The sequence below is a fragment of the Streptomyces sp. 7-21 genome (assembly GCF_016741785.1).
GTDB lineage: Bacteria > Actinomycetota > Actinomycetes > Streptomycetales > Streptomycetaceae > Streptomyces.
The window spans coordinates 115,073-172,743 of sequence record NZ_JAERRL010000003.1 but is presented as its reverse complement, the minus strand read 5'-3'; the positions used below and the strand labels follow the sequence as shown (position 1 = coordinate 172,743).

The 57,671-nt window shown below is 73.4% G+C and carries 44 protein-coding genes (2 of these 44 running past the window's edge); 28 read left to right on the top strand and 16 right to left on the bottom strand.

Annotation, left to right across the window (positions count from 1 at the left end):
• The 4 genes in view from JK356_RS04630 to JK356_RS04615 are tightly spaced (at most 31 nt apart) and all read right to left on the bottom strand, a layout consistent with a single transcriptional unit that may run on beyond the window.
• On the bottom strand, positions 1-879 hold the 5' portion of the coding sequence (locus tag JK356_RS04630; RefSeq protein ID WP_201866236.1) for a carbohydrate ABC transporter permease. 15 nt of this gene lie to the left of the window's left edge; only the first 879 of its 894 coding nucleotides appear in the window; its start codon is at positions 877-879; the stop codon falls past the left edge of the window.
• Positions 879-1,781: a carbohydrate ABC transporter permease gene (locus JK356_RS04625; protein ID WP_201866235.1), complete on the bottom strand. Its 903-nt coding sequence runs from the start codon at positions 1,779-1,781 to the stop codon at positions 879-881. Before JK356_RS04625 ends, JK356_RS04630 begins: the two co-directional genes overlap by 1 nt.
• A 31-nt stretch (positions 1,782-1,812) precedes the next feature.
• On the bottom strand, positions 1,813-3,060 hold the full coding sequence (locus tag JK356_RS04620; protein WP_201866234.1) for an ABC transporter substrate-binding protein: 1,248 nt from the start codon (positions 3,058-3,060) through the stop codon (positions 1,813-1,815).
• A gap of 25 nt (positions 3,061-3,085) precedes the next feature.
• On the bottom strand, positions 3,086-4,810 hold the full coding sequence (locus JK356_RS04615) for an alpha-glucosidase (protein ID WP_307815403.1): 1,725 nt from the start codon (positions 4,808-4,810) through the stop codon (positions 3,086-3,088).
• A 190-nt stretch (positions 4,811-5,000) separates the two neighbouring features.
• Between JK356_RS04615 and JK356_RS04610 the strand changes: the two genes are divergently transcribed.
• The 3 genes from JK356_RS04610 to JK356_RS04600 all read left to right on the top strand — a co-directional run bounded on the left by JK356_RS04610 (position 5,001) and on the right by JK356_RS04600 (position 6,986).
• Positions 5,001-6,209 (top strand): ROK family transcriptional regulator, encoded by a 1,209-nt coding sequence (locus tag JK356_RS04610; protein WP_307815402.1) that lies wholly within the window; start codon positions 5,001-5,003, stop codon positions 6,207-6,209.
• Positions 6,210-6,313: 104 nt separating this feature from the next.
• Complete coding sequence (locus tag JK356_RS04605) at positions 6,314-6,610, top strand: hypothetical protein (RefSeq protein WP_201866232.1); 297 nt, start codon at positions 6,314-6,316, stop codon at positions 6,608-6,610.
• Between the two features lie 79 nt (positions 6,611-6,689).
• Positions 6,690-6,986 (top strand): hypothetical protein, encoded by a 297-nt coding sequence (locus tag JK356_RS04600; RefSeq protein ID WP_201866231.1) that lies wholly within the window; start codon positions 6,690-6,692, stop codon positions 6,984-6,986.
• A gap of 122 nt (positions 6,987-7,108) precedes the next feature.
• On the opposite strand, the gene JK356_RS04595 is transcribed toward JK356_RS04600, so the two are convergent.
• The gene (locus tag JK356_RS04595) at positions 7,109-7,474 is read right to left on the bottom strand and encodes a hypothetical protein (RefSeq protein WP_201866230.1); all 366 of its coding nucleotides are present in this window, start codon (positions 7,472-7,474) and stop codon (positions 7,109-7,111) included.
• A gap of 577 nt (positions 7,475-8,051) precedes the next feature.
• On the opposite strand from JK356_RS04595, the gene JK356_RS04590 reads away from it, so the two are divergent.
• From JK356_RS04590 to JK356_RS04575, 4 genes are all read left to right on the top strand, one after another.
• Positions 8,052-8,549, top strand: coding sequence for a chorismate pyruvate-lyase family protein (locus JK356_RS04590; RefSeq protein ID WP_201866229.1), 498 nt, complete (start codon positions 8,052-8,054; stop codon positions 8,547-8,549).
• 105 nt (positions 8,550-8,654) lie between these two features.
• Positions 8,655-9,590, top strand: coding sequence for a UbiA family prenyltransferase (locus tag JK356_RS04585; protein ID WP_236670759.1), 936 nt, complete (start codon positions 8,655-8,657; stop codon positions 9,588-9,590).
• Positions 9,591-9,654: 64 nt separating this feature from the next.
• Positions 9,655-10,662, top strand: a complete 1,008-nt coding sequence (locus JK356_RS04580; protein ID WP_201866228.1) for a polyprenyl synthetase family protein — start codon at positions 9,655-9,657, stop codon at positions 10,660-10,662.
• A gap of 180 nt (positions 10,663-10,842) precedes the next feature.
• The gene (locus JK356_RS04575; protein WP_201866227.1) at positions 10,843-11,448 is read left to right on the top strand and encodes a bifunctional 2-polyprenyl-6-hydroxyphenol methylase/3-demethylubiquinol 3-O-methyltransferase UbiG; all 606 of its coding nucleotides are present in this window, start codon (positions 10,843-10,845) and stop codon (positions 11,446-11,448) included.
• An 8-nt stretch (positions 11,449-11,456) separates the two neighbouring features.
• Here JK356_RS04575 and JK356_RS04570 read toward each other — a convergent pair whose 3' ends face one another.
• Positions 11,457-11,960: an isoprenylcysteine carboxylmethyltransferase family protein gene (locus JK356_RS04570; RefSeq protein ID WP_201866226.1), complete on the bottom strand. Its 504-nt coding sequence runs from the start codon at positions 11,958-11,960 to the stop codon at positions 11,457-11,459.
• A 203-nt stretch (positions 11,961-12,163) separates the two neighbouring features.
• Between JK356_RS04570 and JK356_RS04565 the strand changes: the two genes are divergently transcribed.
• Positions 12,164-13,951 carry an ABC transporter ATP-binding protein gene (locus JK356_RS04565; protein ID WP_201866225.1) on the top strand — a complete coding sequence of 596 codons (1,788 nt, stop codon included), beginning with the start codon at positions 12,164-12,166 and terminating at the stop codon, positions 13,949-13,951.
• Positions 13,952-13,991: 40 nt separating this feature from the next.
• Here the strand turns inward: JK356_RS04565 and JK356_RS04560 are convergent, their stop codons facing one another.
• From JK356_RS04560 to JK356_RS22140, 4 genes are all read right to left on the bottom strand, one after another.
• Positions 13,992-14,735 carry an RDD family protein gene (locus JK356_RS04560; protein WP_201866224.1) on the bottom strand — a complete coding sequence of 248 codons (744 nt, stop codon included), beginning with the start codon at positions 14,733-14,735 and terminating at the stop codon, positions 13,992-13,994.
• 421 nt (positions 14,736-15,156) lie between these two features.
• Positions 15,157-15,720 carry a hypothetical protein gene (locus JK356_RS04555; protein WP_201866223.1) on the bottom strand — a complete coding sequence of 188 codons (564 nt, stop codon included), beginning with the start codon at positions 15,718-15,720 and terminating at the stop codon, positions 15,157-15,159.
• A 71-nt stretch (positions 15,721-15,791) separates the two neighbouring features.
• Positions 15,792-16,529, bottom strand: a complete 738-nt coding sequence (locus JK356_RS04550) for a thioesterase II family protein (RefSeq protein WP_201866222.1) — start codon at positions 16,527-16,529, stop codon at positions 15,792-15,794.
• On the bottom strand, positions 16,526-24,241 hold the full coding sequence (locus JK356_RS22140) for a type I polyketide synthase (RefSeq protein ID WP_201866221.1): 7,716 nt from the start codon (positions 24,239-24,241) through the stop codon (positions 16,526-16,528). The genes JK356_RS04550 and JK356_RS22140 overlap by 4 nt, the downstream gene beginning before the upstream one ends.
• A gap of 243 nt (positions 24,242-24,484) precedes the next feature.
• Between JK356_RS22140 and JK356_RS04540 the strand changes: the two genes are divergently transcribed.
• Positions 24,485-25,519, top strand: a complete 1,035-nt coding sequence (locus JK356_RS04540; protein ID WP_307815401.1) for an arabinan endo-1,5-alpha-L-arabinosidase — start codon at positions 24,485-24,487, stop codon at positions 25,517-25,519.
• A gap of 52 nt (positions 25,520-25,571) precedes the next feature.
• Here the strand turns inward: JK356_RS04540 and JK356_RS04535 are convergent, their stop codons facing one another.
• A complete protein-coding gene (locus tag JK356_RS04535; protein WP_201866220.1) occupies positions 25,572-27,044 on the bottom strand; it encodes an MFS transporter in 1,473 nt (490 codons plus the stop codon).
• 104 nt (positions 27,045-27,148) lie between these two features.
• On the opposite strand from JK356_RS04535, the gene JK356_RS04530 reads away from it, so the two are divergent.
• On the top strand, positions 27,149-28,072 hold the full coding sequence (locus tag JK356_RS04530) for a LysR family transcriptional regulator (protein WP_201866219.1): 924 nt from the start codon (positions 27,149-27,151) through the stop codon (positions 28,070-28,072).
• On the opposite strand, the gene JK356_RS04525 is transcribed toward JK356_RS04530, so the two are convergent.
• The gene (locus JK356_RS04525) at positions 28,053-28,940 is read right to left on the bottom strand and encodes a LysR family transcriptional regulator (protein WP_201866218.1); all 888 of its coding nucleotides are present in this window, start codon (positions 28,938-28,940) and stop codon (positions 28,053-28,055) included. The two genes, JK356_RS04530 and JK356_RS04525, sit on opposite strands and share 20 nt — an antisense overlap.
• Positions 28,941-29,016: 76 nt before the next feature.
• Here JK356_RS04525 and JK356_RS04520 point away from each other — a divergent pair, with 76 nt between their 5' ends.
• The 9 genes from JK356_RS04520 (at position 29,017) to JK356_RS04480 (ending at position 37,960) form a co-directional block, all read left to right on the top strand.
• On the top strand, positions 29,017-29,784 hold the full coding sequence (locus JK356_RS04520; protein ID WP_201866217.1) for a DUF6152 family protein: 768 nt from the start codon (positions 29,017-29,019) through the stop codon (positions 29,782-29,784).
• A 2-nt stretch (positions 29,785-29,786) separates the two neighbouring features.
• The gene (locus JK356_RS04515; protein ID WP_201866216.1) at positions 29,787-30,269 is read left to right on the top strand and encodes a DUF6644 family protein; all 483 of its coding nucleotides are present in this window, start codon (positions 29,787-29,789) and stop codon (positions 30,267-30,269) included.
• A 477-nt stretch (positions 30,270-30,746) separates the two neighbouring features.
• Positions 30,747-31,865: a phenylacetate--CoA ligase family protein gene (locus JK356_RS04510; protein WP_201866215.1), complete on the top strand. Its 1,119-nt coding sequence runs from the start codon at positions 30,747-30,749 to the stop codon at positions 31,863-31,865.
• A complete protein-coding gene (locus JK356_RS22135; protein ID WP_201866214.1) occupies positions 31,862-33,610 on the top strand; it encodes a prenyltransferase/squalene oxidase repeat-containing protein in 1,749 nt (582 codons plus the stop codon). Before JK356_RS04510 ends, JK356_RS22135 begins: the two co-directional genes overlap by 4 nt.
• A 14-nt stretch (positions 33,611-33,624) precedes the next feature.
• Positions 33,625-34,122, top strand: a complete 498-nt coding sequence (locus JK356_RS04500) for a hypothetical protein (protein WP_201866213.1) — start codon at positions 33,625-33,627, stop codon at positions 34,120-34,122.
• A complete protein-coding gene (locus tag JK356_RS04495; RefSeq protein WP_201866212.1) occupies positions 34,119-34,427 on the top strand; it encodes an acyl carrier protein in 309 nt (102 codons plus the stop codon). The genes JK356_RS04500 and JK356_RS04495 overlap by 4 nt, the downstream gene beginning before the upstream one ends.
• The gene (locus JK356_RS04490; protein WP_201866211.1) at positions 34,424-35,515 is read left to right on the top strand and encodes an acyl-CoA synthetase; all 1,092 of its coding nucleotides are present in this window, start codon (positions 34,424-34,426) and stop codon (positions 35,513-35,515) included. Before JK356_RS04495 ends, JK356_RS04490 begins: the two co-directional genes overlap by 4 nt.
• A gap of 54 nt (positions 35,516-35,569) precedes the next feature.
• Positions 35,570-36,793, top strand: a complete 1,224-nt coding sequence (locus JK356_RS04485; protein WP_201866210.1) for a 3-deoxy-7-phosphoheptulonate synthase — start codon at positions 35,570-35,572, stop codon at positions 36,791-36,793.
• A gap of 81 nt (positions 36,794-36,874) precedes the next feature.
• Positions 36,875-37,960, top strand: coding sequence for an SMP-30/gluconolactonase/LRE family protein (locus tag JK356_RS04480; protein ID WP_201866209.1), 1,086 nt, complete (start codon positions 36,875-36,877; stop codon positions 37,958-37,960).
• Positions 37,961-38,077: 117 nt separating this feature from the next.
• On the opposite strand, the gene JK356_RS04475 is transcribed toward JK356_RS04480, so the two are convergent.
• Positions 38,078-39,565 carry an FAD-binding oxidoreductase gene (locus JK356_RS04475; RefSeq protein WP_201866208.1) on the bottom strand — a complete coding sequence of 496 codons (1,488 nt, stop codon included), beginning with the start codon at positions 39,563-39,565 and terminating at the stop codon, positions 38,078-38,080.
• 305 nt (positions 39,566-39,870) lie between these two features.
• On the opposite strand from JK356_RS04475, the gene JK356_RS04470 reads away from it, so the two are divergent.
• On the top strand, positions 39,871-40,941 hold the full coding sequence (locus tag JK356_RS04470) for a Gfo/Idh/MocA family protein (protein WP_201866207.1): 1,071 nt from the start codon (positions 39,871-39,873) through the stop codon (positions 40,939-40,941).
• A gap of 27 nt (positions 40,942-40,968) precedes the next feature.
• On the opposite strand, the gene JK356_RS04465 is transcribed toward JK356_RS04470, so the two are convergent.
• The gene (locus JK356_RS04465; protein WP_201866206.1) at positions 40,969-41,484 is read right to left on the bottom strand and encodes a hypothetical protein; all 516 of its coding nucleotides are present in this window, start codon (positions 41,482-41,484) and stop codon (positions 40,969-40,971) included.
• Positions 41,485-41,633: 149 nt separating this feature from the next.
• On the bottom strand, positions 41,634-42,638 hold the full coding sequence (locus tag JK356_RS04460; protein ID WP_307815400.1) for an alpha/beta hydrolase-fold protein: 1,005 nt from the start codon (positions 42,636-42,638) through the stop codon (positions 41,634-41,636).
• A 248-nt stretch (positions 42,639-42,886) separates the two neighbouring features.
• Here JK356_RS04460 and JK356_RS04455 point away from each other — a divergent pair, with 248 nt between their 5' ends.
• Together JK356_RS04455 and JK356_RS04450 are read left to right on the top strand one after the other, a co-directional pair.
• The gene (locus tag JK356_RS04455) at positions 42,887-44,293 is read left to right on the top strand and encodes a sulfatase-like hydrolase/transferase (RefSeq protein ID WP_201866204.1); all 1,407 of its coding nucleotides are present in this window, start codon (positions 42,887-42,889) and stop codon (positions 44,291-44,293) included.
• A gap of 310 nt (positions 44,294-44,603) precedes the next feature.
• On the top strand, positions 44,604-45,068 hold the full coding sequence (locus JK356_RS04450; protein ID WP_201866203.1) for a hypothetical protein: 465 nt from the start codon (positions 44,604-44,606) through the stop codon (positions 45,066-45,068).
• Here the strand turns inward: JK356_RS04450 and JK356_RS04445 are convergent.
• The gene (locus JK356_RS04445) at positions 45,061-45,738 is read right to left on the bottom strand and encodes an MBL fold metallo-hydrolase (protein WP_201866202.1); all 678 of its coding nucleotides are present in this window, start codon (positions 45,736-45,738) and stop codon (positions 45,061-45,063) included. The genes JK356_RS04450 and JK356_RS04445 overlap by 8 nt on opposite strands.
• Before the next feature lie 539 nt (positions 45,739-46,277).
• Between JK356_RS04445 and JK356_RS22305 the strand changes: the two genes are divergently transcribed.
• The 6 genes from JK356_RS22305 to JK356_RS04415 form a co-directional block, all read left to right on the top strand.
• On the top strand, positions 46,278-46,967 hold the full coding sequence (locus JK356_RS22305) for a 4'-phosphopantetheinyl transferase superfamily protein (RefSeq protein WP_201866201.1): 690 nt from the start codon (positions 46,278-46,280) through the stop codon (positions 46,965-46,967).
• Positions 46,964-47,965 (top strand): acyltransferase domain-containing protein, encoded by a 1,002-nt coding sequence (locus JK356_RS04435; protein ID WP_201866200.1) that lies wholly within the window; start codon positions 46,964-46,966, stop codon positions 47,963-47,965. Before JK356_RS22305 ends, JK356_RS04435 begins: the two co-directional genes overlap by 4 nt.
• A gap of 124 nt (positions 47,966-48,089) precedes the next feature.
• Positions 48,090-49,373 (top strand): beta-ketoacyl synthase N-terminal-like domain-containing protein, encoded by a 1,284-nt coding sequence (locus JK356_RS04430; protein WP_201866199.1) that lies wholly within the window; start codon positions 48,090-48,092, stop codon positions 49,371-49,373.
• Between the two features lie 115 nt (positions 49,374-49,488).
• Positions 49,489-51,849 carry an ACP S-malonyltransferase gene (gene fabD, locus JK356_RS04425; RefSeq protein WP_201866198.1) on the top strand — a complete coding sequence of 787 codons (2,361 nt, stop codon included), beginning with the start codon at positions 49,489-49,491 and terminating at the stop codon, positions 51,847-51,849.
• A gap of 15 nt (positions 51,850-51,864) precedes the next feature.
• On the top strand, positions 51,865-52,668 hold the full coding sequence (locus JK356_RS04420; RefSeq protein WP_201866197.1) for an enoyl-CoA hydratase/isomerase: 804 nt from the start codon (positions 51,865-51,867) through the stop codon (positions 52,666-52,668).
• A gap of 46 nt (positions 52,669-52,714) precedes the next feature.
• Positions 52,715-57,671: the 5' portion of a beta-ketoacyl synthase N-terminal-like domain-containing protein gene (locus JK356_RS04415; RefSeq protein WP_201866196.1), read on the top strand. 5 nt of this gene lie beyond the right edge of the window; the window shows 4,957 of its 4,962 coding nt (coding positions 1-4,957); the start codon lies at positions 52,715-52,717; its stop codon lies off the right edge, out of view.

Here is a 57,671-nt window from a genome sequence, read left to right as displayed (position 1 = left end):
GCGCATGACGCCGGAGATCACCCAGCGCTGGGCGAAGACGTACACGAGCAGCATGGGCGCCATCGCCATCAGGTAGGAGGCGAAGGCCGTGGTGTAGTCGGTGGAGAACTGGCTCTGGAACACGTACTGCACCAGCGGCAGCGTCCTGGCCTCCGGGCTGGAGAGGATGACAAGCGGCAGCAGGAAGTCGTTCCAGGCCCACAGGCAGGTGAGGATGCCGACCGTGGCGTTCATCGGCCCGAGCACCGGGAAGATCACGCGCCAGAAGACGGTCCACGTGCCGGCGCCGTCCGTGCGCGCCGCCTCCTCCAGCTCGCGCGGGATGGACCGCAGGTAGGCCACGTACAGGAAGATGTTGAACGCCAGCCCGTAGACGACATACAGCAGGATCAGGCCCGCCTGGTTGTCCAGGCCGAGCACCGCCGTCTGCTTGACGACCGGCAGCATGATGATCGGGAACGGCACGAACAGTGCCGAGACGAAGTAGTAGTACAGGACGCGGAACCGCCGCCGATGCATGTTGCGGGCGATGGCGTAGGAGACCAGCGAGTTCGTCAGCAGCGTCAGGCCCACGGCGCCGACGGTGATCAGGGCGCTGTTCAGCGCGGCACGCGGATAGTCGGTCAGCCGCCAGGCGTCGGCGAAGTTCTGCCAGCGCACCTCGTCCGGCAGGCCGAAGCCGGTGCCGCCCAGCTGGTCCGGGGTCTTCAGGGCGGTGACGACCGTGAAGTACAGCGGGACCAGCACGGTCAGCGCGCACACGGCGAGCAGCGCCGTCAGCCACCAGTTCACGCGCGGGCGGTGGGACCGGCGGCGGCGCGGTGGGGGCGCCGGAGCGGCCGTCGCCGCGGCGCCTGCGGTCGTGGTCGTGGTGGTCATCAGTACGTCACCTCGCGGGACCGCAGCAGCCGCAGCTGGAAGAGGGAGATGGCGATGATCAGCAGGAAGTACAGGACGGCGTTGGCCGTCTGGTAGGAGTACTCGCCGCCGAGGAAGCCCATGTTGTAGATGAGGAAGGACACCGACGTGGTGGACGTGCCGGGGCCGCCGTTGGTGAGGGCCACCACCTGGTCGAAGACCTGAAGGAAGTTCTTCAGCGCCAGGATCATGTTGATGGTGACGAACGGCATGATCATCGGCAGCGTGATCGAGCGGAACCGCTGCCAGGGGCCCGCGCCGTCCATGAGGGCCGCCTCGTGCAGCTCGCCCGGGATGGTCTGCAGCCCGGCGAGGAAGATGATCACGTTGAACGCGACGGCCTGCCACACCGCCACGATGACGATGGGGATCCAGGCACGGTCGGGGTCGGCCAGCATCGGCTCGCTCAGCCAGCCGATGCCCAGCTTCCCGGCGAGGTACGGCAGGGAGTGGCTGAACAGGTAGTTGAAGACGTAGGAGACGATCAGGATCGCCAGCACGTTCGGCACGAAGAAGATGGCGCGCAGTGTCGTGCGGAACCGGATCCTGGCGTTCAGGCCGAGCGCGAGGGCCAGCGCGATGACGTTGGTCAGGATGGTGGCGGTGACGGCGAACTGGACCGTGAAGAGGTACGACTCCCAGATCCCGTCGTCGCGGAAGAGGTTGACGTAGTTGCGCAGCCCGACGAAGTCGTAGTCGCCGTAGCCCGCGAAGTCGGTGAAGCTGTAGTAGATGCCCTGGAGTACCGGAAGGGTGTGCAGGAAGAAGAAGAGCGCGAGCGCGGGCAGGACCATCCAGTAGTACGCGGCGGACCCGCGCTTGCTGGTCCCGTCCGCCCTCCGGCTCGTGAAGAGGCTGGCCATGTGCGGCTCCCTGGTGGGTGGGGTGGGCGGTTCAGGCGTGGCGGTCCTGGTACGTGTCCCACTCCTCGTCGAGCGTGGCGAGATAGCCGTCGCGGTCGCCGTCGAGCAGGAACTGCTGGGTGACGGCCTCCAGCTGGACGGCGCGGGGAATCATGTGGTCGGTGAAGCCGACGATCCGGCCCTCGTCGATGAACGGCCGGACCTCGGCGAGTTCGGGCGACTCCGGCTGGAGCCCGTTGAGCGTGGGGACGGCGAGCTGCTCGTCGGCGTAGGAGCGCATGACGTCCGGGCGCATCAGGAAGCGCAGGAACGTCATGACCTCCTCGCGGTGGGCCGGATCGCGCCCGATCGTCAGCGCCACGTCAGCGCCCGAGACCAGGCGCGTGGCGGCGGGGTCGTCGGAGGCGGGCAGCGCGAAGGAGCCGATCTCGAAGTCCGGCTGGAAGGACTTGATGGGCGGGATGGCGAAGCTGCCCATCAGGTACATCGCCGACTGGCCCTGCGCGAACGCCTGGTTGCCCTCGTCGTAGGTGCGGGCGGCCATGTCGTCCTGGGTGTAGGAGTACAGCTCAGCGAGCTTGTCGGCGACCTCGGCGTACGCCTCGGTGAAGGTGGTGCGCCCGGCCAGCCGTTCGGGGAAGAACTCCTGGGGCGGATGCAGGCTGGAGGCCAGCGCGTTGAACGCGGGCATCGAGGTCCAGGCGTCCGCCAGCGTGCCGTAGAACGGCGTGATGCCCGCGCGGCGGAAGGTGCGGGCGGCGTCGATCAGTTCGCCCCAGGTGGTGGGGACCGCCACGTCGTGCTGGGCGAACAGCCGCCGGTTGTACAGGATGCCGCTGGCGTTGGCGGCGAAGGGAAGACCGTTATGCTCGCCGGGCTGGTACGTGCCCAGGGTGTCGAGCACGTCCTGGATGCCGGGAGCGATGTCCCAGGCGTCCGGGGCGGCCGCGAAGTCGTGCCAGACCCCGGACGAGGCTATCTCGCCGAACGTGAAGTTGCCGTTGAGCGAGACGACGTCGGGTATGTCGCCCCGCACCAGGCGGGTGCGGATCGCCGTCTCGAAGGCCGGGACGTTGTTCTGGACGACGCGGATGCCGGGGTGCTCGGCCTCGAACTGGTCGATCAGGCGGTGGAAGGTGGCCACCGCCTCGGGCTTGAACTGGAAGAACTCCAGGGTCACCCGGCCGTCTGAGCCGCCGATGCGGCCGCACCCGCTGGTGAGGGCGGCGGTGGCGGCGGCGGACAGTCCGGTGGTCAGGAGCCCTCTGCGGGAGATCATGCGGGCCCTCCTGCTGCGGTCGGTCTCAGGCGCTGGGGATGCGGCGCCGCTGGACGCGGGCCTCCCACGGGGCGAGGGAGTAGGGGCGGGTGAGCGGCGGGGCGTCCGGGAGGTTGCTGAGCAGCGGCTCGCTGTCCTCCCAGCCGGCCGGGATGTCGAACGGCGCGGGTTCACCCGAGAAGTTGCCGAGGACCAGCAGCTCCGTGCCGCTGTCCGGGTGGGTGCGGGTGAAGGCGTAGACGCGTTCGTCGTGGGGGGCCAGCAGCCGGAACTCGCCGTGCTGCACGGCCGGTTCGGAGTGGCGCAGCGCGATCAGGCGCCGGTAGTGGTGGAAGACCGAGTGCGGATCGGCCCGCTGGGCCTCGGCGTTGACCTCGACGTAGTCCGGGTTGACGGCGAGCCACGGCGTGCCGGTGGTGAAGCCCGCGTGCGCGCTGGCGTCCCACTGCATGGGGGTGCGGGCGTTGTCCCGGCCGCGGGCCCGCAGCGCGTCGAGCACGCGCGCGGGGCTCTCCCCGGCGTCGAGCGCCTCGCGGTAGTGGTTGAGCGACTCGATGTCGCGGAAGTCGGCGATCGAGGCGAACGGGTAGTTGGCCATGCCGAGTTCCTCTCCCTGGTACACGTACGGCGTGCCCCGGTGCAGGTGCAGCACGGTCCCCAGCATCGTGGCCGAACGCGTCCGGTACGCGGGCGAGTCGTCGCCGTAGCGGGAGACGACCCGGGGCTGGTCGTGGTTGGAGAAGTACAGGCTGTTCCAGCCGGTGCCGCTCAGCCCGGTCTGCCAGCGGGCCAGCGAGCCCTTCAGGTCGGTCAGCAGCAGCGGGCGCGGGTCGAACTTGCCGCCCGGCCCGTCGTCGAGACCGACGTGCTCGAACTGGAACACCATGTCCACCTCGCCGCGCGCCGGGTCGGTGAACAGCCGCGCCTCGTCGACGGTCACGCCGGGCATCTCGCCCACGGTCAGGTACGTGCCGGGGCGGCCGGCGAAGACCTCGCGGCGCATCTCCGCCAGGAACTCGTGGATCCGGGGCCCGCAGACGAACGCCGGGCTGCCGTCGCCGTAGCGGGCGCCCTCCCGCACGTGCCCGTCGGGCAGCGCCGGGTCCTTGGAGATGAGGTTGATGACGTCCATCCGGAAGCCGTCCACGCCCCGGTCCAGCCACCAGCGCATCATCGCGTAGACCGCCTGCCTGACCTCCGGGTTCTCCCAGTTGAGGTCGGGCTGCTTGCGCGAGAACAGGTGCAGGTAGTACTCGCCGCTGGCCGGGTCGAACTCCCAGGCCGGGCCGGAGAAGAACGAGCCCCAGTTGGTCGGCTCGGCGCCCGGCGTGCCCGGGGTCATGCCGGGCCGGGCGGGGCGCCACCAGTACCAGTCGCGCTTGGGGCCGCCGGGCCCGCCGCCGCGGGACTCGCGGAACCACGGGTGCTCGTCGGAGGTGTGGTTGACGACGAGGTCCATGATCAGCCGCATGCCGCGGGCGTGGACCTCGGCCAGCAGGCGGTCGAAGTCGGCCAGCGTGCCGAACAGCGGGTCGATGTCCTGGTAGTCGCTGATGTCGTAGCCGTTGTCGTCGTGCGGCGAGGGGTACACCGGCGACAGCCACAGCACGTCAACGCCCAGCTCGGCCAGGTAGTCCAGGCGGCTGGTGATGCCGGGGAGATCACCGATCCCGTCGCCGTTGCTGTCAGCGAAGCTGCGCGGATAGATCTGGTAGACGACGGCGGACTGCCACCAGGGGGCCTTGCTCACCACTGACCTCGCAATGCGCGGGAATGACGGGCCAGTGCCCGGTCTGCGATAGGGCTGGTTATTTCTACGGCGCAACGATGTGCCCGTCAACCCTCCGTGCAGAACCCGGCATAGCCGCATCAACGGAACGGAACGCCGCTGTTTTTACTATCGCTCTGGAAAATATTGGGGCCGGTGGCAGGATGGCGGAGTGACCCGTGAGGCGACCCCCCAGGTGAGTCCCGAGCCGCGGCCCGAGGCACCGCCCGAGCCGCCTGCCGCTCCCGCCTGGACCCCGCTGTCCGGCGCCGCGCACCGCATCGCCCTGGAGGTGCTGCTGCGCGGTCCGCTGCCCCGCAGCGAGCTGGCCCGGCGCCTGGACCTCTCCGCCGGAACCCTCACCCGCCTCGTCCGGTCGCTCCTCGACCGCGGCCTGCTCGTCGAGGACGGCACCGCCGGCAACGCTGCCCGGGGCCGCCCCAGCCGGCCGCTCGACGTCGTGGCCGGCACCCACCACTTCATCGGCGCCAAGATCACCGACGAGGACGTGCACGTCGTCGTCACCGACCTGCGTGCCGAGGTCGTCGCCTCCGGCCGCGCCCCCCTGCCCGGCCGCGACCCGGCCGCCGTCGTCACCACGCTCACCGCGCTGGCCCGCGACCTGGCCGCCGGCGTGCCGCGCGTCACCGCCGCCGGCGTCAGCCTCGGCGGCCAGGTCGCCGGGCACGCCACCGTCCTGCGCGCCCCGTTCCTCGGCTGGGAGGAGGACGTGCCGCTCGGCGCCCGGCTCGGCGAGGCGCTCGGGCTGCCTGTGGTCGTGGACAACGACCTGCTCGCCCTCGCCCGCGCCGAGCACTGGTTCGGCACCGGCCGCGGCCTGGACCGGTTCGCGCTGCTGACCACCGGCATCGGCGTCGGCTACGCCGTCGTCATGCACGGCCGGCTCGTGGAGAGCCCCGACGCGGGCATCGGCATGGTCAGCCACTTTCCCCTCGATCCGCTCGGGCCCGCCTGCCCCGAGGGGCACCGGGGCTGCGCCACCGCCATGCTCACCGCGCCCAGCATCAGCGCCGCCGTCTCGGTCGGCCGCCGCCGCGAGACCGGCTACGAGGAGTGCCTCGACCTCGCCGCCGCCGGAGAACCGGTCGCCGCGTCCGTCGTCACGGCGGCCGGCCGCGCGCTCGGCCGCCTCATCGCGGCCGTCGCGAACCTGACCATGGCCGGCACGGTCATCCTCACCGGCGAAGGCATCCGCCTCGCCGAGGTCGCCCGCGACGCCGTCCGCGAGGGGCTGCGCGCCGGGCGGGACCGGCGGGCCAGCGACGTCACCACGATCGTGCGGCCCATCGACTTCTCCGTCTGGGCCAGGGGCGCCGCCGTCACCGCCATCCAGCGCTACGTCCTGGGCGGCCCGGTGTAATGGTGGTGTCACAGTGATCACCAGCGCCCGGCGGCGCGGCAACCGTCCCGGGCCCGCGGGCCGTCCCACCTGGGGATGCCGCACGACTAAGGATTGGGGGACAGATGCAGCGCTGGGCCCTGACCGTGAGAGAGCTGCGCGGGCGACAGCAATGGCTTCACTGGGACACCAAGATACTCGGCGAGGTCACCGGGACGTATGAGCAGGCGCTCGCCGCGCTGTACCAGCACGCGGTGCACTACCGCGGCTTCCACCCCATCGGCGGGTCCTCCCGGCGGTGGGTGCTCCGGGACGGCGACGGCTTCATCGCCATCGACCAGGGGGTAACCCGCCAGGTCTCTTCCGAGTTCCGGGTGCGGGAAGTTCTGTGGGACTCCAAGGCCCAGGCCCCGAACCCGTAGCGGTGGTGCAACCGCCGGACTGAACGTGGGCGTCATCGTTTGCGATCGCCATCATCGCAACGACATCGACGGGGGATATGTGGACCACTGGGGGTTGTTCGTCGTAGAACTCCGGGGGGCGCCGCAAGCCCAGCACTGGCGGGAACGGCTGCTCGACGAGGTGTACGGGACGCGTGAACAGGCCATGGCCACCCTGTGCCAGCACGCGGCGCGGTACCAGACGAATGCTCTCCTCGCTGAGAAGCGACGCCTCGTGCTGGAGGAGAACCAGGGCTACCTCCTCGTCCTCCAGGGGCGCAGGTCCGGCATGCTGATCAGGTTCTTCCTGCGCAGGGTGGTGTGGGAATCCGCGCCCGCGAAGACGCGGAAGGGCTAGAGCCGGGCGACCGGTGCTGCACGGCCTGCCCGTCCGCCACGGACAGGCCGCCGGTCAGCAGGTACCGCGGGCCGCAGACCGCGTCTCGGGCCGGGGTACCGGCCGGGCGGCGCGGCGGGGGGTCACCCCTGCTCGACGGGCGGGCAGTAGCCGGTCCATTCGCCGATGCTGTTGATGTCGGCGTTGGAGCGGGGGTCTCCGGTGTAGTCGATCTGGTCGGTGCAGCGCAGGCCGGGTTCCTTGGGGGTGCCCTCGGGTGTTTCGTCGGTGAGGGGCGCGGGGCATGCGCCGGTTTCCGCGCCGATGGAGTTGATCTCGGCGTGGGAGCGCGGGTCCCCGGTGTAGTCGATCTGGTCGGTGCAGCGCGTCCCGCCCGCGCTGGACGCGGCCGCCGCCTCGTCGCCGTTCCCCTCGCAGGCGGTGAGAGCCAGGCTCGCGGCCACGACGGCGAGGCCGAGCACCGGCATCGTGCGGCTCCGTACGCGCATGGTCCTGTCCTCCAGGTGAGCGACCGCTGGATCAGGCGGTCTCGCTTGTCCGTACGGCCCGTTCGATGGCGCCCCGCAGCGGCTGGGTTTGGCGTGGGCACGGGACCGCGACGCGCCCGTGACGGAACCGGGACATGCCGTCCCCGGCGCCGGGGCCTGCGATCACCGCACCGTCCAGCAGCGGCCCACCGCCACCCCGCGCACGTACCCTGCCGGCGCTTGCGTCGCACCGCCGCGGCCGACCGCTCGCCGGCCCCGCTGCGGTGCGTCAGGCCGCGGCGGATCAGCTGTGTTGAGGGAGCAAGGACGCAGCCGTGACGGGGGAGTTCACTCGAAGGAGTAGGCAGGGAACGGTCTGGTTCCCACGGGGGGATGAGCCGTAGCGGGCCGGCGTAACGGTGGCCGCGTGACGGGGTTAGTGGGATGGACCGTCCGGCTGAACCGATCCAGGAAGGCCTCAGACCAGCAAGTGACGAGCATGCCGCCGCCTCACGCCCGTGTTCCCGACGGCTCTGGTGACCACGGGCCGGAGGAAGTGGCTGACGCCGTGAACCGGTTCGCCTCTCCCGTCACGCGCATGCTCCTGACCTCCGACGGGCTGACGACGACGATGCTCACCGCCCTGGCCGGCGAGGAGGTCTCCGTCCGCGAAGTCCGGTGCCGCCGGATCCCGGCCCGTGAGGCGCCGCACCGCGCCATCGCCTCGCTGGGCGCGGCGGACGGTGAAACGCTCGTCCTGCGCCGCTCGGTGTTCACCGCCGGGCGGCGGACGCTGGCGGTGAACCGCCTGGCGGCGCGCGAGTCCGTGCTGCCGCCCCGGGCCGCCGCCTGCCTGACGGACGCCGAGACCCCGATCGGCGCGGCGCTGAAGAACAGCGGCGCCCTGTGCACGCGCACCGTGCTCACGGCGGGCCGCGTGCCCTGGCCGCACGCCGAAGGCCCCCGCGCCCCCGCCGCGTTCCGGTCGTACCTGCTGTGGTACGGGCGGGAGCCGGTGGCGGCGGTCCGCGAGGTCTTCAGCCCGGAGGCGGTCCCCGCGATGCTGCGCGGGCCGTACCTGCCATGGCAGGGGTGAGCCCTGGCGGGGGAGCGCGTGCCGCCCCGGGCGCCCTTGGGCTGGCGGTGTCCGCCTGGCGGCGGGTGCGGGATTCCCCTGGGCTGAGAGGAGTGAGAGGCGCGGATGGCGGCGTTTACGGCGGCGGAACACGCCAGAGCGCTGTACGGGCTGTCGCGCGGCACGCAGGCGACGCTGAGCGTGGCGCAGCCGCTGGTGGGTGCGCTGGTGGCGGCGCCGGACGCGCCGCCGTGGCGCCTGGGCGTGCTGGTGGTGGCGTCGCTGGCGGGCTTCTGGGCGGTCTTCGCCGCCAACGACCTGCTGGACCTGCCGCTGGACCGGCGGGCCGCCGCCGGTGAGCGGCCGGGCGCCCGGGACGGGGCGGCGGGCTGGGACGTCGACGGGGCGGGCGCCCGGCATCCGGTGGCGGCGGGCCTGCTGCCGGTGGCCGCCGCCATGGCGTGGGCAACGGCGCTGGCAGGGCTGGCGGTTGGGCTCGCGGCGCTGCTGAGCTGGTGGTGCGTGCTGCTGTTCGCGGTGGCCGTGGCGCTTCAGGCGCTGTACTGCCTGCTGGCGACGGTCTCCCCGCTGAAGCTGGTGGTGAGCGGCGTGATGGTGGCGGCCGGCGGGGCGGTGGGCTGGGCCGCCGTCACCGATGGGGCGGACTGGGCGCGGCTTGGGTGGCTGGCGCTGTGGCTGGCGGCGTGGGAGGCCGGCGGGCGCAACGTGCCCAACGACATGGCCGACGTCGCCGGCGACGCCCGGCTCGGCGTCGCGACCGTGCCCGTGCGGTACGGGATGCGGGCCAGCGCCGTGCTGGCGTTCGGGTGCCTGCTGGCGGCGGCGGGGGCGAGCCTGGGGCTGGCGGTCGCCGCCTGGGACGTCTTCGGGCCCGCCGGGGTGGCGGGGACCGCGCTGGCGGGGTGGCTGGCACTGCTGCGTCCGGGTGTGGCGCTGCTGCGGCGCGCCGACCCGCCGACCGCGCTCGCGGCGTTCAACCGGGCGTCGTTCCATCCTGTGTGGGTGCTGGCCGCGCTGTGCGCCGGCCTGGTCATCCACTGAGAGGCCACCGCCGCCGGCCAGGCCGGGTGGCCGCCTGAGGCGCGAGACGATCGGACGGGCCGACATGAGTGACAGACTGACGGGGGACGACGACCTGGCTCGCGTGGAGGCGGAGTTGGAGCGCGCCGTGGACCGGCTCGATCCGGATGTGGCGCGGGTGTGCCGCTACCACCTCGGCTGGAGCGGCGTGTCCGGTACCCGGGGCGCCGGCGGCAAGCGGGTCAGGGCGGCCCTCGCGGCGCTGTCGGCCCGCTCGGCCGGCGGCGCCGGTGAGCTGGCGGCAGCGGCGGGCGCCGCCGTCGAACTCGTACACCAGTTTTCGCTGTTGCATGACGACATCATGGACGGCGACCGCAGCCGCCGGGGCCGGGACGCGGCGTGGGTGGCGTATGGCACGGGGCATGCCGTGCTGGCGGGGGACGCGCTGCTGGTGCAGGCGGTGCGCACGGTCACGGCCGCTCCGGGGCCGGGGGCGGCGACGGCGGCGGGCAGCCTGGTGGCGGCGCTGGAGGCCACGGTGAACGGCCAGGCGCGCGACCTGGCGCTGGAGCGGCGCGAGGCCGGCGACGTGACGGTGTCCGAGTACCTGGCGATGGTGGCCGGCAAGACGGGCGCGCTGCTGGCCTGCGCCGCCGCGCTCGGCGCCGAACTGGCCGGTGCTCCGGCCGCCGTGACGGGGCCGCTGCGGCGGGCGGGCGAGGAGCTGGGGGTGGCGTTCCAGATCACGGATGACGTGCTGGGGCTGTGGGGCGAGCACGCGGTGACGGGCAAGCCGGTCGGGGCGGACCTGCTGCGCGGCAAGAAGACGCTGCCGGTGCTGCTGGCGGTCGGCTCGGGCACCGGCGCGGGCCGCCGGGCGGCCGCGATGCTCGGCACGGGAAAGCTGGAAGAGGACGACGTGCCGGTGCTGCTGGGGCTGCTGGAGGAGGCCGGGGCGCGGGAGGGCGCCCGCGAGATGGCGGCCCAGCACACCCGGCGGGCCGCGAAGGCGCTGGACGAGGCGCGGCTGCCGGCCGCCGCGCGCGCCGCCTGGGAGGACCTGATGACGCGGCTGGGGCGCCGCGACCGCTGACCGGCGGCCGCCGGTGAGGTCGCCCGGCCCGCCGCGGGCGCGACACGCGGCGGGCCGGGCGGGCTGGCGGGCGGACCCCCGTGCACGTCCTCTGATAAGACTGGGCCGCCGGCCCGCCGCGGACACGTTCCGTGACCGGAAACCACGCAATGGAGTGAACGGACGTGCCAGGGTGGGCACATGCCGTTCGACCACAACGACCACTACCACCGGCTGCTGCTCCGGCAGCTGCCGCCAGGCTGCCGGACGGCCCTGGACGTCGGCTGCGGCACGGGCCGGTTCGCGGGGACGCTGGCGGCCCGCGGCATCGAGGTGGACGCGCTCGACCCGGACGCCTGGGTCATCGAGGCGGCGCGGCGCGCGCACCCGGGGCCGCGCTACCGGTGCGAGGACGTGACGGCGGCGCGCCTGCCCGCTGGGCGCTACGACTTCATCTCCTGCCTGGCCAGCCTCCACCACGTGCCGTTCGCCACGGTCACGGCGCTGCGCGCGGCGCTCGCGCCCGGCGGGGTGCTGGCGGTGCTCGGCTGCTACCGGGAGGCGACGCTCGCCGACCGTGCCTGGAGCCTGGCGGCCGTTCCCGCCAACACCGCCGCGCGCGTGGCGGTGTCCGCCGCCGACCGGGTGCGCGGGGTGGCGGCGCCGCCACGGCCGCCGGTGGCCGAGCCCGGCATGACGCTGGCCGAGATCCGGGCGGAGAGCGCCCGGCTGCTGCCCGGGTCCCGGCTGCGGCGCCTGCTGTTCTGGCGTTACCTGCTCGTCTACCGGGCGCCGCACGGCGGGTGAGCGCGGCGTCAGCCGTGCCAGGGCCGCAGCCGCGGAATCCAGGCGCGGACCGCCGCGCGGTACCGCTCGAACTCCTCGCCGTGGGTCTCCCGCAGGAACGGCTCCTCGCGGAACCGCACCACCGAGGCGAACACGGACCAGACCAGCAGGCCGTACACCAGCGGCGGCCAGCGCCACAGCAGCAGCGCCTGGGCGAGGATGCCGCTGACGACGCAGCAGTACATGGGGTTGCGGACCCAGCGGTACGGGCCGGTGACCACCAGGTGCTCGGGTGCGGCCGCTGGGGCCGGGGTGCCGCGTCCCTCGCGCACGAACCGGACGAAGGCGTCGATGATGAACGCCGCCGCTCCGGCGATGACCACGCCGGCGAGCACGCGCGGGGCCAGCAGCCAGCCGTTGTCCCAGTCCACGGAGGTTTCCCAGCGGGTGAGCAGGTAGGGGATGCCGTAGGTGACGATGACGGGCACGAGGAACCAGGCAGCGCTGATCACCGCAGCGGTACGCGTACGCATGCCCGGTATCTCACCTGGGCCGCAAGCCTTCATGCCGCGCTGAAAGGTGGTGAAGAGGCGCGGCGGGAGCGCACCGCGGGGCCCGTGGAGCCGAGCGGAAACGGCGGGAACGGGCGGAAGGCGGGCGCACCCGGACGCCCCGGCGTCCCGTAGCGTGGGAGATTGTGTGTCCGGGTTGGAATCTGTGGGGAGTGTGGTGAGCCATGGCGTCCGCCGAGGGCCCGCTCGACCACCACTACCGGGGTGAACACCCGGTCAGGACTCTGGCGTACCTCTTCCGGGAGGACCGGTGGCGCGTGGCCGGCGCGCTGTGCGTCTTCACCGTCAAGCACAGCCCCGTCTGGCTGCTGCCGCTGGTGACCGCCGCCATCATCGACACGGTGGTGGAGCACCGGCCGCTGAGCCAGCTGTGGCTGGCCGCCGGGGCGATCATGTTCATCCTGGTCGTCAACTATCCGCTGCACCTGCTCTACGTGCGGCTGCTCTACGGCTCCGTCCGCCGCACCGGCACCGCCCTGCGCTCCGCCCTGTGCACGCGGCTCCAGCAGCTGTCGATCGGCTACCACAACCGCACCAGCGCCGGCGTGCTCCAGACCAAGGTCGTCCGCGACGTCGAGACCATCGAGCAGATGGTGCAGCAGTCCAGCGACACCGGCCTGGGCGCGGCGACCGTGCTGATCGGGGGCCTGGTCATCATCGCCGTCCGCACCCCGGAGTTCCTGCCGGTCTTCCTCGTCGTCGTGCCGCTCGCCGGGCTGCTGGTGATGCGGCTCCGCTCCCGGCTCCGCCGCCACAACGAGGAGTTCCGCCAGGAGGTCGAGCATCTGTCGTCGCGCGTCAGCGAGATGACCCGGCTGATCTCCGTCACCCGCGCCCACGGCCTGGAGGCCGACGCGCTGCGCCGCATGAACGAGACGCTGCGCCGGGTGCTGCGCTCGGGCCTGCGGCTGGACCTGATGAACGGCCGGTTCGCCTCCGCGGCGTGGGTGTTCCTCAACATCCTGGGCGTGGTGTTCCTCACCGTATCGGCGCTCATCGCCTACCACGGCCTGTGGGGCCTGACGGCCGGCGACGTCGTCATGCTCAGCGGCTTTCTGACCACGCTGACCAACTCCGCCAGCACCCTGATGGGCCTGGCACCCGTCATCGCCAGAGGGCTTGAGTCCGTCCGCTCGGCGGGCGAGGTGCTCCAGGCGCCCGAAGTCGAGGACAACGCCGGCAAGACGACGGTCGAGGAAGTCCGCGGCCAGTTCACGTTCGAGCGCGTCAGCTTCGCCTACGACGACGCCGGCGGCCAGGCCGTCACCGGCTTCGACCTGACGGTCCAGCCCGGGGAGACCATCGCCCTGGTCGGCGCCTCCGGCGCGGGCAAGTCGACCGTGCTCAACCTGGTCATCGGCTTCATCCGCCCCACGTCGGGCCGGCTGCTGCTCGACGGCACCGACATGAACGACCTCGACCTGCGCAGCTACCGCCGCTTCCTGTCGGTCGTGCCGCAGGAGTCGATCCTCTTCGAGGGCACCGTCAGGGAGAACGTCGCCTACGGCATGCCCGACGCCGACGAGGAGACCGTCCGGGCCGCGCTGCGCGACGCCAACGCCCTGGAGTTCGTCGAACGCCTCCCCGACGGCCTCGACACCCTCGTCGGCGACCAGGGCGCGCGCCTCTCCGGCGGCCAGCGGCAGCGGCTGGCCATCGCCCGCGCCCTGATCCGCAACCCGCGGGTGCTGATCCTCGACGAGGCGACGTCGGCGCTCGACACCCGCTCCGAGCGGCTGGTGCAGCAGGCGCTGCGCAGGCTGGTCGCCGGCCGCACCACGTTCGTCGTCGCCCACCGGCTGTCCACGGTCCGCGACGCCGACCGCATCGTCGTCATGGGGGACGGCCGCATCCTTCAGACCGGCACCCACGACGAACTCCTGCGCCGCGGCGGCGCCTACGCCGCTCTCCACGGCGACTGCGCACGCCTGCCGGAGACCGGCGCGGCCTGACCGGCGACCGGCCGCACCGGCCTTCCGGCAGAGGCTGCCCCTACGCCTGAAGCCCCTGGTCCTCGCGCCGGTTCCGGTCGCGGACCCGGTCGAACGCGGTACGGCCGGAAGTGACCACCGCGCGCGTGCCGCTGGCCGCGGCGGTCGCGGCGGCGCGCAGCAGGCCGCCGGTGACGGCGCTGCCCGCCGCCCGGTCCGCCAGCGACCGGCCCTGGCCGGCGACCGCGGGCAGGGCGTTGGCCCAGAACAGCACGATCGCGGCGAGCCACACCAGCGCCGACAGGGCGAACCCGCCGCTCAGCAGCAGGCAGCAGGCCAGGGAGAACACGCCGACGTCAGCGGCCGTGGTCACCGCCGCGCGGCCGGCGGCCCGGCCCCGGCCCAGCCGCGAGGCGCCGTCGTCCCGCCGCACCACCCGCAGGTTGAGCAGCGCCTTGCCGGCCGTCGTGCCGGTCAGCCACAGCGCCAGCCACTGGTAGAGGAAGGTGAGAATCACCAGGGCACCGAACGCCTGCTGCACGGCCCGGATCGCGCGGTTCCACAGCCGCTCGCCGAACTCCTGGCCCGCGCCGGCGATGTCGCCGCCGGAGGTGACGACCTCCCAGACGCCGGTCTCCACCAGGCCGGGAACGTCGGTCACCATGCCGCTGATGCGGTTGAAGGTGACGATGCCGAGGAGAACGGCCGCCGCTATCACGAGCGAGAAGTCCACCAGCCAGGCCAACCCGCGCCGCCACGACGAGGGCCGCACCGGCTGCTGCTGCCCCCACTGGTCTGCCACCATCGCTGATCCCCCGGGAAATGACTTATGCCACACGGCCGCTGCCCGTCCGCGAGCGGCCAAGGGCAGGTTGCCACGAACGCGCTGCTGCCGGGTCGTCAGCGGACGTACTGGTACACGACAGTGACCGTTCGTTTGCCTTGCACCGCCAGGGGAGACGCCAGGGTTACTTCAGCGGTTTCCGGGAGAGGCAGCCACATGACCACCCGCTCCGCCACGGGCATGGCCGGGATCTGCGGGGCGTCCGCCGGGCCGCGCGTCGTACCGCGGCACCGGCAGGGCCTGTGGGAGGCCGCCGTGTGCCCGGCGCCGTAGCCGTGCGTGACGCCACGGTGCCGGACGGGCGCGCTGGTGCTGCCGCGCGGGCGGTTCGCCGCGTTGGTCGCCGGCGTGCGGGGACCGCGCCGCGGCGGCTGGGACCGGATCAGCCGTCGTAGCTGAACTTCAGCGTGACCGTGCTGCCTTCGATGTCCACCACCTCGACGGTGAGGCCGTTGATGGTGGTGGTGCTGTTGCCGCTGCCGTACACGTAGCCGTAGGCATGGCTGATCGTCACGCTGCCGCCGGAGACGCTGGAAACGTAGATCTCCTCCAGGCCCGGGGCCAGGGCCGGGTCGACGGGGATGGTGGCCGGGCCTTCCAGCGTCACCTCGCAGACCCCGTCGTAGCAGGCGTCGATGCCCGTGCCGCCGTCCGTGTCGTCCGGCGGGTCCCCGGCGGGCGCCTCCACGGGCTCATCCGGATCCCCTGACGGTTCCTCCGGCTCCTCCTGCGCGGGCTCCTGCGAGGCGTTGTCGGCGGGCGGCTGCTCCTCGGACGGCTCCTGGCGGGGGCTCTCCTCGCGGGGAGTGTCCGGCGCCTCGGCGGCGGATTCGCCGGTGCCGTCGTCGTCCGATCCGCAGCCCGCCGCCAGCCCGACGGTGAGCAGCCCGGTGAGCAGGGCCCCCGTGACCCTGATGACGGCGACCGTGGTGGTGCGCGTGGTCATGGTGCAGTCCTCCCGGCAGACAGCGTGGTCCCCCGGACGGTTCTACCCCGGATCGCCCGGGAGGGGTCCCCTCACGGCGCGGCGGCGTACCGGGCCGCCGCCAGCACCTCGTCGCCGAGGCGGCGCAGCAGGCCTCCTGGCGCCTGGCGCAGGTACATGTGGCCGCCGGGGAACAGCACGGGCTCCACGGGGGCCGTCACCAGGTCGTTCCACGCGGCGAGCCGGGGGCCCGGCGCGAGCGGGTCGGACGCGCCGCCGTACAGCGCCAGCGGCACGTCGAGCGGCGGCTCGTCGTGGTGCCGGTACTGGAGTGCCAGCAGCGCGTCGGCCAGGAACGGCACCACCGCCGCCGGGGACGGCGGGACCTGCCCGAGCAGGTCCGCCAGTCCCTCCGGCCCCGCGAGCAGCCGGTCGGAGAACACCGAGGTGTAGGTGTCGAGATGGGGCGCGGGGAACGCCGAGACGGCCAGCAGCACCGGCGGGCGGCGCCGCGTCCGGCGCAGCGCGCGGGCGGTCTCGTAGGCGAGCAGCGCGCCGAGCGAGTGGCCGAAGAGCGCGAGGGGCCGGCCGTCGTTCTCCTCTTCCCCGCCGAGGAGTTCGGCCAGGCGGCGGACCAGCTCCATGGGCGCGGTCACCGAGGGCAGGTCCGCCAGCGGGCCGCGGCCCGGCAGCTGCACCGACACCGGCTCGACGTCAGGCGGCAGCGACGCGGGCCAGCCGGCGTAGAACGCCGGTCCGGTTCCCGCGGGCGGCAGGCAGCACAGCCGTACCCTGGCCGCTGGCCTGCTGCGCAGCGTGACCAGCCTCATCGGACCGCCTCCTCACCGGCGCCGGCCCGGGCGCCGGGGTCCTGGGGGGCCCGGAGGCCGGGCACCCGCGGCGCGGGCGGCCCGGTGCGGTCGGTGAGCACGCGGTGGGCCAGGGCGGTGAGGCTGGCGGCGCCGGACAGCTCGACAACGGGGATGTCGCAGCCGAGCCGGGTGCGCAGGTCGCGGGCGAGCTCCGCCGCCATCAGCGAGTCCATGCCCAGCAGGTTCAGGCGGCGGCTGCGGTCCAGCGTCGCCGGGTCCGTCTGGAGCACGCGCCCGACCAGCCCGGCCAGGGCGTCCTCAGCCAGCCGCAGCGCCTCCTCCTCGGAGCCGGCGGCGGCGAGCGCCGCGCGCAGCGTGCCGGGCCCGTCGGCCTCGCCCTCGTCCGGCAGCAGCGCCCGGGTGCGCGGCGCGGTCAGGCGCGGCAGGAACCCGCGCATCCGCCCCCAGTCGAACCGGCCGACGGCGACGGAGGCCTGGTCGCCCCGGTCCAGCAGGTCGTCCAGCGCGGACAGGGCCTCCTGCGCGGAGACACCGCCGAGTCCGACGGCGGCCATCTCCTCCTCACGGCCGGTGCGCCGCAGGTAGCCGGTGCCGGACAGGGCGCCGAACTGCACGGCCAGGCCGGGCAGTCCGTCGCGGCGCCGCCGGTGCACCAGCGCCTCCAGACCGGTGTTGGCCGCCGCGTACGCCGCCTGCCGCAGGTTGCCCACGAGGGCGGCGGCGGACGAGAAGACCACAAAGAAGTCCAGGTCGCGCCCGCGGGTGAGGCTGTCGAGCACGCAGCCGCTGGTGAGCTTGGCCGTCAGCACCGCTCGCGCGTCCTCGTCCGACAGCTCCGCCAGCGGCGCGTCGGCGAGGACCATGGCGGCGTGGGCCACGCCGGCGAGGCGCCGGCCCGAGGCGTCGAGGCGGGCGAACACGGCGCGCATCGCGGCCTCGTCGGAGGCGTCGGCGGCGTGCGCGTCCACGCCCGTGCCCAGGGCGGCCAGCCGCGCCAGCAGCGGCTCGGCGCCCGGGGTGGCGGCGCCCCGGCGGCCCACCAGCGTCAGGTGGCGGGCACCGCGCTCGGCCATGCGGAGGGCGAGGTCGGCGCCGAGTCCGGTGAAGCCGCCGGTGATCAGGTAGGTGGCGTCCGGGTCGAGGCGGCGCCGCGGGCAGCGTTGCCGCACCGGCAGCGGCTCGTCGAACGTCACCACCAGCTTGCCGGTGTGGCGGGAGTGCCGCATGGCCGTGAACGCCTCGTCGATCCGCGCGGCCGGGTAGACGCGGTGCGGCAGCGGCGGGTAGTCGCCGCGGGCCACCGCGCGGCGGAGCTCGCTGATGTGGGAGTCGGCCAGGGCGGACGGCTCGTCGATGAGCGGGGAGACGTCCACGCCGAAGAACGTGAGGTTGCGGGCGAACGGCCCCTGCGGCAGCTGGTTGTCGGCGAGAAAGTCGCGCTTGCCCAGCTCGACGAACCGCCCGTGCGGCCGCAGCAGGCCGAGGCTGCGCCACTGGCCTTCCCCGGCGAGGGAGTTGAGCACGACGTCCACGCCCTGGCCGTCCGTGAGGTCCATGACGTCCTCGGCGAAGCGGAGGCTGCGCGAGTCCAGCACGGCGCCGGCGCCGAGCAGCCGCAGCAGGTCCCGCTTGGCCCCGGTGCCGGCGGTGGCGATGACGCGGGCACCGGCCAGCTGCGCGTACCGCAGTGCGGCCAGGCCCACGCCGCCGGCCGCGCCGTGCACCAAGACCGTTTCGCCTGGCGCCAGCCGGGCCAGGTGGCGCAGGCTGTGGTGGACCGTCATCCACACCATGGGAAGGGTGCTGGCCGACGCGAACGACATCCCGGGCGGCACGGTCATCACCCGGTCCGCGCGCAGCAGGGCGTGCGAGGCGAAGCAGCCGGCGGCGCCGCCGAACACGCGGTCGCCGGGCGCCACGGACGTCACGCCGGGGCCGACGGCGTCGACGGTGCCCGAGCACTCCAGGCCGATGGCCTCGACGCCGGGCCGCAGCAGCGCCTCGCCGAGCGGGAGGCGGCCGGTGGCCATCATGACGTCGCGGTAGTTGAGCGCGGCCGCGGCGACGCGGACGCGGACCTGCCCGGGGCCCGGCTCGGGTACCGGCGTCTCCTCCCAGGTGAGCCGGTAGTGGGAGCCGGGGCTGGTCAGCCGCAGCACGCAGGAGCGGGCCGCGGCCGGGCGGGGGCGCGGGGCGGCGGGCAGCGGCACCACGCGCGGCACGAACCGGCCGGTGGCGGTGAGCAGCACCTCATCCTCACGGGCGTCCTCAGCGGACTCGCGGGCGGCCTCGAGGGAGGGACCGGCGGTGTCCGCACGGGCCGTCTCGCCGCCGCGCCCGCTGCCGGCGGCGAGCAGCTCGTGCAGCAGCGACGCGGGCGCGGGCCCGGCCTCGCTGAGCACGCTCACACGCCGGACGTCCAGCCGGGGGCGTTCGTTGGCCAGGGTGCGGGCGGCGCCCCACGCGGCGGCGGTGACGGGGTCCGCGGCGGCGGGCGGGCGCAGCGCGCCGGGTTCGCCGTCCGCGCCGAGGGTGACCAGCCACAGCCGCCGGGGGTTGGCCGCGGCGGCGTCGCGCAGGGCGGCGAGCGCCCCGGCGGCGGCCTCGGTGACGGCGGCGGGCGCGAGGCCGGGGCGGGCCGGCAGCACGAGGACCACGTCGGTGGCGCCCTCGGGGCCGGCGGTGGTGACGGCCGCGGCGGTGAACCGTTCCCGCAGGGCCTGGGCGAGCGGCGCGCCCGCCGCGCCGAGCACGGCCCAGCGGCGTTCCTCCTCCTGGCCCTGCTGGCCGTCGCGCCGTGCCCGGTCCGCCGGCCCGGCGGGCGCCGCCGTCGCGGCTGCGGCGCTGTTGTCCCGGGCCGCCAGGATCACCGAGCAGTCGCCGCGCGCCGGCTCCCGGTCGTCACCGGCCTGCACGGCGCCGGTGAAGCCGCAGCCGGCCAGCAGCGCGGGCCAGCGCTCGCGCGGCAGCAGCATGCCGTGGGGCCGCAGGCCGCGGTCCTCGGTCGACCAGAACGACGGCAGCGGCCCGAACAGCGGCAGCAGCACGCGCGGTTCGTGCGACTCGATGGCCAGCAGGTGCCCGCCGGGCACCAGCAGGCCCGCCACACGCCGCACGGCGGCAGCCAGGTCGCGGGCGGTGTGCAGCGCGTTGGAGGCGATGACCAGGTCGAACGAGCCGGGAGCGAAGCCCTGCGCGGCCGGGTCCTGGTCCAGGTCCAGCCGCCGGAAGTCCATGAACCCGCAGCCGGCGAAGCGGCGTTCGGCCGGGACGAGGAACGACGCGGAGACGTCGGTGTAGGTGTACCGGGTGCGCCGCGGCGGCAGGTGCGGCAGCAGGCAGGCCGTGGTGCCGCCGGTGCCCGCGCCCACCTCCAGCACCCGCAGCGGCCGGCTCGCGGGCCAGTGCGCCACCAGTTCCCGCAGCAGCTCGGCCGCGACGCCGTTATGGAACGCCATCACGGGACTGGCGTCGTAGAACCGCGTGGCCAGCGGCTCGGGCCCCGAGAACAGCAGCTCGCGCACGTCGCACTCGCCGCGCAGCACGGCCGCCAGCCGCCGCCCGACCACGCCGTGCAGCTGCGCCGTCGTCAGCTCGCCGGGGAACTCGCGCAGCGCGGCGGCGAACCGCCCCGCCGGGTCAGGCGCGGCGGCCAGCCGCCACCGCCCGCCGCCCGCCGGCGCGAGCAGCCCGCACTCGGCGGCCATGGCGAGCAGCGCGGACAGCAGCCGTTCGTGCTCCGGCGCGGCGCCGGCGGCCAGCAGGTCCGCCACAGTGAACGTTTCGCCACCCGGCCGCAGCCCGGGAAGCAGCTCGGTGAGCGCCGCGCCCGTGAAGTGGGCCGCGAGCTCGGCGGCGCTGTGCCGGGCGCGGCCGTAGGGATGCTCGTGCCAGCGGTCCCGCAGCGCGGCGAGCCGCCGCCCGGCCGCGGCGAGCAGCGCGGCGGGGGAGACCGGAACCGGCGGCGCCTGCTCCGCGCCGCCGGGCGGCCCGCCGGCGCCCGGCGGCAGGGGGGCGGCGCGCATCACCTCCACGAGCCGGGCGGGCGCCTCCGCGCGCGCCCCGTCGAACCGGCGGGCGACGCAGCCGAGAAGCTCCAGGGCGACCTCGCCCCGCTCGTCGGTGACGGTGGCGTCCCAGCACACCTCCTGGCGGCTGAAGCGGCGGGTGCGCAGGTGGACGGCGCCCCGGGCGGGCATCGGGCCCCAGCAGCGGACGGTGTCCACCCCGGCGGGCAGGAACGGCACCGGCTCGCCCACGGCCGTGCGCATCAGCGGCTGCGCGCCCTGGAACGCGGCGTCCAGCAGCGTCGGATGGGCCAGGTGGCCCTCGCCGAGGGCGGTGGCGGCGGCGTAGTCGACCAGCAGCTCGGCCAGCGGCCCGCCGTCCGGGCCGCCGCCGCCCGCGCGGATGGCGGTGAGCACGCGGAACGCCGGCCCCAGGGTCAGCCCGGCCCCGGCGCAGGTGGCGTAGTGCTCGTCCGCGCTCATCGCCTTCGGCAGCCGGGCGCGCAGCGCGTCCAGCGGCAGCGGGGCGGGCCGGTCGCGCAGCAGCCGCCGCACCCGGCCGCGCGCGTGCCGGATCCACTCGCCGTCGCGGCCCTCGCGCCCGTCGCGGCTGGAGACGGTGAACACGCCGTCGGCCGACAGGGCGGTGTGCACGCGCACGTCCATGGCGGGGTCGTCGAACGGCAGGGCCAGGGCGCGTTCGATGGTCAGGCCCGTCACCTCGGCGGCGGCGCCGAAAACCTCCTGGCCGGCCGCCAGCGCCATGTCCACGTAGGCGGCGCCGGGCACGACCACGGCGCGGGCGAGCGTGTGGTCGCCCAGCCAGGCCGGGGTGCCGGGTTCGGGCCGCCACCGCCAGCCCGGCTCCGGCCCGGACGCGCGGGCGCCGAGCAGCGGGTGCCGGGCGCGGCCGGCCGCGGCCGGGGCGTCGCCGGCCTCGTCGCCGAGCCACCAGTCGGGGTGGCCGTGCCAGTGCCGCTCCCGCTGCCACGGGTACGGCGGCAGGCTGACGACGCGGCGCGGTGCGGGAAAGAACCGGTCGAGGTCGACGCGCGCGCCCGCGGCCAGCAGCCGGGCCAGCGCCGCGTCGAGCGCGGGCGCGCCGCCGCTGGTGCGGGTCAGGGTGGGCACGACCTCGACCGGCCGCCCGGCGCGGGCCGCGGCGCGGCGCAGGTAGCCGCCGAGCACCGGGTGCGGGCCGATCTCCAGCAGCACGTCGCAGCCGTCGCTTCCCTTGCCGGGCGCGGTCAGTGCCGCGACGGCGTCGGCGAAGAGCACCGGCTCGCGGACGTTGCGCCACCAGTAGCCGGCATCCAGCGCCGCGCCGTCGATGAGGCCGCCGGTGACGGTGGAGACCACCGGCACCCGCCCCGGCTGGGGGGTGAGGCCAGCCAGGGCGCCGGCCAGCGGCGCGCGCAGGCGGTCCATGGCCGGGCCGTGGAAGGCGTAGTCCAGGCCCAGGTCGCGGAAGAACACGCCGCGCTGGGCGGCGAGCGAGCCGAGCGCGGCCAGTGCGGCGGCGTCCCCCGTGACCGTCACGTCGCGGTCGCTGTTGACGGCGGCGAGGCACAGGCCGGGGCCGCCCGCCTCCGCGGCCTCGGCGAGCAGCTGGCGCGCCGCGGCCGGGCCCAGGCCCAGCGCCGCCATCCGCCCCGACCCGGCGGTGACGGCCTGGGCGCGGCTGCGGGCGGCGACGACGCGGCAGGCCGCGGCGCGGTCGAGCGCCCCGGCGGCGTAGGCGGCGGCGACCTCCCCGACGCTGTGCCCGCACACGCCGTGCGGCGTGACGCCGCGTGCGGCGAGCGCCGCCACCAGGCCCGCCTGCACGGCGAAGAGCAGCGGCTGCGCCACCTCGGTGCGCGACCAGCGGGCCGGATCGGGCCGCAGCAGCTCCTCGCGGATGGACCAGCCCAGCAGCGGGCGTGACTCGGCGTCGATGGCGTCGATCTCGCGGGCGAACGCCGCGGCCACGGCGGTCGCTGCCGTGCCGTCGGTGCCGTCGGTGCCGGCTGTGGTCTCCGTGCCGTCGCTGCCGGCGGCCCGCGCCAGCAGGGCCGCGCCCATGCCCGGCCACTGGGACCCGTTGCCGCTGAAGACGAAGCCCACGCGCCCGTGCCGCACGGCCGTGCCCGCGACAGCCGCCTCGGCCGGCGCGCCGCGCGTCAGCGACCGCAGCGCCTCGGCTGCCTGGCCGGGGGAGCGTGCCAGCAGCGCGACGCGGTGCGGATGGGCGGCGCGGCGGCGGCACGCGGTGTAGGCGGCGTCGGCGAAGTCCGCCGGGCCGGCGCCGGCGTCCGCCAGGGCGTCCAGGTGGTCGGCCCAGGCGGTCGCGGCCGCGTCCAGCGCCTTGCGCGAGCGGGCGGTCACGACCAGCGGCAGCGGGCCCGGGGGCGGGGGCGGCGCGGGCCGCGGCGGCGGCGCCGGGGCGAGCACGACGTGGGCGTTGGCGCCGCCGAAGCCGAAGGAGTTGACGCCCGCGAGCGTCCGGCCGTGCCCGCGCAGCGGCCGGGCGACGGGCACCGGGGCCAGCCTGAGGCCCTCGAAGTCGATGCGGCCGCTGCGGGGTTCGGCGTGCGGGGTCGGCGGGATGACGCGCTCGCGGAGCACCAGCAGCGCCTTGGCGATGCCCGCGATACCCGAGGCGGCCTCCGGGTGGCCGAGGTTGCCCTTGACGGAGCCGATGGGCAGCGGGCCCTCCCGCTCGCCGCGCGCGCGGCCCAGCACCGCGCCGAGCGCCTCGCATTCGACGGGATCCCCGGCCGGGGTGCCGGTGCCGTGCGCCTCCACGTACGCCACCTCGCGCGGGTCCAGGCCGCCGGGGCCGTAGACGCTGGCGAGCAGCCGGGCCTGGCTGCGGGCGTCGGGCAGCGACAGGCCGCTGGTGCGGCCGTCGGCGTTGACGGCGCTCGCCGCGATCACGCCGTGGATCCGGTCGCCGTCGGCCACCGCGGCCGCGAGCGGCTTGAGCACCAGCACCCCGGCGCCCTCGGCGCGCACGTAGCCGTCGGCGTGCTCGGCGAACGGCCGGCAGGTGCCGGTGGGCGAGAGCATGCGGGCGGCCGAGAAGCCGACGTGGACGGCCGGGTTGAGCAGGACGTTGACCGCGCCGGCCAGCGCCAGGCGGCTGCGCCCGGACCGCAGCGCCTCGCACGCCTGGTGCACGGCGGTCAGGGCGGAGGAGCAGGCGGTGTCGACGGTGAACGACGGGCCGGTCAGGTCCAGGACGTGCGACAGGCGGTTGGCCGCGTTGCCCGCCGCGGTGCCGGTGTTGGTGTAGGCGGTGATCTCCCGCGGGCGGCGCTGCTGGAGGTCGGCGTAGTCGTGCGAGGAGACGCCGGTGATGACGGCCGTGTCGCTGCCCGCCAGGGCAGCCGGGTCGATGCCGGCGTCGTCGAGCGCCTCGACGGCGCATTCGAGCAGCAGCCGGTGCTGCGGGTCGATGCGGGACGCCTCCTTCGGCGAGATACCGAAGTACTCGGCGTCGAAGCCGGCCAGGTCCTGCCCGAGGAACCCGCCGGCCGCGGTGCAGGCCCGGCCGGGGCGGTCGGGGTCGCCGCAGGTGAACGCCTCCTTGTCGTAGCGGTCGGGCGGCACCTCGCCTACCAGGTCACGCGCCTCGGTGAGGGCCTGCCACAGCCCGTCGAGCGAGACGATGCCTCCGGGCAGCCGCAGGCCGATCCCCACGATCGCCACCTCAGCCATTGCGTTCACAACTCCCCATGCACGGTGCGTACTTCCGGGCTGTCCGCGCTGAGGCTGCCCGCATGCCGCGCGGTGCAGCCCGCGGGCGCCTCCGATTGACCCGTTCGGGGGGTTAGTCAGACGAGTGAGCGGAAGGGGGCCGCGCGCAGTCTTGACGTGGTCATGGCTCACTTCTAGGTTTCGTTCACGATGACGAATAGTGTTCGGTATTCCGAACGAAGGCGTCCAGTGAAGGAGCCACACGTGACCGAGCAGCAGCAGCCGGAACCGGTGCCGGGACCCTCACGGCGGCGGCTGATGCGGGCCGTCCTCGGCGGCGGCGCCGCCGTGAGCCTCGCCGGGCTCGCCACGGCCGCCACCGCGCGCGCCAGCGCCGCGCCGCCCGCCGCCCGGCAGGGCTATCCCCACCCCGGCCTGGTCACCGGGGATATCACCGTGCACGACCCGACCGCCGTCATCCGGCCCGACGGCAGCTACCTCGTCGCCCATACCGGGGACAACATCGCGCTGAAGACCTCGCCCGACCGCACCGCGTTCACCGATGCCGGGCCTGCCTTCCCGGACGGGGCACCGTGGACCGAGCCCTACACCGGCGGCAGCCGCAACCTGTGGGCGCCCGACATCTCGTACCACAACGGCACGTACTACCTGTACTACTCCGCCTCGACGTTCGGCTCCAACCGCTCCGCGATCTTCCTGGCCACCAGCAGCACCGGCGACTCCGGCACCTGGACCGACCAGGGCCTGGTCATCGAGACGTTCCCCGAGGACGACTACAACGCCATCGACCCCAACCTCGTCGTCGACGAACAGGGCAACTGGTGGCTGGCGTTCGGGTCCTTCTGGTCGGGGCTGAAGCTGATCCGGCTCGACCCGGCCACCGGCAAGCGCGCCGACGACACGCTGCTGCCGATCGCCGGGCGCGGCGGCGGCGCGATCGAGGCGCCGTTCATCTTCCGGCGCGGCGGCTACTACTACCTGTACGTGTCGTTCGACCGCTGCTGCGCGGGCGCCGACAGCACCTACCGCATCATGGTCGGCCGCTCCACCAGCGTCACCGGCCCCTACCTCGACCGCGCCGGGGTGGACATGAACGACGGCGGCGGCACCGAGATCCTGGCGGGCCACGGCTCCGTCCACGGCCCGGGCCACCAGGCGGTGTTCGCCGACAGCGACTACGACATCCTCATGTACCACTACTACGCCGACGACGGCACCGCGCTGCTGGGCATCAACTGGCTCAGCTACGACGCGGACGGCTGGCCCTACGTCCACTGACCGCCCCGCCCTCCGGCCCGCCCGGTCACCTGGCCAGCGGCCCGGCGGCGGCTCAGCCGCCCCCGGCGGAACGGGGCTCGGGGCCGAGCCGCCGGGCCGCGAGCGCGGTCAGCAGCGCGAGCACGAGCACGACGGCGCACCCGGTACTGGTGGCGCGCGCGTAGGACGCGAACTCCGAGGCGCCCCCGTGCGTTTCGCCGAGGACGGTGACGAACAGGCCGCCGATGACGGTCACGGAGCCGGCGTGCGCGACCTGCGTCGCCGTCAGCAGCACCCCGCTGGCGGCGCCGCTGTCCCGGGCGGGCACGCCGCCCAGCACGGTCGCGATGAGCGGCGCGGCGACGACGCCCTCGCCGAGGCCGGACAGCGCCAGCGGCAGCGGCAGCCACCACAGCTGGCTCTCCTCCGGCGCCAGCGCCACCACGGCCAGGACGGCCGCCAGGCTGACCGCCATCAGCAGCGCGCCGGCGACCAGCAGCCGGTGGCCGTAGCGGGCGTGGGGCCGCTTGCTGCCGACCGAGCCCAGCGCGAACCCGGCGGCCAGCGGGGAGAAGACGAGCCCGGCGACGAGCGGGGTGCGGCCCAGGCCGTCCTGCACGTGGTAGGCGACGAGGGTGAAGAAGCCCATGTTGCCGCCGTAGAAGGCCAGCACGGTGACCAGGCCGCGCGCCACCCGCCGCTGCCGCAGCAGCCGCGGCGGCAGCAGCGGCGCCAGCTCGCGTGCCTCCAGGCGGCGTTGCAGCAGCCAGAACGCCACCAGCAGCACGGCGCCGCCCGCCGCCGCCAGCGGCGCCCACGACGGCCAGTCGCCGCCCTCGGCCGCGCTGGCGGGCAGCAGCAGGCCGTACAGGGCGCCGGCCAGCAGCACGGCGCCGGCGAGATCGAGCCGCTGCCGGTCGCCGTGGCTCTCGGTGACGGCGTAGCGGGCGCCCAGGGCCACCACCAGCCCGACCGGCAGGTTGATCAGGAACAGGGCGCGCCACCCCAGGTCGAAGGGGTTCCACGACAGCAGGGCGCCGCCGGCCAGCGGGCCCGCGATCCAGGCCATGCCGATGGTGGCGCCGTACAGGCCGACGGCGCGGGCGCGTGCGCGGGGCGGGAAAGTGGCGTGCACGATGGCGAGCACCTGCGGCAGCATCAGCGCGGCGGCCAGGCCCTGCCCGGTGCGGGCGGCGATCAGGGCGCCCGGCCCGGGCGACAGCGCGCAGGAGAGCGACAGCAGCGTGAACGCGGTGACGCCCAGCTGGAAGACGCGCCGGCGGCCGAGCAGGTCGCCCAGCCGGCCGCCGGTGACGAGCCCGGCGGCGTAGGCCGCGGTGTACCCGGCGAGGACGAACTGCGCCTGCCCGTGCGTGGCGCCCAGCTCGTCCCGCAGCGCGGGCACGGCCAGCACGATCACGCTGGCGTCGAACTGCCCGATGAAGGCCGCGAGCAGGATCGCGGTCAGGGCGACCGCGGCGGCACGGCGCGGGGCCGGCGCGGTGCCGCGGTCGCCGGTGGCGTGGGTGTCCTGGAGTGTGGGCACGCCAGCATTGATCCACGCCGGCAGCCGGAACGTCCAAGTCCGGTTTGTTGTCAGGTGAGAAGCGGCGCTTATCACCGGTGGCCGGCCGCCCTAGACTGCCGGCCGTGGAGCTTCGGCTGTTGCGGTATTTCGTCGCCGTCGCGGAGGAGTTGCACTTCGGGCGGGCGGCGCGGCGGCTCGGGATCGCGCAGCCGGGCCTGAGCCAGCAGATCAAGCGGTTCGAGCGGCACCTGGGGGCCGCGCTGTTCGTCCGCGACCGGCGCGGGGTGGCGCTGACGCCGGCCGGCGAGGCGCTGCTGCCGCTGGCGCGCGAGGTGCTGGACACCGCGCGCGCCGCCGAGGAGCTGGTGCGCTCGCACGGCGCGGGAGAGGCGGGGCTGCTGCGGGTGGGGCTGACGCGCTCGGCGGCGTGGGAGCTGACCGAGCGGCTGGTGGACGGCTTCCGCCAGGCGTTCCCGGCGGTGGATGTGCGGCTGTCGAGCGGCTATACGGCGCTGCACGAGAACATGCTGCGCGCGGGCCAGCTGGACGTGGCGTTCGTGCGCCCGCCGATCGGCCTGGACGGCGGCCTGACGTGCCGGGTGATCGCCCGGGAGGCGGTGGTGGCGGCGGTGCCGGCCGGGCATCCGCTGGCGCGGCGGCGCAGCGTGCGGGGCGCGGACCTGGCGGCGGAGCCGCTGGTGTGGTGGCCGAGGGAGCACGGGCCGGGCATGTGGGACGCGATGCTGGACCAGGTGTTCGGGGAGGGGGAGCGGCCCCGGGTGTCGCGGTGGGAGCCGGACGAGGAGGGCATGCTGCACGCCGTCGCGCAGGGGCACGGCGTGACGCTGGTCGTGGCGGGGAGGGCAAGCCGGCTCCGCGTGCCAGGAGTCGCCGTGCGGCGGTTCGCCGCGCCGGTGCCGACCGTTCCGCTCGGCATCGCCTGGCGCGGCGACCGTGGGAGCCCGTTACTGCGGCGCTTCCTGCGGCACGCGGAGAAGGAGCTTACGGAGAAGGTGACGACGGACGTTACAGACGAGGTGCGCTGAGCGCCCGGAAGTTTCTCACGACGGGACTGGTGTCGCCCCGCCGCCAGGCCAGGTGGAGCGAGATCGAGCGGGTCTGCGGGGTGAGCGTCCGGAAGACCACGTCGGTGCGTCTGAGCGTGGCCATCGACCCCGGCACGATCGACACCCCGATGTCGGCGGCGACCAGCCCGATGATGGTGTGCATGTGGACCGCCTCCTGCGAGACCTGGGGCTCGAACCCGGCGGCGCGGGTGAGGCGGGTGATGTTGTCGTGAAGGGAAGGGCCCAGGTGGCGGGGGAACAGCACGAAGGACTCCTCCGCCAGGCTGGCTATCGGTAACGGATCGCGGTGGGCCAGGGGATGGCGCCTGGAGAGCGCGGCGACGAGCCGGTCCCGCGAGATCTCCTGCGTGACCACCTCGTCCTGGTCGACGCCCTTCTCATGCGCGTGCAGGATGCCCACGTCGAGGCTGCCAGCGAGCAGCTCATCGATCTGCTCGGTTGAGGCGAGCTCCCTCAACTGGAGTTTGACGTTGGGGTAGTTGCGACGGAAGCGTCGCAGCAGGCGCGGCAGCAGCTCGTGCGCGGCGGACCCGACGAACCCCAGGGACAGCTGTCCCACCTCGCCGCGTCCCGTCTGCCGTGCCACCCGCTTGGCGCGCTCCGCGTGGTGGAGCGCCTGCGCCGCCTCGGCCACGAAGTTCTTCCCGGCCGAGGTGATCTGCACCTCCCTGGTCGTGCGCTCGAAGAGTTGGACGCCCAGCTCATCTTCCAGCTTGCGCACCTGCTGGCTCAGCCGCGGAGGCTGGAGCCCGAGCTTGGTCGCGGCCCGTGCGAAGTGCAGCTCCTCGGCGAGCAGGACGATGTACCTGAGCTGGTCGAGATTCATACGGCCATTGCATCAGTTATGACCCCAGCATGAAACTATAGACCTGCTGGGCGAGTTGTCGGACAGCATGACATCCATGAGGTTCACCGCCCGGTCGATGACCCTGTCCGCCCTGCTGGCTGCCCCGCTCACCCTCCTCGCGGCCGTCCCCGCCGCCGCGCACCACGGCTGGGAGGAGTACGACACGACAGCCGCCTACTACGTCTCCGGTACGACCACGGACGTCAGGTGGGGCAACCCCCACCCCCAGGTGACCATCGAGATCGAGCGCCCGGTCACCGTGCCGGACGACTGGACCGAACTCGACATCCCGCCCGAACTGGAGGAGATCGGCGGCCAGGACGTGCTGGACGCCACCCAGGCGTACGCCGGTGAGGCCGAGACCATCACGATGGACCTCGCCCCGATCGAGCGGCTGTCGGCCTGGGGCATGGACGGCCAGGTCGAGCCGGGCGACTGGATCGAGGCCGTCGGCTACATCGACCGGGACGACAACGGGCATCTGCGGCCCGAGCTGATCGTGCTGGAGTCCGGCCAGGTGGTGCGGCAGCGTTCCGTGCCGCTGGCCGATCCGCCCGAGGCGCCCGCGGACGGCAGCGGCGCGGAGGCCGGCTCCGGTGACGCGGCCGGCGGCGAGGGCAGCGGGGACAGCGGAGACGGGGAAGACGACGCCACCGCGTCCGGCGGCAGCTCCAGTGAGAGCTCCAGCGACAGCGCCAGCGACAGTGCGGCTGAGGCGGATGACGGCTCGTCGTCCGCCGTCATCTGGGTCCTGGTCGCCGCGGGCGTCGTGGTCGTGGCCGGAGGCGGCTTCTACATCGTCCGCCGAAGCAACCGAGGGTAGGCGTGGACTCCTTCTTCGAGTGGCTTGAGCACACGACGCTCGGCGAGGCTGTCCGCACCACGCCCTGGGTGTACTCCTCTCTGGAGAGCGTGCACATCCTCGGTATCGCCCTGCTCGTCGGTCCCGCCCTCGCGTTCGACCTGCGGCTGCTGGGCGTCGGCCAGCGGCTGCTGCCGGTCACCTCGGCGGCGCGCCACCTGCTGCCGCTGTCGCGCGTGGGCTTCCTCATCGCCGTCCTCTCCGGCGCGGTGATGTTCGTCTCGGGCGCCATGGCTGTGGGCAACAGCGGGGCCGCGCCCTGGAAGCTGGGGCTGCTCCTGCTGGCCGGCGTCAACATCGCGGTCTTCCACCTTGGCGTCTACCGGTCGGTGGACCGCTGGGATCTGAACGCCCCCGCGCCCGTCACGGCCAGACTGGCGGGCGTGGTCTCCACGCTTTCCTGGACCGGCGTCATCGTCTGCGGCCGGCTCCTCGCTTATACGTGATACATCTCTCTTTTTTCAGCGTTGAATTAAACGGCCCGTCACCGGCGGGCCGTTTTTGCGTCTGCCGCACCGGAGCTACCCGTCAGTCGTTCAACAGACGCCACTCAGCCCTCTCCCGTACCGCCGGATGTGACGAGCCCGTGAACCGCCTGGCATTATTTCGCCCCTCGCACATAAAGCGGCCTCAAACATAATCAGTACTTCATTGCATCGCGCGCTCTAAGTCGATAGTTTCGTGAACGCCAAAAAGCACAGCCTGCACATCTTCCACAGGTGGAGAGTGACGTGCTGATCACGACACCAGCCCAGCTCCAGAACCTCCTCGACGCACGCGAAGAGGTCACAAGATATCGACAGGAGAATCCCCCGCATTCCTTTCACAAGCGGAAGCTTGAAAAGGTCTGGGAAAGGGCCTCATCCGCCCCTGCCTACGCGGGCCTCGGCGCCTTCTCGATGGAGGCCTTCGAGAAACTCCCGGTGACGCTCAAGGACGACCTGAAGCAGCGTCCGCTGGACTACTGCGTCGTTACCCCCGGCGAAGCCGCCAAGTACTACGAAACCACCGGCACCACGGGCAGGGCCACGCCGACTCCCCGCCTCGCGGAAGATTCCGTGCGCAATGCCGTTTCCGTCGCCGAGGCGTGGCGGACGCTGCTGGGCGAGAACGAGCGCGTCCTGATCATGATGCCCTCGGACGTGGTGCCCGTCGGCGATCTGATCGTCCACGCCTGCGAGTACCTGGGCCACGTGCACACCCGGGCGTACCCGTTCGCCACCGGCATCTGCGACTGGGACCGGCTCACGCAGATCTGGCGCACGCTGCGCCCCACCACCCTGTTCATCGCCCCCGGCGTCGCCCAGCAGCTGACGCGGCTGCTCAAGCGCCGCGGCGAGCTGGACTGGCACGCCGAGTCGGTCGAGAAGATCATGCTGCTCGGCGAGGTCAACACCGCGCCGTTCCGCTCCCGGCTCGGCTCCTGGTGGAACGCCGCCGCCTACGACGCCAGTTACGGCTCCACCGAGACCGGCACCCTCGCCACCTCCTGCCGCGAGGGCCGCCAGCACCTGCTGCTGGCCACCAACTACTTCGAACTGGCCACCGACAGCGGCGTGACGCCGCTGACGGCCGGGGTACGCGGCCGGCTGGTCGTCACGCCGCTCAACCAGCACGCCCGGCCGCTGCTGCGCCTGGACACCGGCGACGAGGTGACGGTCGCCAGCGACTGCCCCTGCGGCAGCCCCGCGCCCACCGTCACCGTGCACGGCCGCAGCAGCGACGCCCTGCTCATCGGCGGCGAGAAGATCACCGTCCGCGAGGTCGAGGAGATCGTCTACGGGGCCACCAGCGCGACCGGCTACCTGATGGAGGTCGACCCCGACGGCCAGCCGCTGCGCCTGCTGCTGGAGCGCGACAGCGACGGGGACCGCGCCGCCGAGGCCGAACTCGCCGATGCCGTACGGGCCGCGTCGCTCGACTCGCTCCGCCTGAGCTGGGGCGATGTCCGCTTCGTCAACGCCCTGCCCGCCAACACCAAGAGCGGCGCCTCGCAGAAGAGCTGGAAGCGCACCAATCTCCGTGTCGTGGAGGCACCGTGACCCTGACCACCACCGAGGCACGCGGCGTCGCCACCGGTCAGCCCGACCTGTGGTGCACCTACGCCGCGCTGCGGACCCTCGCCTGGCTGCGCCGCCCCGACGGCGTGGTCCAGCCGCAGGCCACCGCCCGCTACCTGGCCAGCCGGCGCAACGCCGACGGCGGCTACGCCTGGAGCCGCGGCATGGCCTCCGACGCCTGGGCCACCTACTACTGCACGCAGGGCCTGGCCGACCTCGCCCGCCTCGGCGTCAGCGACCAGAAGGCCGCCGGCCTGGACCGCACCCGCGACTGGCTGCGCTCCACCTGGTCCGGCAGTGCATTCGCGATGATGCCCGGCCAGCTTCCCGACGCCTGGGCGACGTTCTTTTCTACGCGCACCACGCTGGAGACCTGCGGCGAGGACGTGCCCGACCGGGAGCGGCTGCTGGCCTGGCTCGGCGCGCTCCAGGCGCCGGACGGCGGCCTGGGCTGGACCCCCGAGTACGCCGAGGACGGCGTCTCCGACGTCCGTGCCTGCTTCTACGGCGTCATGGCCTGGCGGGCCCTGACCCGCACCGGGGACGCGCCCGCGCCCTGGGACACCGGACGCCTCATCAGCTGGATGCGCGACCAGCAGAGCGCCGAGGGCGGCTTCCGGTTCTCGCCCGCCGCCGACGTGCCATGCATGTGGGCGACGTATCGAACCACCGCCGCCCTGGCCGCCCTGGGAACCGGCCCCGCCGACCCGGAGGCATGCGCCGCCTGGATCGCGCGACTGCGCGGACCGGGCGGCGCTTTCGTTCGGTGGGACGGTTACGGCGTCGAGGACGTGTGGGCGTCGTTCTGTGCCGTCGGCTCGCTCGTCGCCATGGGCAAGCCGGCCGACGCCTACGCCGAGGACGTCACCCGCCGGATGACCGAACTCGCCTGCGCCGGCGGCGGCTACACCTACCGCGAGCCCGCGCTGGCCGCCGACGCGCTCGCCACCTCCGCCGCGCTGCTGGCCGGCTCCCCCGAGGCCGCGGCCGACGACGGCGAGCCGCTGCGGCGCTGGCTGGAGGGCTGCCTGCTGCCGAACGAAGGCGGCGTGATGTACATGCCCGCCCGCGGCAGCGAGGTCCGCTGCACCCTGTGGGCGCTGGAGGCCGGGGCGTTCCGCCGCGACCAGGCCAGCCGCAAGCGCGTCGCCGACTGGCTGCGCGACCTGCAGAACCCCGACGGCGGCTTCGGCTACTGGGAGGGACGCGGCTCCGACGTCGTCTCGACCGTCTCCGCCATCGAGGTGCGGCGGCTGCTCGGGCCGTCCCACCGGGACGCCCTGGACACCGAGGCGCTGCTCGGGTTCCTCGACGCCTGCCGCACCGAGGAGGGCTCGGGCAACGTGCCCGGCGCCGCGCCCACGCTGCGCGCCACCCTCCAGGCGCTGCGCGCCCGGGAGCTCGCCGGGCGGCCCGAGCCCGGTGCCGTCCGCGAGGCGCTCGACCGGCACCGCGTCAGCAGCGGCGGCTACGCCAACGAGGGACGCCGCATCCCCGACCTGCTGACCACCTACGAGGCGGTGCTCACCGCCGACCGCTACCAGATCCCCGTGGACATCGCGCACCTGCGGGCCTTCTGCGACCGCGTGGTGACCCCCGGCGGCACCGCCTGGACGCCGCTCGCGCCCCCCGAGGGCTCCGACCGGCTCGCCGACTGCCTCGGCACGCTGCTGCTGCGGCGCGCCAAGGGCCAGCCCGGCACCCTGCCCGCCCTGACACTCTCGTAAGACAGGCGACCACCGTGCCCACCATCACCATCACCAGCCCGGAACTGCCCCCCAGAAGGCGGCGCGCCATCGCTGTGCGCCTGACCCGCTGGCTCACCGGCCAGGGCGTCACCCCCAGCCACGCCGTGGTCCGCTTCGTGACGGAGGAGCCCGGCACCCTCTACTCGGGCGCCATGCCCGTGGAGGCCATCCGCACCCCGGCCAGCGGCGACGGCGAGACCAGCGATGGCGAAACCATTCACCACGCGACCGTCGTCTGCCAGATCGGTGTCGACCGCGACGAGGTCTTCCGCGACCAGCTCGCCGGGGAGATCGCGGCGGCCCTCGGCGTCGGACCGGCGACGGCGTTCTTCTACCTCGATCTCCAGCCGACGGCGCGCGGCCACGTCTACATCTCGGACCACGGCAAGCTGCGCCGCGTCGACACCCTCGGCACCCCTGGCACGGATCCCCACGCGGCCCCCGGCACGAATTCCCGCACGGATACCCACACGAAGGAGACAGCAGCATGACCGCCCCCACCTCGGTGCCCGAAGAGACCCAGATCCGCGAGGGCATACGCGAGGCGCTCGCCGGTCCGCTCGGCGACGCGCTGGCGTCCGTGACGGACGACGCCGAGCTGAACCAGGCCCTCGGCGAGCGCTACGACAGCCTCACCGCCATGGAGTGCATCACCGCCGTGGAGAACCGTTTCAACATCGAGGTCGACTTCGTCGCCGACGATGTCCGCCACTGGTTCTCCACCATCGACCGCATGACGCAGTTCGTCCGCGAGCGCCTGGAGGACGGCGCCGTCCTCCAGGGTGGCGGCCGGTGACCGCCACCGCTCCGGCCGCCCCGGCGGCGGCCACCACGGGGGCACGGGAGGCAGCGGACGAGGCCGCGTTCGCCACCTCCGGACACACCGGCGAGCCCGTCACCTGGCGGCGCCCCCGCGACCTGCTGGACTACGAGGCCGCGCTCGTGGCGGACACGCTCATCGGGCCGGTGGACTACATCATCAACTTCGCCCCGGTGCACCACATGTACGGGCACCTCTTCGGCGAGATCCTGCCGCGGCTGTGCGGCGCCGAGGTCCACCAGGCCTGGCACCGGGACCCCACCGACGTGCCGCCGCTGCGCGAGGGCGCCCGCACGCTGCTGGTGTGCCTGCCGTCCTCGTGGCCGCTGCTGCGTCACCTGGTGCCCGCGCTGCGCGACCTGCCCGGCGTGGTGGCGCTCCACTCCTCGGCCGCGCCGACTGACGCGGCCCGGGAGGTCGTCGCCGGCCTGCACGACCGGGGCTTCCGCGCCGAGTCCCTGCTCGGCGCCACGGAGACCGGTGCCGTCGCGCACCGCCCCATCGAGCCCGCAGGCGCGCCCGGCACCACGCCCTGGCGGCTGCTGCCGGACGTGTACCTCGTGCCCGACCGCGGCGACGACGCCGGCGCCGACTACCTGCACGTCGCCAGCCCGCGCATCGCACGCGGGCCCGGCATGAGCCAGGCACCGCACTCGTGGCGGCTCACCGACCTGATCCGCCGGCGGGGCCCGCGCACCTTCGACCACCTCGGCCGCGCCTCGCGCCTGGTGAAGGTCAACGGGCGGCGGGTCTGGCTGGACCACGTCGAGAACGCCGTGCGCGGCGCGCTGCCCGGAGCGGACGCCGCCTGCTTGCCGGTCAACGATGACGTACGCGGCGAGCACTACGAGTTGTACGTTTCAGCACCTGCCGACCCGGCCGGGCCGGGCGGGCCGCCCGACGGGGCGCGGCTCGTCCGCGAGTCCCTCACCGCCGCACTCCCCGGGGTTCCCGGCCCCAGGGCCGTGCGTTTCGTCCCCCGCATCCCCCGCACGGACACGGGCAAGGTCCGCCTGCCCGCCCTGCGCGGCCTGGCGGACCAGACGCACGCGGCGCACGCCTGACACCCAGGCGACCGGAAACCGACACCCGACCAGTGCCGGAACGAGAGAGGACGCATGTCAACCACCCGACTGCTGATCGCCACCAGGGCCGTACAGCAGCCCGACTGGACCCGCTGGGACGAACTCGACGCCGTGCTCGGTGAGCTGACCGAACGCCCGCCGCTGGTGTCGCCCGCCGTGCCGGCCGCCCTCACCGAGGAACTCGCCTTCGTCGCCCGCGGTTCGGCCTTCGTCATCCAGACCGGTGACTGCGCCGAGCTGTTCGCGGACAGCTCGCCGGAGCGGGTGCGCGCCAAGGCCAACGAACTCCACCGGCTCGCCGACCTGTTCGAGTCGCTGACCAAGCTGCCGGTGGTGCGCATCGGCCGCCTGGCCGGCCAGTACGCCAAGCCCCGCTCCAACTCCCACGAGACGCTGCCCGACGGAACCGTGCTGCCCGTCTACCGGGGCGACGCGGTCAACAGCGCCGAGGCCACCGAGGCCGCCCGGCAGCCCGACCCGCAGCGGCTGCTCGCCGCCTACGACCACGCGCGCCAGGCGCTGGACACCCTCGCCACCCACTACCCGGCGCGCCCCGGTGACGCCAGCGGCCAGGCCGTGCGCGCCGCGCTCGCGCCCACCTACACCAGCCACGAGGCGCTGCTGCTGGAGTACGAGCACGCCCTGACCCGCGCCGACGAGCGGGGCGGCCGCTACGGCTCCTCCGCGCCGTTCCTGTGGATCGGCGAGCGGACCCGGCAGCTCGACCACGCGCACGTCGAGTACGCCGCCGCCATCAGCAACCCGGTGGGCGTCAAGATCGGCCCGCGCACCGAGCCGTCCGAGGTCGCCTCGCTCATCGAGCGGCTCAACCCGGCCGGCCAGCCCGGCAGGCTCGCGCTCATCGTGCGGATGGGCGCCGCCAGCCTGCCGCACCGGCTGCCGCCGCTGCTGTCGGCGCTCGGCCCGCTGGCCTCCCGGGCTATCTGGCTGATCGACCCGATGCACGGCAACACCAAGACCAACGCGGCGGGGCAGAAGACGCGCGTGCTCGACGACGTGCTCGCCGAGACCGAGGCGTTCTTCGCGGCGCTCGGCGCCCACGGCCTGCCCCCGGGCGGCCTGCACCTGGAGACCGCGCCCGACGACGTGACCGAGTGCGTCGCGCACGGCGAAGACCTCGACGACGAGGCCCCGCTGCCGCGCTACGAGTCGGCCTGCGACCCGCGGCTGAGCCCCGCCCAGTCCGAGCGGGTCGTCCGGCTCGCCGCCTCCCTCGTCACGCGCCGGTCGTCCTGACCGGCCGCCCTCGCGGCATCAGCCGTCTTCCTTCCCGCACGAGTTACCCCTCACGAGTCGAAAGAGAAGAACCAACCCCCCATGCGCGCGTCAGCTTCCGAACGGTCCGCACGGTCCGCACGATCCCTCCGCCCCAGCCGCCGGGCGCTGCTCACCGGCGGCGGCGCGGGCCTCGCCGCCCTCGGCGTCTCCGCGCTCGGCACCGGCCAGGCGGCCGCCGCCGCCCCGGCGCAGGCCGGCGGGACGCCGCCCGGCGAGGGACCCTGGCTGCCGGTCCCCGAGGTCACCGAGATCGCGCGGCTCGGCGAACACGGCTGCGAGGGCCTGGTCTTCGACGCCGAAGGCCGGATGTTCATGTCCAACACGCAGGGCAGCGAGATCTTCGAGATCGCGCAGGACGGCACCTGGCGCGAGTGGACTTCGGGCGAGCTGGTCTCCCCCAACGGCCACCGCGTGCTGCCCGACGGCACCCACGTCGTCGTGCAGATGGGCCCGCCCGCCGCCGTCGTCTGGCTCGACCCCGACGGCACCGTCCTGCACACCCTCACCGAGGACCACCAGGGGCGGCCGCTGCGCTGCCTGAACGACCTGGCCATCGACCCCCGCACCGGCGGCGTGTACTTCACCGACCCGGGCTCGTTCACCGAGCGGGAGCCCGGCCGGGTGTTCTACGTCGAGGGCCCCGGCGAGCGGCCGCGCGTGCTCGTCGACGAGGGCGTCATCGACTTCCCCAACGGGGTGGCCCTCAGCCCGGACAACGACGTCCTGTACATCTCCGAGGGCCGCCGCAACCGCGTGCTGCGCTACCCGCTGACGGCCCCGGGGCAGGTGGGCCGCGGCACGGTGTTCACCCGGCTGCCCTCGCAGCCCAACACCTGGTCGCCCATCGCCGAGGCGCAGCCCGACGGGCTCGCCGTGGACAGCGAGGGACGGCTGTACATCGCGCACTTCGGCACCGGCCTGGTGCGGGTGCGCGACCGGTACGGCCGCGACCTGGGCTCGCTGGACAGCCGCACCCCGTGCCTGACCAACTTCGCCTTCGGCGGGCCCGACCTGGGCCAGCTGTTCATCACGGCCCACCTGGGCTACGACCTGGACGACCCGGGCGCGGCCGTGGTGGTGCGCATGACCCTCCCCGGCATCCAGGGGCTGCCGCTGCTGTCCTGACCCCCGCTCGCCCCCCGCTCAGCCCCGGCCGTCCCCCGGCCGTCCCCCGGCCGCCTCTGACCGCCGCGACCCTCCGCACGCGCCCCCGGGCCTCCCCTCCCCGGGGGCGCGCCCCTGTCAGGGCAGGCGCACCGACAGGGCGTGGCGGAAGACGTCGTCCGGGTCCCAGCGGGCCTTGGCACGCTGGAGGCGGGGGTAGTTCTCCCGCCAGTAGAACGCCTGCCAGGGCACTTTTGAGGCGTTGTACCGCGGATCGAGGATGTCCGGGTCGGGCGAGTTGATGTAGCAGCCGCCGGTCCGCCCGTCCGGCACGGGATAGCCGCCGGTGGCCGCGTACACCTCGCCGTACAGGCCGCGCAGCCAGTTCAGGTGCAGCGAGTCCTCCTGCGGCTGGGTCCAGAACACCTCGTACTGGGCGGCGAAAGACGAATCGCGGTGCACATAGGCGATGGTGTCGCGCGGCACCGCGTTGAGCCGCGAGCCCGCGGCGAAGTACAGCACCCGCGCCAGCGGGTTGCCGTAGTCCTCCCGCGTCAGGTGCCGGTACGCCGCCGCGCCCTGCTCCTCGGTGAACGCCGCCCGGTGGTAGCCGGACTTGACCGCCACCCGTTTCGCCGCGGTCACCATCGTCTCCGGGTCCGTGGCCGACAGCAGCCGCTCCGCCTGCGCCCACGGCAGCCGCCGGTGGGGCGCGGTCACCAGGGCCGTGCCCGCGCCGACCTCGGCGGCGAGCCGGTCCAGCGCCGCCCGCGCGCCCGGCACGCCCGCGTCGATCACCGCGATCAGCCGGAGGGCGCCGGAGGAGCGGTGCGGAGTGACCAGCGTCGCCGACAGGGCGTCCTGCGGCGGGCCGGCCGCCACGTGCCGTTCACACCAGCGGCCGAAGTTGCGCAGCAGCCTGGTGAACTCCGCCTGCGACAGCCCCTCCCAGGACCGCTGCGACATGCTGATGAGGACCTCCTGCGGCGCGGGCGGCAGCTGCCGCAGCGGGTCGCCGCCCTCGGCCCACGGCGCGCGGAGCCAGAACCGGGTCACGATGCCGAACGTGCCGCCGCCACCGCCGCACACCGCCCACCACAGGTCGTGGAGCGTGCCGTGCGAACCGCGCGAGGCGATCACCGCGCGCGCCCGGTCGCCCTGGTCGGCGACGACGACCTCGACCGCCTCGACGTGATCGGCCGCCACCCCGTACCGGCGGCTGTGGTAGCCGTATCCGCCGCCAGTGAGGTGACCGCCCAGCCCGATGTGCGGGCACACCCCGCCCGGCAGCAGCACGCCCCAGCCGCGGTGCAGCGTGGCGTACACGTCCGTCAGCCGCGCCCCGGCCTCCGCCATGAACGCCCGGCGGCGCGGGTCGTAGGTGACGTTGGTCATCAGCGACAGGTCCACGATGAGTTCGGTGTCGCGGTGGTAGACGAGGTCCGCGTAGCAGTGCCCGCCGCTGCGCACGGACAGCCGTTTGCCGCCGCGCAGCGCCTCCTCCACCGCCGCGACGGCCTCCTGCGTGGTGCGGACCAGGTGCACGGCCCCGGGCGCCGCCCGGAACCGCTGGTTGTAGCCCCGCACCAGCGTGCTGTACCGGGGATCTCCCGGCTCGATTCTCACGGTTGCCTCCCCAGGGCGCTCGCGGCCGCATCGGCGTCGCGCCGAGCCTAAAGCGGAGCGGAGCGGATTTTCTTCGCCATCAGGGATGCATACGGAATGGCGGGCGTACTGGCCAGCGGGCCGGGCAACCGCGCACGCGGGCAGCGCGTGTGACGGGCCGGCGAGGGGAAAGAGAAGCGGCCGTGGCGGCCGGGCTGTCCCGGCCGCGTGCCGGACCGCGCGCGATGCCCCCCGCCGCGCTGCCCGCGAGGTGCCCCGCGGAAAACGGGTGGTCCCGGTGAGCAGCAGTGAGGAAGATGCGGGGCATGCGTGTCGGAGTAGTCGGGCTGGTCAGGGGCCTGTATCTGGCGGAGCTGTGCCTGCGGGCGGGGATCGAGGTGGTGGCGGCCTGCGACACGGACGCGGAGCGACGGCGGTCCGCGCGGGAGCGGCTGCCGGGGGCGGTGCTGTGCTCCCGCTGGGAGGAGCTGCTGCACCAGGATCTCGACGGCGTGATCCTGGCCAACGACTTCGACGCCCACGCCCCGCTGGCCATCGCGTTTCTCGACCGGGGCGTCCACGTGCTGTCCGAGTGCGCCGCCTGCGTCACCGAGGAGGAGGGGCGCGCGCTCATCGCGGCGGCCGAACGGTCCGCCGCCAGCTACTCGTTCGCCGAGAACTACGTGTGCCACCCGCACACGCTGCTGCTGCGCCAGGCCGTGGAGGCCGGTGAGCTGGGCCGGATCAGCCTCGTCGAGGCCGACTACCTGCACGGCCTGCCGCCCGACGGCGTCGCCGAGCTGCTGGGCGGCCCGGACCACTGGCGCAGCCGGATCGCGCCCACGGCCTACTGCACGCACACCCTCTCGCCCGTGCTGGCGCTGACCGGCGCCTGGCCGGTGACGGTGGCGGCGCACGTCGTGGACGAGGCCGATCCGCGCTCGGCGGTCGTGATGGCCGTGCGGCTCTCCAGCGGGGCGCTGGCCCTGACCCGCCACGGCTTTCTGCAGGGCGAGCCGGACAGCCACTGGAGCTGGCTGTCGGTGCGCGGCACCCGGGCGCTGGCCGAGTCGCTGCGCGCCCCCGGCGAGCGGGCCTGGTCGGTGCGGCTGCGGGCGGAGGCGTGGGCGACGCCGGACGGGCGGGTCCGCGAGGAGGAGCGGGTGCCGCCGCCGTTCATCTTCGCCGGGGAGCCGGTCGAGCGGCACGCGGAGGGCACGGCCCGGGTGATCGAGGGGTTCCGCGCCACGGTGGAGGACGGTGCCCCGCCGCTGGTGCCGGTGCGGCCGGCCGTGGCGGCCTCGCTGACCGGCACGGCCGGGGCGGTGTCGCTGGCCGAGGGGTCCCGCCCGGTGCCGGTGCCGAACGTCGCGGGCGTGGTGACGGCGCCGGGCTGACGGGGCGCCGCCGCGGTCCCGGCCGCGTCAGGCGGGGGTGAGGTCGCGGGCGCCGTCCCGCGTGCCGGCGCGGGCGGCGAGGGCCTCGGCCAGCCCGTCCGCGTCGTGGGTGAAGCGGGTCAGCCGCAGGGACTCGCCGTCGTCGAGCCGGATCACGCAGGTCACGTCGCGGCCGAACAGCCGCAGCAGCGCCCGGCCGCCGCTCCCGACGGGCCGCACCGACGCGAGCTGCTCCCACCGGACGGCCCGGGCCTTGCCGGCGCGGCGGTGGATGAACCCGCGCTCGCGCACGGCGTACAGCTCCGCGCCCAGCCGCCGGTGGTCGAGGGCCCGCGCGGCGCCGCGCCACAGCTCCAGCACGCCGAGCACGAGGACGGGGGCCGCGGCGGCCAGGGGCAGCCCCGCCAGGAAGGCGATGACGGCGGCGGCGGTCACCAGCCCGCCCAGCAGCAGCTCCCGCACGGCCATCCGGCCGCGCCGTCTGTTGTCCGTCCGGTGCTTGCTCAGCAGCTTTCCCAGTGCCCTCTCAGCGGCAGACGCCATCGCTTCTTTCCCTCGCGTACGTCCCTGGTGAACGTCCCTGGTGAACGTTGCCTTGTGCACTACCTCGGTCGCGGACGGCCGTCATTATGGCGGCCCGCGATGAGGCGGGAGTGAGGAGATGCTGAGAATCTTATGAGAAGGCGGCTGTGTCAAAACCGGCCCGTTTCGCCGAGCGCGGCCAGCAGCGCCGGGAGCGAGGCGCGCAGCTCCCGCTCCCAGTACGGCGGGGAGTGCGTGCCCGGGTAGAAGTGGGTCGTCACCTTGGCGCCGGCCTCCCGCAGCCGCCCGGCGAGCGTCTGGCTCTCCTCCATCATGAGCATTTCCGTGGGCGAGTACACGTCCTCGGGGAACGGGTCCGCGGGGTCTTCCAGGCCCGGGATCTCCTCGTCGGGCCCGGTGCCGGGCGGGTCGAGCGGGCCGAGCCGCCCGTCGCCGGAGGAGAGGTACACGGGGACGCCGCGCAGCCCTTCGGCCAGGTAGTACGGGTCGTTCGCCTCCCACAGGTGCCGCTGCCCGACCGGGTCGCCCCACAGCGCCAGCCAGTCCAGGCCCAGGTACGTCATGCCCGCTTCGACCGTGCGGGGGTGCTGGTGCGGGTGGACGTAGCCGCTGTAGCTGGCTACCGCCCGGAACATGCCGGGGTTGCGGGCCGCGTAGGACAGCGCGCCGAAGCCGCCCTGGGACTGGCCCGCCGCGGCCCGCAGGCCGCCCGCGCCGTACTCCTCCTCCAGCACCGGCATGACCTCCTGGAGATGGAACGCGGCGACGGCGGGCGGGCCGCCGTCGCCGTGGTTCCACCAGTCGCTGTAGAAGCCGTACAGCGGCATGCCGGGCATCACCACCAGCACGTCCCGCAGTTCGGGCCACTCCTCGATCGCGTAGTCCTCGACCCACACCCGCTCGTCGCCGAGACCGTCCGGCAGCAGGTACAGCACCGGCCAGGTCTCGCCGTCCTCCCGGTCCTCCCAGCCGTCGGGCGTCAGCAGCCGGACCCGGCCCTCGCCGCCGAGGGCGGGGGAGGCCAGCGTCAGGTCCACGATCCGGTCGGTCACCTGCTGCTCGTCCACCACCTGGACGGCGGGCTCCGCCGCCGCGGCGGGCACCACCGTGCCGGGGGCCGCCGCCAGTGCCACGGCCGCCAGGGCCGTCGTCACCTCTCCATACACCGGACTGCATCCTCTCTTCGGGTCTCGTCGCGGAGACCGGTCATGGCCCAGTGCACCAGCGGCCGCCCGGCCCAGCATCCGCGCCGGGGAGACCGCTACTGCATCGCGGGGAGTACGCGGCGCGGACCGGCGGAGAAGCACACCGGCGGTGCCGGCTGGTAAGGGTGGGGGCCGCACCATCCGCCGCGGCGGCACGCCGGCCGCGGCGGCCGCGAACGGGAGTGAAAGGACACGCCATGCCGGAACGGCGCCCGAACGTCATCGTCGTCCTCACCGACCAGCAGCGCTGGGACACCACGGGCGTGCACGGCAACCCCCTGGACCTGACACCGCACTACGACCGCATGGCGCGCCGCGGCACGCACGTCACCCAGGCCGTCACGCCGCAGCCGGTCTGCGCCCCGGCGCGGGCGGCGCTCCAGACCGGCCGTTACCCGACGGCGGCCGGCGTGTACCGCAACTCCCTGGCGCTGCCGCCGGACCGCCGCACGCTGGCCCACTGCTTCGGCGACGCCGGCTACGTCACCGGCTACCTCGGCAAGTGGCACCTCGCCAGCGCCGAACCGGTGCCGGCCGGGGAGCGCGGCGGGTACCAGCACTGGCTGGCCGCCAACATCCTGGAGTTCACCTCGGACGCCTACCGCACGGTGCTGTACGACGAGGACGGCCAGCCCGTGCTGCTGCCGGGCTACCGCTCTGACGCGCTGTTCGACGCGGCGATCCGGTTCGCCGCTGACCACCACGCCGAGCCGTTCTTCCTGTTTCTGTCGCTGATGGAGCCGCACCATCAGAACGAGGTCGACACCTACCCGGCGCCCGAGGGCTACGCGGAGCGGTACCAGGGCCGGTGGATGCCGCCGGACCTCGCCACGCTGTCGGCGCACGGCGGCACGGCGCACCGTCACATGAGCGGCTACCTGGGGCAGATCCGCCGCGTGGACGAGGGGCTCGGCAGGCTCTTCGACGCGCTGCGCTCCATGGACCTGCGCAGCAACACGATCGTGGCCTTCACCTCCGACCACGGCAACCACTTCCGCACCCGCAACGACGAGTACAAGCGCTCCTGCCACGACGGTTCGCTGCGGGTGCCGCTGGCGCTGTGCGGCCCCGGGTTTGACGGCGGCCGGGTCATCGACCGGCCCGTCAGCACGCTGGACCTGCCGCCGACGCTGCTGGACGCCGCGGGCATCGAGGTACCCGGGGACATGGACGGGCGGTCCTTCCTGCCGCTGGTGACGCGTCCTGACGCACCGTGGCCCGACGAGGTGTACTGCCAGGTCAGCGAGTCGGAGGTGGGCCGCGTGATCCGCACCGGCCGCTGGAAGTACTACGTGACGGCGCCGGGGGCGGACGCGTGGGCGGACGCGGGCGCCGAACGGTACGTGGAGACGGCGCTGTACGACCTCGCCAACGACCCGTACGAGCTGGATAACCTGATCGGGCTGGCGTCCCACCGCGACGTCGCCGATGACCTGCGGCAGCGGCTGCTGCGGCGCGCGGCCGAGGCGGGGGAGCCGATCGCGGCGGTGGAGCCGGCGGCCCCGGCGGTCAGGCCGCAGCGGCGGGTTGACCCGGCCGTGCGCGCACTCCCCCTGACAGGGGTCCGTTTCGGCCACCAGCCACGTGTCCGTTCACGTGATTGACGCCAATTTTTCGCTATTTCTTCACGTGTAATGGGCTGTGAAGTCGTTTTTGTGTGCGGATAGGAGCTGCCCAGACCGTTATCGAGACGATGCCGGAACACAACTGAAACAGTCGCCCCGCTCTGTGGTGCGATGATCCGGTGTAAGGTGAGGAGCCCCTGCGGGGGATTATCGAAAGCCTGAGCGAGCCCAGGAGGGGGCTCGTCCGGGTGCTGCACCGTGCTGGAAAACAGACTGTCGAGGGGAATGGGCTGTTTCCATGGATGCGTCCATAGCTGTACCACGAAGTAGGCTGCCGCTGTCCACCCGCATGCTGCTGCGCACCGACGGGCTCACCACGACTCTGCTGGAAGAGATAATTGGTGGTCCGCTCGCCGTGGAGAAGCAGGAACTGCCCACTGTCCCGGCTCATGAGGCAGAAAGCGGGCTTTTCAAAACCCTCGGGCTGGCGGAGGACGAGCTGGTCGGGCGCCGCCAGTCCAGGCTCATCTCCGCAGGTCACGAGGTTGTGAGCATCAACCGGGTCCACTTCCCCGCGTATGCCGCGGCCGATGTCATCCCGCCGCCCGGAGTTCCGATCGGGCAGCATCTCGTCGACAAAAACGAGGCGCTGCGGCGGGAGATCCTGTTCGCCGGATGCGACTGGTGGCCGCTGGCGAAAGACATTCCCTGCGCCCATAAGGAGTATGTGATACAGGGGCGCTCGGGCTGGCGGGTGCACGTCTCGGAGTACTTCAACCCGAAGTTCGTGAGCGTGGATCCCCAGCCTATCTGAAGTCAAACAGGCCGGACTGGTTCTCGCGGGTTCTGAAGGCGACGAACTCCTCGGCCGAATCTATTGTGAAATAAACGTTGTTCATCAGGAGTTCACGAAGCTCCGCGCCTGGACGCCTGCCGTAACGGTGCCCGGGATAGATCTTCGTGGTGCCCGGTATCTCGCGCTTGATCCGCTGGATGCTGTGGAACATGTCCACGGGCGAACCGCCGGGGCCGTTGCACAGCCCGCACCCCTCGATGAACACGGTATCCCCGGTGAACAGCGCGCCGGGCAGGGAGAAACACATGCTTCCGGCAGTGTGGCCGGGAGTCAGCAAGCCAGTAATGGTGGTTCCGCCGACCTCCAGGGTCTGACGGTCGTGCAGCGGAACAAGGCGAGCGCAGGAGAAGTCGTAGTGGTCGATCTCGACACGGCTCATGTAAGCGGGGACGCGATACTCCTCGCTCAACTCGCCTGCCAGATCGGTGTGATCGGCGTGCGCGTGGGTCAGCAGAATTCCGGTGACCCGGCATCCGGTATTCCGGACGGCCTGGCGTATCCGGTCCGGCTGCCACGCCGGGTCGATCAGCACGGCCTGGCCGCTGGCGCCGTCGACGACCAGGTAACTCACGTTGATGAACCAGTCGTTGCGCAGCCGCAGCGGGAAAATCTTGTAGCCGCGCATCATGCTCTCCCTGGTCACGGTAACCGGTGCACCCCCGGCCCGGGTGGCCGCACCACCGCCCTCTGCCGCCGGGACTGCCGTGGCGCAGTCTCGCCGACGTGCGCCGTCACCGCAAACGCGGTCCCGGGCGCTCGTCGCTCCGCCCCGGGTGTAACAGCCGTGTGCAGAAAAAGAAAACAACACAACCGCGCAACTTCACATCAGTTCACACGCCTTGACACTCCAGCACGGTCTCAGTACTCTCAGCGGGACATCGTGCGTAAAATACGCCAAACTTGCAGTAGCACTATGATAAACGGGGACCACGAATACGCGTGCGCGCTCGTGACCGGGCGTCGTCCGCGGCACAGGAATCGCTTTTACGCACTGCCTTCGTCTTTCGGCTGTGTGCCGTCATGAGTCGAACCGCGGAGCGTCCGGTCACGGACCCGGCAACCGGTCTCGCGGGGCTCGTGCCGCCCGCTGTTTCCGTCACCTACCGCCTTATGACGGCCGGTGGCACGGCGGGGCCTGAGCAGGCTGGTGACTGCGTCAGGACGCGGGTGGACGCCCCCTCGCCCGCCTTTGCTGCGGAGGGGGCACCGGGCCTGGAAGCCCTGCTCAGCGCGGGGGAGCGCGCCCAGCTGGCGCGGCTGGTCACCCCGGAGCGGCGGTGCGAGTTCGTCTTTTCCCGATACGCCGTCAAATCTGCTGTCCGCACCGCCGTCAACCTGCCGGTGCCGTACCGCGATATCGACGTCACCAAGGGCGTGTTCCACCAGCCGATACTGCGTTTTCCGGGAAATCCGGGGCTGGATGTGTCCCTGACGCACACCGGCGGCACGGTCATGGCGCTGGTCTATCCCCGCGCCTGTCCGATGGGAATAGACCTGGAGCGCGTCGACGCCCAGACGGCCGCCGCCGCCCGCGACCAGCTCACCCCCGAGGAAAGAGCGCTAGAGGCCAGTACGCCCGGAAACCGGGGCCTGCTGCCGCTGGTGATGTGGACGGCCAGGGAGGCACTTTCCAAGGCACTGGGCACCGGCTTCACCGTGCCCCTGGAACTGCTCGCGGTCGCCAACCTGAAAACGGCCGACGGCAGTTGGCACATCACCTTCCGTCAGTTCCCGCATTTTCTGGCGACCGCCGAGGTCATCGGAAATCTTGTGCTGAGCGTCGCCCGGCCCCGCCAGATCACGATGACCGCCGCCGGCGCGCCGCGCGCCACCGCAGCACAGGGGAGCATGCCATGACTCACGACTCATTCCCCGCTGCTGCGGACGAGGGCAGGACCGTATTCCTGCTCGGCGGCCAGGGAACGCAGTACTTCGGCATGGCCCGGACCCTGCTGGAGGGCGACGAGGTCTTCGGCTCGACGATCCGCCGCCTGGACCGGCTCGCCGCCGAACGCTGCGGCCGTTCGGTCCTGGAGTACCTCTACGACCCGTCGCGCGACTTCGGTGACCGCTGCGACGACCTGGTGATGACCAATCTCGGTCTGTTCATGATCGAGTATTCGCTCGCGGCGTCCCTGGCGCACCGGGGAATCACCCCCGACATTCTCATCGGCAGCAGCCTCGGCGAGTTCATAGCAGTCGCCGTCGCCGGTTATCTGCCGCCCGAGGACGTGCTCGGCTTTCTCAGCGAACTTTCCGCCTGCGTGGTCAGGGAAATGCCACCCGGCGGAATGGTCGCCGTGCTGGCTGAAATCGATCGGTTCCGGGAGGCCGTGCGCCCCCGGTCCGACATCACCATCGCCTCTGTCAACAACGCCCAGCACTTCATCATCAGCGCCGACGCCGCCGGTCTGGCACGCGCCCGCCGGGCTATGGACGCGCACCACCTGCTGTACCAGGACCTCCCGGTCGACTACGCCTTCCACTCCCCGGCCGTCGAGGCCATGGCCTCCGCCTTCCACGCCCGGGGCGGACTGATCCAGCGGATGCGCTTCGCTGTTCCCGAGGACGGCCCGCGCGTCTACTCCTCCCGCACCGCCGCGCCGCTCACCACCGTGTCGCCCGAGGCGTGCTGGGAGGTCATCCGCGGCCCGATCCGCTTTACCGAGACGGTGATGGCCGTGCCGGGACACGCCGGGCACCGGTACGTGGACCTGTCGCCCTCCTCGTCGCTCGCCGCCATCCTGCGCGCGAGCCTGCCGAAGGCCGTGATCTACCCGGTCATCACCCCCTTCCACGCCGAGGCGCAGAACATCAAACGCCTCACCGAGGGTCTGGTGACGCGCGGCGGATAACAGCGGACAACAGCCACCCCACCACCAGCGCACGCACACCACACGCACACCACACGCACACCACACGCACGCCGCACGCAGCCGAACGACGGGTCACGGAACCTGACCGAAGAGGGGACCGCCGATGGTGACGATCACGGGCATGGGGATCCAGTGCGCCGTGGCGCACGACGTGGAGACGTTCGACGCCGCGCTGCGCGCCGGACGCCACGGCTTCGGCTTCACCGAGCCCGCCCCCGGCGCGCCGCGCGCACTCGGCTTCGGCGCCCGCCTCGCCCGTGAGCCGCGCGACCTGCTCGCCGAGCGCCGCGCCGCGGGCGGCCCGCTGAACACCCGCCTGGCGTCCCTGGGCCGCCGCGCCAGCCGCACCATCGCGGCCTCGCTGCTCGCGGCGGCCGAGGCACACGAGCGGGCGGGCCTCGGCGCGGTCGCGGACCGCCGCCGCGTCGCACTGGTCGCCGCCGGAAACAACATCTCCCAGGAACTCGCCTTCGCGATGGGGGAGAAATACCGGAAGGAACCGTCCTACGTCTCGCCGCGGTACGCGCACCAGATGTGGGACAGCGATCTGCTGGGAACGGTCAGCGAAGCCCTGGAAATCAAGGGCGAAGGAATGACCGCCGGAGGCGCGTCCGCATCCGGGAACATCGGCCTCATCCAGGGAATGCGCCTCATTCGCGAAGGCAATGCCGACGTCTGCGTCGTCGTCGCCGGAATGCAGGAACTGTCCGCCGTCGAACTGCGGGCCTTCGCTCAGCTCGGCGCGCTCGGCGGCAAGCGTGACGACGCCACCGCCGGCACCTGCTGCCGCCCCTTCGACCAGGCCCACGACGGCTTCGTCTTCGGCGAGGGCGCCGGCGCCGTGGTCCTGGAGTCCGAGGCGTCCGCGCGGGCCCGGGGCGCCAGGCCGCTCGCGCGCGTCGCCGAGGGCGTCACCGCGCTCGACGGGCACCACCTCACGCAGCCGTCGCAGGAGGGCGAGGAATACGTGATGCGGGAGGCGCTCGCCCGGGCCGGCGTGGACCCCGCCGCCGTCAGCCTGGTCAGCGCCCACGCCACCGCCACGCCGCTGGGCGACGAGACCGAGGCCGCCGCGCTGGCCGCCGTGCTCGGGCCCGCCGCGAAGACCGCCTGGGTGAACGCCACGAAGTCGCTGACGGGCCACTGCCTCGGCGCGGCCGGGCTGGTCGAGGCGATCGCCTGCGTGCTCCAGCTGCGGGGCGGCTACGTCCACCCCAACCGCAACCTGACCCGCCCGGTCAGCGGAGCGCTGCGCTTCGCCCCCGGGCAGCTCACCGCCGCCCCGCTCCGCTTCGCACTCAATAACTCATTCGGTTTTGGAGGGATCAATACCACGCTGCTGCTGCAAAGCGCCGACGACCGGACACCCGTCCGGCCGGGGCGCTGATCGTCACCGCCCGTTTACCCCGTCGCCCCTGTACGGCATCCAGAGATTCCGGCTCCCCCAGTAAAGAACACCGCGTGGCACCAGCGGTGTTCACAACGTTGAGAGGATTGACATCGTGGTAGCGTATCTTTTCCCGGGTCAGGGGTCCCAGCAGCTTGGCATGGGAAAAGATCTCTTTGACGACTTCAAGGACCTGGTCGAGGAAGCCGACGACATCCTCGGGTATTCCATCCGCCGGCTCTGCCTCGAAGACCCCGACGGGCAGCTGAACTTCACGCAGTACACGCAGCCCGCCCTCTACGTCGTCAACGCACTCAGCTACTACAGCCTCCTGCGCAGCGGCGGTGCCACCCCGGACTACGTCGCCGGGCACAGCCTCGGCGAGTACAACGCCCTCCTGGCCGCCGAGGCGTTCGACTTCGGCACCGGGCTGCGGCTGGTGAAGAAGCGCGGCGAGCTGATGGGCCAGGCCAAGGGCGGCGGCATGGCGGCCGTGCTGGGCATGCCGGAAAAGGAGATCCGTGAGCTGCTCCGCTCCAGCGGCTTCGACGCCATCGACGTCGCCAACCTCAACGCCCCCTCCCAGACCGTCATCTCCGGCCGCCGCGAGGACATTGAGAAGGCGGAGGAGGTCTTCACCCGCAACAAGTCCTGCCGCTACGCGATGCTCCAGGTCAGCGGCGCCTTCCACTCCCGCTACATGGCCGACGCCGAGCGGGAGTTTGCCGGGTTCCTCGACCAGTTCGAGGTGCGCCCGCCGGCCATACCCGTGATAGCCAACGTCACCGCGCGCCCGTACCGGCCCACGGAGGTCAAGGACACCCTTGTCGCGCAGATCTCCTCCGCCGTCAAGTGGAGCGAGACGGTGCGCTACCTCATGGGCAAGGGCGTCGAGGAGATGACGCAGGTCGGGCCCGGGCGCGTGCTCACCAGCCTGGTGCGCACCATCAAGCGTGAGGCCGAACCGCTGGTCGTCCCCGACAGCGAGGAGGAGACCGACCCGGTCGTTCCCGCGCCCCGGCCCGAGGCCGCCCAGCCGGAAGCCGCGCCCCAGGCCGCGACGCCCCAGCCAGAGCCTCAGCCGGAACCCCAGCCGCAGGCCCGGCCCGGCGCCGCCAGCGGCCACGGCACCATCACCGCGGCGGACCTCGGCAGCGCCAGCTTCAAGCGCGACTACGGCATCCGCTACGCCTGCCTCATCGGCGGCATGTACCACGGCGTCGCCTCGAAGGAACTCGTCGTCGCTGCTGCCCGCGAGGGCATGCTCGCCTTCCTCGGCACCGGCGGCCTGAGCCCCGACCGCGTCGAGTCCGACGTCCGCTACCTCACCCAGCAGCTCACCGCGGGCGAGCCGTTCGGCGCCGACCTGCTCTACGACCCCGCCTCGCCTGAGCGCGAGGAGCGGATCGTCGACATCTACCTGCGCCACGGCGTGCGCACCGTCGAGGCCTCGGCGTTCATCACGATGACCCCGGCCCTCGTCCGCTACCGCCTGACGGGCCTGACCCGGAACGCCGACGGCCACGTGGTGCCCGCCAACCGGATCATCGCCAAGGTCTCCCGTCCCGAGGTCGCCACCGCCTTCCTCAGCCCCGCGCCCGCCCGCGTCGTCGACAAGCTGCTCGCCGAGGGCAAGATCAGCGCCGCCGAGGCCGAGCTGGCCCGCGAGCTGCCCGTCGCCGACGACCTGTGCTGCGAGGCCGACTCCGGCGGCCACACCGACCAGGGCGTCGCGTTCAGCCTCATCCCCGCCATGACCCGGCTGCGCGACGACATGATGGCCCGCCACCAGTACCCGCGCCGGATCCGCCTCGGCGCCGCGGGCGGCATCGGCACGCCCGCCGCCGTCGCCGCGAGCCTGGTGATGGGCGTCGACTTCGTGATGACCGGTTCCATCAACCAGTGCACCGTCGAGGCCGGCACCAGCGACCTGGTCAAGGACCTGCTCGCGGGCATCAACATCCAGGACACCGGCTACGCCCCCGCCGGTGACCTGTTCGAGTACGGCGCGCGCGTCCAGGTCCTGAAGAAGGGCGTGCTGTTCCCGGCCCGCGCCAACAAGCTGTACGAGCTGTACAAGCGGCACAGCTCGCTCGACGACATCGACGCGGCCACCGCCGAACAGCTCCAGACCCGCTACTTCAAGCGGTCGTTCGCCGACGTCTACGCCGAGGTCCGCGCCAGCCGCCCGGCCGCCGACATCGAGAAGGCCGAGAAGGACCCCAAGCACAAGATGGCGCTGGTGTTCCGCTGGTACTTCGACTACGCCACGCGCCAGGCGCTCAGCGGTGCCGACGAGGGCCGCGTCGACTTCCAGGTCCACTGCGGGCCGTCGCTCGGCGCGTTCAACCAGTGGGTCAAGGGCACCGAGCTGGAGGACTGGCGCAACCGCCGCGTCGCCGACATCAACCGCCGCGTGATGACCGGAGCGGCAGAACTGCTCCAGGCCAAGCTCGACCGCGTGGGCACGAACTGACGGGGCGTAAGACGCATGGACGGCGAGACGATGGAGTACCAAACGCTGCGGGTCCGGCGCGACGGCCCGCTGTGCCGCGTGCGGTTCGACCGCCCGGAGCACCGCAACACCATCAACGACGCGATGATCCGCGAGTGCCACCAGGTGCTCGACCTCTGCGAGCGGCACCACACGCTGGTCGTCTTCGAGGGCTCGCCCGAGGTGTTCTGCTACGGCGCCGACCTCGCGGCCTTCGGCCCCGGCGCGGGCGGCGGCGCCGAGTACGACCCCTCGCCGCTGTATGACCTGTGGCTGCGCATGGCCACCGGCCCGTTCGTGACCATCGCCCACGTGCGCGGCAAGACCAACGCCGGGGGCGTCGGCTTCGTCGCGGCCAGCGACATCGTCCTCGCCGAGAACAGCGCCACGTTCAGCCTTTCCGAGCTGCTGTTCGGGCTGTACCCGGCGATGGTCATGCCGTTCCTCATCCGGCGCACCGGCTACCAGCGCGCCCACTACCTGACGCTGCTGACGAAGCCCGTGGCCGCCTCCCAGGCGGCGGAGTGGGGCCTCGTCGACGCCTGCGCCGAGCGCGGCGGACCGCTGCTCTCCCAGCACCTCAGCCGGCTGAGCAAGCTGCCCAAGGACGGCATCGAGCGGTACAAGCGCTTCATGACCTCCCGCCTCCAGCCGCTCGCGGAGCAGCGGGAGGCGGCCATCGCCGCCAACCTGGAGATCTTCTCCAGCGACGTCAACCGCGACCGGATCGCCCGTTTCGTCGAACACGGCATCTATCCGTGGGAAGCCGTGGAGGCGTCACCGAGCACCACGACCCCCTGACCAGTGAGCCATCGGGCACCGCACGCGCGTGGATGAGAGAAGACCAATGAGGATCACCTTCGATGAGATCGAGTCCCTGGCCCAGTCACCGCTGAGCTTCCCCGCGCTCTGCGAGCGCTACCCGGACGACAAGCCGCTGCGCTTCTACCAGGAGCGCGATGGCCTGTCCGAGGTGTCCCCGCGCGCGCTGCGGCGGCGCGTCGCGGCGCTCGGCGCCGAACTGGCCGGCGTCTGCGAGCCGGGCCAGCGGGCGGTGCTGCTGCTGCCGCGCGTCGAGGACTACGTCATCGGGCTGCTCGCCTGCTTCCACGCCAACGTCGTCGCCGTGCCCACCGTCGTCGACGCCGCCAACCGCTCCGCGGCGAGCGCCGAGATGATCGCCTCCGTCGCCGCCGACAGCGAGGCCGTCTGCCTGCTCGCCGACCCCGGCACCGCCCGCTGGATCGAGGACAAGGACGCCGCCGCCGGGCGGCGGCTGCTGACCGTGCCCGCCGGGGAACCGGCCGGTGACGGCGAGGACGGCGGGGAGGAAACGCTCGCGCCGCCGCGCGCCGCGGACCCGGACGACCTGGCGATGATGATGTACACCTCGGGCTCCACGTCGCTGCCCAAGGGCGTCATGGTCACCCACCGCGCGCTGCTCTACCAGGCCGCGCTCGCCGCCGCGCTGTGGGAGATCGACGACGAGTCCACGGTCGTGTCCTGGCTGGCGCTCACCCACAACTTCGGTCTGCCGCTCGGCCTGCTGGTGCCGCTGCTGACCGGCGCCGCCACCGTGCTGCTCGCCCCCGGGCTGTTCGTCTCCGACCCCGGCTACTGGCTCGAACTCCTCAGCCGCTACCGGGCCACGCACACCGGCGCGCCCAACTCCACGCTCGAGTACTGCGTCAACTCCGTCAGCGTCGACGAGCTGCGGGACGTGTCGCTGGACTCCGTCATCAGCATCTTCTGCGCCGGCGAGCCGCTGCGGGAGCAGACGGTGACGACGTTCACCGAGACGCTCGCCCCGCTGGGCCTTAGGCCGGACGCCGTGCGGCCCCACTACGGCACCACCGAGGTCGGCTGCCTCGCCACCGAGAGCTCCGGCTCCCAGCTGACCGTCTTCCGGGCCGACGTCGAGGCGCTGGCGCGCAACAAGGCCGTCCGCGTCACGGACGACCGGAAGTACCGCCCGCTGGTCCGCAACGGCAAGGTGCGCGGCCCGCTGTCGCTGCGCATCGTCCACCCGGAGACACGCGAGGAGTGTGCCCCCGGCGACGTCGGCGAGATCTGGTTCAAGTTCGCGGGCAACGGCCGGGGCTACCACGGCAAGCCGCAGGAGAGCGCCGAGTCGTTCGACGCTGCCCTCGCCACCACCGGCGAGGGCGGCTACTTCCGCACCGGCGACCTGGGCTTCCTCGACGACGGCTACCTCTACCTGGTGGGCCGGGTCAAGGAACTCCTCATCGTCAACGGCATGAAGTACTACCCGCCGGACCTGGAGACCACGGTCCGCAAGCGGGTCCCCGAACTGCGGCTGACGACCGCCGTGTTCGCCACCGAGGGCGAGACCGCCGAACGGATCGTCCTGGTCCAGGAGCTGCCGGAGCGGCTCAGTGAGGACGAGTACCAGCGGCTCGTGCGGCGGGTGCGTGCCGTCGTCTCCGACTACTACGGCATCGCGCTGCACGACATCGTCTTCACCGAGCCGGACGCCATCCCGCGCTCCGGCATCGGCAAGGTCCGCCGGAACAGCTGCCGCGAGCGGTACGAGTCGGGCGAGCTGCCGGTGTGGTTCAGCGCCCGGGGCGGCGCTGGAACCGCTCCCGGCACCGGCCAGGCGCCCGCGGCCGGGACGGAAGAGGTCCGGCACCGCCTGGTCCACGATGTGGTGGCGCCCGCCCTCGACGTGACGCCCGACGACGTGCGCGCCGTCGACGCGCTCGGCGAACTCGGCTGCACGTCCATGCAGTACATCCAGCTGGCCAAGAAGATCGAAGAGGTCTTCGGGCTGCCGTTCACCCCGGCCAAGCTGTTCCGCCACAACCGGCTCGGCGAGCTGGCCGCCCACCTCGCCGAGCACACCGGTGCCACGGCCGCCGGGGACGGTACCCCGCCCGCACCCGCTCCCGCGCCGCAACCGGCAGCCGTTCCCGCCGCAGCGCCGGAGCCCGCCGCGGCGGCGCCCGCACCCCAGCCCGGCGGCAACGACGGCGATGACGGCGACGCCGGCGCCATCGCCGTCATCGGCATCGCCTGCCGCTTCCCCGGCGGCGCCAACGACCCCGACGCGTTCTGGCGCAACCTGGACACCGGCACCGACTGCATCACCCCCATCCGCGACAGCAGGCCGCAGCTGCTCACCGACCAGGCGCGCCAGCACGGCGACCTCACCGACTTCCCCGAGTCGGCCGGATTCGCCGACGGCGTCGACGAGTTCGACGCCGCGTTCTTCGGCATCTCGCCGCTGGAGGCCCAGGCCATGGACCCCCAGCAGCGGAAGCTGATGGAGCTGACCTGGCACGTCATCGAGGACGGCGGCTACCGCCCCTCGGCGCTGCGCGGCCGCCGCGTCGGCGTGTACGTCGGCGCGCACAGCGCGGACTACGCGGAGCTGCTGTTCAGCCAGCCCGCGCTGGCGGAGACCTACGGCGCCTACATGGACTCCGGCACGCATCCCGCGCTCCTCGCCAACCGCGTCTCCCGCTGGTACGACCTGCACGGCCCGAGCCGGGTGTTCAACACCGCCTGCTCCAGTTCGCTGATCGCCCTCGATGCGGCCGTGCGCGACCTGCGCGCCGGCGCCTGCACCGAGGCCGTCGTCGGCGGCGTCAACACTCTGCTCTCCGCCCGGTCCTTCCACGTCAACTACAAGTCCGGCATGCAGGCCAGCGACGGCCGCTGCAAAACGTTCGATGCGCGCGCGGACGGATATGTTCGCGCCGAGGGCTACGGGGCCGTCCTCCTCAAGCCGCTGGCCGCCGCCGAGCGCGACGGCGACCGCGTCTACGCCGTCATCCGGGGCACTGCCGCCAACCACGACGGCCAGACCGACTCGCTGCGCGCCCCCAACCCGGCCGCCCAGAAGGAGCTGATCACCGCCGCGTTCGCCGACGCCGGCATCGCCCCCGGCACCGTCGGCTACATCGAGGCCCACGGCACCGGCACCGCGCTCGGCGACCCCATCGAGGTGCAGGGCCTTGTCGACGCCTTCCGCGAGCTCGACCCCGCGCTGCCTGCCGGCTCCTGCGGCCTGGGCTCGGTGAAGACGCACATCGGCCACCTCGAATCGGCCGCCGGCATCGCCGGGTTCATCAAGCTGCTGCTGTGCCTGCGGCACCAGCGGCTGCCGGGGCTGCTGCACTTCCAGAAGCTCAACCCGTTCATCGAGCTGGACGGCACCCCGTTCCGCGTCGTCGCCGAGGCCGAGCCGTGGCAGCGCAAGCGCGACGCGTCCGGCGCCGAACTGCCGCTGCGGGCCGGCGTCAGCTCCTTCGGCTTCGGCGGCGCCAACGCGCACGTCATCGTTGAGGAGTACCGGGGCGCCGCCCGCCCCGCCCCGGCCGAGGCGCCCGGCCCGCTGCCCATCGTGCTCTCCGCCCGCGACGAGGACCGGCTCCGCGCGCAGGCCGGGAACCTGCTGCGCTACCTGGCGGACCACCCCGCAACGGACGTCGCCGCGCTCTCCCGCACCCTGCGCACCGCCCGCGAGGAGATGGCCGAACGGCTGGCGTTCGAGGCGGAGTCGGCCGAGGAGGCCGCCTCCCGGCTGCGCGCCTACCTCGCCGGGGAACGCGCCGAGGCCGGCATCTTCACCGGCAACACCAAGCAGTCCCGTGACTTCGCCGCCTTCTTCGGCGAGGACGACGACCTGCGGGACTTCCTGGGCGTCTGGCTGCGCGCCCGCAACTACGCCAAGGTGCTGGACCTGTGGGTGCGCGGCGTGCCGGTGGACTGGTCGCCGCTGGAGGAGGGCACGGCGTCCGCCCTGCCGGCGCCGCCCGGCCTGCCCGGCTACCCGTTCGCCCGCGACCGCCACTGGTTCACCGACACCTTCGGCGACGACCGGCCCGCCGCCGGCGGCCCCCGCTCCGGCGGCCAGCTGCACCCGCTGGTGCACGAGAACGTCTCCGACTTCGCCGAGGAGCGCTTCCGTTCGCACTACAGCGGCCAGGAGTACTTCCTGCGGGACCACGTCGAGCAGGGCCGCCCCAGCCTGCCCGCCGCCGCCTGGCTGGAGGCCGCGCGGGCGGCGGTCTCGCTGGCCCACGGCCGCGGCACCGCCCACACCGGGATCGTCCTGTCCGACCTGTCCTGGGACGAGACCTACGTGCGGGAGCCCGGCACCGCCGGCCCCGTGGACATCTCCCTGATGCTCGACTCCGCCGGCGCCGTCGACTTCGACTGCTACCAGCCGCAGGGCGGCGCGGGCGACGGCCAGAACGGCGGCCAGAACGGGGAACAGAGCGACGACCCGAGCGACGACCTGAGCGAGAACGTGCGGCTGTTCTGCCAGGGCCGCGCCACGCTTGCCGAGGACACGCCGGACAGCACCGTCCCGGTGGTGTCCGGCAGCGCCGAGCCCCACTGGTCGGCGGCGGACGCCGAGGCCGCGCTCGCCCGCGCCGGAGTGCGCAACGGCCCCGCCTACCAAGCGCTGACGGAGGTGCGCAAGGCGCCGGACCACTGCGTCGCCCTGCTCCGGCTGCCCCGCGAACTGTGCCCGACCGCCGGTGACTTCGTCGCCCACCCGGTGCTGCTGACGGCGGCGCTCCAGGTGGCCGCGCTGTGGCCCGGCCGGCTGTCCGCCGAGGCCGGCACCGTGCCGTCCGCGCTGGAGTCCATCGACGAGGTCCGGTTCCTCGGCCGCTGCACCGACGAGGCCCGCGCCGTCATCACCGAGAGCACGGCCGCCCGCGAACCCGGCGACGCCGCGCCACCGCTCGACATCGTGCTCAGCGACGCGGAGGGACGCCCGCTGATCCGCCTGACCGGAGTCCGTTTCGGGCCGCGCGCCGCGGCTG

Coding starts and splice junctions, on each gene's coding strand:
- JK356_RS04625 (WP_201866235.1), bottom strand. CDS start 1,781: ATGGCCAGCCTCTTCACGAGCCGGAGGGCGGACGGGACCAGCAAGCGC.
- JK356_RS04620 (WP_201866234.1), bottom strand. CDS start 3,060: ATGATCTCCCGCAGAGGGCTCCTGACCACCGGACTGTCCGCCGCCGCC.
- JK356_RS04605 (WP_201866232.1), top strand. CDS start 6,314: ATGCAGCGCTGGGCCCTGACCGTGAGAGAGCTGCGCGGGCGACAGCAA.
- JK356_RS04595 (WP_201866230.1), bottom strand. CDS start 7,474: ATGCGCGTACGGAGCCGCACGATGCCGGTGCTCGGCCTCGCCGTCGTG.
- JK356_RS04590 (WP_201866229.1), top strand. CDS start 8,052: ATGCTCCTGACCTCCGACGGGCTGACGACGACGATGCTCACCGCCCTG.
- JK356_RS04585 (WP_236670759.1), top strand. CDS start 8,655: ATGGCGGCGTTTACGGCGGCGGAACACGCCAGAGCGCTGTACGGGCTG.
- JK356_RS04580 (WP_201866228.1), top strand. CDS start 9,655: ATGAGTGACAGACTGACGGGGGACGACGACCTGGCTCGCGTGGAGGCG.
- JK356_RS04575 (WP_201866227.1), top strand. CDS start 10,843: ATGCCGTTCGACCACAACGACCACTACCACCGGCTGCTGCTCCGGCAG.
- JK356_RS04570 (WP_201866226.1), bottom strand. CDS start 11,960: ATGCGTACGCGTACCGCTGCGGTGATCAGCGCTGCCTGGTTCCTCGTG.
- JK356_RS04565 (WP_201866225.1), top strand. CDS start 12,164: ATGGCGTCCGCCGAGGGCCCGCTCGACCACCACTACCGGGGTGAACAC.
- JK356_RS04560 (WP_201866224.1), bottom strand. CDS start 14,735: ATGGTGGCAGACCAGTGGGGGCAGCAGCAGCCGGTGCGGCCCTCGTCG.
- JK356_RS04555 (WP_201866223.1), bottom strand. CDS start 15,720: ATGACCACGCGCACCACCACGGTCGCCGTCATCAGGGTCACGGGGGCC.
- JK356_RS04550 (WP_201866222.1), bottom strand. CDS start 16,529: ATGAGGCTGGTCACGCTGCGCAGCAGGCCAGCGGCCAGGGTACGGCTG.
- JK356_RS22140 (WP_201866221.1), bottom strand. CDS start 24,241: ATGGCTGAGGTGGCGATCGTGGGGATCGGCCTGCGGCTGCCCGGAGGC.
- JK356_RS04525 (WP_201866218.1), bottom strand. CDS start 28,940: ATGAATCTCGACCAGCTCAGGTACATCGTCCTGCTCGCCGAGGAGCTG.
- JK356_RS04520 (WP_201866217.1), top strand. CDS start 29,017: ATGAGGTTCACCGCCCGGTCGATGACCCTGTCCGCCCTGCTGGCTGCC.
- JK356_RS04495 (WP_201866212.1), top strand. CDS start 34,119: ATGACCGCCCCCACCTCGGTGCCCGAAGAGACCCAGATCCGCGAGGGC.
- JK356_RS04485 (WP_201866210.1), top strand. CDS start 35,570: ATGTCAACCACCCGACTGCTGATCGCCACCAGGGCCGTACAGCAGCCC.
- JK356_RS04480 (WP_201866209.1), top strand. CDS start 36,875: ATGCGCGCGTCAGCTTCCGAACGGTCCGCACGGTCCGCACGATCCCTC.
- JK356_RS04470 (WP_201866207.1), top strand. CDS start 39,871: ATGCGTGTCGGAGTAGTCGGGCTGGTCAGGGGCCTGTATCTGGCGGAG.
- JK356_RS04465 (WP_201866206.1), bottom strand. CDS start 41,484: ATGGCGTCTGCCGCTGAGAGGGCACTGGGAAAGCTGCTGAGCAAGCAC.
- JK356_RS04455 (WP_201866204.1), top strand. CDS start 42,887: ATGCCGGAACGGCGCCCGAACGTCATCGTCGTCCTCACCGACCAGCAG.
- JK356_RS04450 (WP_201866203.1), top strand. CDS start 44,604: ATGCTGCTGCGCACCGACGGGCTCACCACGACTCTGCTGGAAGAGATA.
- JK356_RS04445 (WP_201866202.1), bottom strand. CDS start 45,738: ATGATGCGCGGCTACAAGATTTTCCCGCTGCGGCTGCGCAACGACTGG.
- JK356_RS04435 (WP_201866200.1), top strand. CDS start 46,964: ATGACTCACGACTCATTCCCCGCTGCTGCGGACGAGGGCAGGACCGTA.
- JK356_RS04430 (WP_201866199.1), top strand. CDS start 48,090: ATGGTGACGATCACGGGCATGGGGATCCAGTGCGCCGTGGCGCACGAC.
- JK356_RS04420 (WP_201866197.1), top strand. CDS start 51,865: ATGGACGGCGAGACGATGGAGTACCAAACGCTGCGGGTCCGGCGCGAC.